At 67.8% G+C, this 56,472-nt stretch carries 52 protein-coding genes (1 of these 52 only partly in view); 23 read left to right on the top strand and 29 right to left on the bottom strand.

The annotated features are described in order from the left end of the window. The 4 genes in view from ccoG to ccoS are tightly spaced (each overlapping or abutting the next) and all read left to right on the top strand, a layout consistent with a single transcriptional unit that may run on beyond the window. Positions 1-1,224: the 3' portion of a cytochrome c oxidase accessory protein CcoG gene (gene ccoG / locus BLW27_RS17405; RefSeq protein ID WP_089885291.1), read on the top strand. Its footprint begins 321 nt before the window's first position; the window shows 1,224 of its 1,545 coding nt (coding positions 322-1,545); its start codon lies beyond the left edge, outside the window; it ends in the stop codon at positions 1,222-1,224. Beyond that, positions 1,224-1,664, top strand: coding sequence for a FixH family protein (locus BLW27_RS17400; protein WP_089885288.1), 441 nt, complete (start codon positions 1,224-1,226; stop codon positions 1,662-1,664). Before ccoG ends, BLW27_RS17400 begins: the two co-directional genes overlap by 1 nt. After that, a complete protein-coding gene (locus tag BLW27_RS17395; protein WP_089885286.1) occupies positions 1,661-3,799 on the top strand; it encodes a heavy metal translocating P-type ATPase in 2,139 nt (712 codons plus the stop codon). The genes BLW27_RS17400 and BLW27_RS17395 overlap by 4 nt, the downstream gene beginning before the upstream one ends. Further along, a complete protein-coding gene (gene ccoS / locus BLW27_RS17390; RefSeq protein ID WP_089885284.1) occupies positions 3,796-3,969 on the top strand; it encodes a cbb3-type cytochrome oxidase assembly protein CcoS in 174 nt (57 codons plus the stop codon). Before BLW27_RS17395 ends, ccoS begins: the two co-directional genes overlap by 4 nt. A 7-nt stretch (positions 3,970-3,976) precedes the next feature. On the opposite strand, the gene BLW27_RS17385 is transcribed toward ccoS, so the two are convergent. The 5 genes from BLW27_RS17385 to BLW27_RS17365 form a co-directional block, all read right to left on the bottom strand. Further along, complete coding sequence (locus BLW27_RS17385; RefSeq protein ID WP_089885282.1) at positions 3,977-5,047, bottom strand: DUF1513 domain-containing protein; 1,071 nt, start codon at positions 5,045-5,047, stop codon at positions 3,977-3,979. Positions 5,048-5,049: 2 nt separating this feature from the next. Continuing rightward, a complete protein-coding gene (locus tag BLW27_RS17380) occupies positions 5,050-6,048 on the bottom strand; it encodes an imelysin family protein (protein ID WP_089885280.1) in 999 nt (332 codons plus the stop codon). After that, positions 6,045-7,598 carry a di-heme oxidoreductase family protein gene (locus BLW27_RS17375; protein ID WP_089885358.1) on the bottom strand — a complete coding sequence of 518 codons (1,554 nt, stop codon included), beginning with the start codon at positions 7,596-7,598 and terminating at the stop codon, positions 6,045-6,047. The genes BLW27_RS17380 and BLW27_RS17375 overlap by 4 nt, the downstream gene beginning before the upstream one ends. Before the next feature lie 59 nt (positions 7,599-7,657). Next, positions 7,658-8,920: an imelysin family protein gene (locus tag BLW27_RS17370; protein WP_089885356.1), complete on the bottom strand. Its 1,263-nt coding sequence runs from the start codon at positions 8,918-8,920 to the stop codon at positions 7,658-7,660. 239 nt (positions 8,921-9,159) lie between these two features. Next, positions 9,160-10,836, bottom strand: coding sequence for a hypothetical protein (locus BLW27_RS17365; RefSeq protein WP_089885278.1), 1,677 nt, complete (start codon positions 10,834-10,836; stop codon positions 9,160-9,162). 168 nt (positions 10,837-11,004) lie between these two features. On the opposite strand from BLW27_RS17365, the gene BLW27_RS17360 reads away from it, so the two are divergent. The 8 genes from BLW27_RS17360 (at position 11,005) to BLW27_RS17325 (ending at position 18,819) form a co-directional block, all read left to right on the top strand. Then, complete coding sequence (locus BLW27_RS17360; RefSeq protein ID WP_089885276.1) at positions 11,005-11,286, top strand: hypothetical protein; 282 nt, start codon at positions 11,005-11,007, stop codon at positions 11,284-11,286. Beyond that, positions 11,283-11,648, top strand: a complete 366-nt coding sequence (locus BLW27_RS17355) for a response regulator (RefSeq protein WP_089885275.1) — start codon at positions 11,283-11,285, stop codon at positions 11,646-11,648. Before BLW27_RS17360 ends, BLW27_RS17355 begins: the two co-directional genes overlap by 4 nt. Positions 11,649-11,653: 5 nt before the next feature. Continuing rightward, on the top strand, positions 11,654-13,603 hold the full coding sequence (locus tag BLW27_RS17350) for a chemotaxis protein CheA (protein ID WP_089885273.1): 1,950 nt from the start codon (positions 11,654-11,656) through the stop codon (positions 13,601-13,603). A 14-nt stretch (positions 13,604-13,617) separates the two neighbouring features. Then, on the top strand, positions 13,618-14,079 hold the full coding sequence (locus tag BLW27_RS17345) for a chemotaxis protein CheW (protein ID WP_089885271.1): 462 nt from the start codon (positions 13,618-13,620) through the stop codon (positions 14,077-14,079). A 28-nt stretch (positions 14,080-14,107) separates the two neighbouring features. Beyond that, the gene (locus BLW27_RS17340) at positions 14,108-16,288 is read left to right on the top strand and encodes a HAMP domain-containing methyl-accepting chemotaxis protein (RefSeq protein WP_089885270.1); all 2,181 of its coding nucleotides are present in this window, start codon (positions 14,108-14,110) and stop codon (positions 16,286-16,288) included. A 4-nt stretch (positions 16,289-16,292) separates the two neighbouring features. Beyond that, positions 16,293-16,817: a chemotaxis protein CheW gene (locus BLW27_RS17335; RefSeq protein WP_177177968.1), complete on the top strand. Its 525-nt coding sequence runs from the start codon at positions 16,293-16,295 to the stop codon at positions 16,815-16,817. Between the two features lie 62 nt (positions 16,818-16,879). Next, on the top strand, positions 16,880-17,755 hold the full coding sequence (locus BLW27_RS17330; RefSeq protein WP_089885267.1) for a CheR family methyltransferase: 876 nt from the start codon (positions 16,880-16,882) through the stop codon (positions 17,753-17,755). Next, complete coding sequence (locus tag BLW27_RS17325) at positions 17,755-18,819, top strand: protein-glutamate methylesterase/protein-glutamine glutaminase (protein WP_089885265.1); 1,065 nt, start codon at positions 17,755-17,757, stop codon at positions 18,817-18,819. The genes BLW27_RS17330 and BLW27_RS17325 overlap by 1 nt, the downstream gene beginning before the upstream one ends. A gap of 105 nt (positions 18,820-18,924) precedes the next feature. On the opposite strand, the gene BLW27_RS17320 is transcribed toward BLW27_RS17325, so the two are convergent. Next, entirely contained in the window at positions 18,925-20,910 is a 1,986-nt protein-coding gene (locus BLW27_RS17320) for a putative bifunctional diguanylate cyclase/phosphodiesterase (protein WP_089885263.1), read from the bottom strand. A 286-nt stretch (positions 20,911-21,196) separates the two neighbouring features. Between BLW27_RS17320 and BLW27_RS17315 the strand changes: the two genes are divergently transcribed. Beyond that, positions 21,197-22,429, top strand: coding sequence for a lytic murein transglycosylase (locus tag BLW27_RS17315; protein WP_089885261.1), 1,233 nt, complete (start codon positions 21,197-21,199; stop codon positions 22,427-22,429). 201 nt (positions 22,430-22,630) lie between these two features. Here the strand turns inward: BLW27_RS17315 and BLW27_RS17310 are convergent, their stop codons facing one another. From BLW27_RS17310 to BLW27_RS17270, 10 genes are all read right to left on the bottom strand, one after another. Further along, positions 22,631-23,101, bottom strand: coding sequence for a Dps family protein (locus BLW27_RS17310; protein ID WP_089885258.1), 471 nt, complete (start codon positions 23,099-23,101; stop codon positions 22,631-22,633). 104 nt (positions 23,102-23,205) lie between these two features. After that, complete coding sequence (locus BLW27_RS17305) at positions 23,206-23,637, bottom strand: hypothetical protein (protein ID WP_089885256.1); 432 nt, start codon at positions 23,635-23,637, stop codon at positions 23,206-23,208. A gap of 53 nt (positions 23,638-23,690) precedes the next feature. Beyond that, positions 23,691-23,951, bottom strand: a complete 261-nt coding sequence (locus tag BLW27_RS17300) for a DUF1289 domain-containing protein (protein WP_089885255.1) — start codon at positions 23,949-23,951, stop codon at positions 23,691-23,693. 77 nt (positions 23,952-24,028) lie between these two features. Then, positions 24,029-24,511 (bottom strand): hypothetical protein, encoded by a 483-nt coding sequence (locus BLW27_RS17295; RefSeq protein ID WP_089885253.1) that lies wholly within the window; start codon positions 24,509-24,511, stop codon positions 24,029-24,031. Between the two features lie 5 nt (positions 24,512-24,516). Next, positions 24,517-24,690 carry a hemin uptake protein HemP gene (gene hemP, locus BLW27_RS17290; RefSeq protein ID WP_177177966.1) on the bottom strand — a complete coding sequence of 58 codons (174 nt, stop codon included), beginning with the start codon at positions 24,688-24,690 and terminating at the stop codon, positions 24,517-24,519. After that, positions 24,687-24,857: a hypothetical protein gene (locus BLW27_RS21305; protein ID WP_177177965.1), complete on the bottom strand. Its 171-nt coding sequence runs from the start codon at positions 24,855-24,857 to the stop codon at positions 24,687-24,689. Before BLW27_RS21305 ends, hemP begins: the two co-directional genes overlap by 4 nt. A gap of 166 nt (positions 24,858-25,023) precedes the next feature. Continuing rightward, positions 25,024-25,806, bottom strand: a complete 783-nt coding sequence (locus BLW27_RS17285; protein ID WP_089885251.1) for a heme ABC transporter ATP-binding protein — start codon at positions 25,804-25,806, stop codon at positions 25,024-25,026. Beyond that, on the bottom strand, positions 25,803-26,870 hold the full coding sequence (locus BLW27_RS17280) for a FecCD family ABC transporter permease (protein WP_089885248.1): 1,068 nt from the start codon (positions 26,868-26,870) through the stop codon (positions 25,803-25,805). The genes BLW27_RS17285 and BLW27_RS17280 overlap by 4 nt, the downstream gene beginning before the upstream one ends. A 3-nt stretch (positions 26,871-26,873) precedes the next feature. Then, positions 26,874-27,749 carry a heme/hemin ABC transporter substrate-binding protein gene (locus BLW27_RS17275; protein ID WP_089885246.1) on the bottom strand — a complete coding sequence of 292 codons (876 nt, stop codon included), beginning with the start codon at positions 27,747-27,749 and terminating at the stop codon, positions 26,874-26,876. Then, positions 27,746-28,786, bottom strand: coding sequence for a hemin-degrading factor (locus BLW27_RS17270; RefSeq protein ID WP_089885244.1), 1,041 nt, complete (start codon positions 28,784-28,786; stop codon positions 27,746-27,748). The genes BLW27_RS17275 and BLW27_RS17270 overlap by 4 nt, the downstream gene beginning before the upstream one ends. Positions 28,787-28,983: 197 nt before the next feature. Between BLW27_RS17270 and BLW27_RS17265 the strand changes: the two genes are divergently transcribed. After that, positions 28,984-31,026 carry a TonB-dependent receptor domain-containing protein gene (locus BLW27_RS17265; protein ID WP_089885241.1) on the top strand — a complete coding sequence of 681 codons (2,043 nt, stop codon included), beginning with the start codon at positions 28,984-28,986 and terminating at the stop codon, positions 31,024-31,026. A gap of 45 nt (positions 31,027-31,071) precedes the next feature. On the opposite strand, the gene BLW27_RS17260 is transcribed toward BLW27_RS17265, so the two are convergent. After that, complete coding sequence (locus BLW27_RS17260) at positions 31,072-32,538, bottom strand: sodium:solute symporter family protein (protein ID WP_089885239.1); 1,467 nt, start codon at positions 32,536-32,538, stop codon at positions 31,072-31,074. A 4-nt stretch (positions 32,539-32,542) separates the two neighbouring features. Beyond that, positions 32,543-32,722 (bottom strand): hypothetical protein, encoded by a 180-nt coding sequence (locus tag BLW27_RS17255; protein WP_089885238.1) that lies wholly within the window; start codon positions 32,720-32,722, stop codon positions 32,543-32,545. 242 nt (positions 32,723-32,964) lie between these two features. Here BLW27_RS17255 and BLW27_RS17250 point away from each other — a divergent pair, with 242 nt between their 5' ends. The 6 genes from BLW27_RS17250 (at position 32,965) to BLW27_RS21300 (ending at position 41,303) form a co-directional block, all read left to right on the top strand. Further along, positions 32,965-33,630 carry a hypothetical protein gene (locus tag BLW27_RS17250; protein ID WP_143042329.1) on the top strand — a complete coding sequence of 222 codons (666 nt, stop codon included), beginning with the start codon at positions 32,965-32,967 and terminating at the stop codon, positions 33,628-33,630. Continuing rightward, the gene (gene bcsA, locus BLW27_RS17245; RefSeq protein WP_089885234.1) at positions 33,627-36,038 is read left to right on the top strand and encodes a UDP-forming cellulose synthase catalytic subunit; all 2,412 of its coding nucleotides are present in this window, start codon (positions 33,627-33,629) and stop codon (positions 36,036-36,038) included. Before BLW27_RS17250 ends, bcsA begins: the two co-directional genes overlap by 4 nt. Beyond that, positions 36,035-38,296, top strand: a complete 2,262-nt coding sequence (locus BLW27_RS17240; protein ID WP_089885232.1) for a cellulose biosynthesis cyclic di-GMP-binding regulatory protein BcsB — start codon at positions 36,035-36,037, stop codon at positions 38,294-38,296. Before bcsA ends, BLW27_RS17240 begins: the two co-directional genes overlap by 4 nt. Next, positions 38,293-39,366, top strand: coding sequence for a family 8 glycosyl hydrolase (locus BLW27_RS17235; RefSeq protein ID WP_089885230.1), 1,074 nt, complete (start codon positions 38,293-38,295; stop codon positions 39,364-39,366). The genes BLW27_RS17240 and BLW27_RS17235 overlap by 4 nt, the downstream gene beginning before the upstream one ends. After that, a complete protein-coding gene (locus BLW27_RS17230) occupies positions 39,351-40,811 on the top strand; it encodes a serine/threonine-protein kinase (RefSeq protein WP_089885228.1) in 1,461 nt (486 codons plus the stop codon). The genes BLW27_RS17235 and BLW27_RS17230 overlap by 16 nt, the downstream gene beginning before the upstream one ends. A 318-nt stretch (positions 40,812-41,129) precedes the next feature. Beyond that, positions 41,130-41,303, top strand: coding sequence for a hypothetical protein (locus BLW27_RS21300; protein WP_177177962.1), 174 nt, complete (start codon positions 41,130-41,132; stop codon positions 41,301-41,303). A 198-nt stretch (positions 41,304-41,501) separates the two neighbouring features. Here BLW27_RS21300 and BLW27_RS17225 read toward each other — a convergent pair whose 3' ends face one another. Then, positions 41,502-42,140: a hypothetical protein gene (locus BLW27_RS17225; RefSeq protein ID WP_089885227.1), complete on the bottom strand. Its 639-nt coding sequence runs from the start codon at positions 42,138-42,140 to the stop codon at positions 41,502-41,504. A gap of 318 nt (positions 42,141-42,458) precedes the next feature. On the opposite strand from BLW27_RS17225, the gene BLW27_RS21485 reads away from it, so the two are divergent. Continuing rightward, positions 42,459-42,725 carry a recombinase family protein gene (locus BLW27_RS21485; RefSeq protein WP_089885225.1) on the top strand — a complete coding sequence of 89 codons (267 nt, stop codon included), beginning with the start codon at positions 42,459-42,461 and terminating at the stop codon, positions 42,723-42,725. A 1,218-nt stretch (positions 42,726-43,943) separates the two neighbouring features. Here BLW27_RS21485 and BLW27_RS17215 read toward each other — a convergent pair. The 7 genes from BLW27_RS17215 to BLW27_RS17185 form a co-directional block, all read right to left on the bottom strand. Then, a complete protein-coding gene (locus tag BLW27_RS17215; RefSeq protein ID WP_089885223.1) occupies positions 43,944-45,083 on the bottom strand; it encodes a M20/M25/M40 family metallo-hydrolase in 1,140 nt (379 codons plus the stop codon). A 78-nt stretch (positions 45,084-45,161) separates the two neighbouring features. Next, positions 45,162-46,337, bottom strand: a complete 1,176-nt coding sequence (locus tag BLW27_RS17210) for a M20 aminoacylase family protein (protein ID WP_089885221.1) — start codon at positions 46,335-46,337, stop codon at positions 45,162-45,164. Then, positions 46,334-48,019, bottom strand: a complete 1,686-nt coding sequence (locus BLW27_RS17205) for an ABC transporter ATP-binding protein (protein ID WP_089885219.1) — start codon at positions 48,017-48,019, stop codon at positions 46,334-46,336. The genes BLW27_RS17210 and BLW27_RS17205 overlap by 4 nt, the downstream gene beginning before the upstream one ends. A 1-nt stretch (position 48,020) precedes the next feature. After that, a complete protein-coding gene (locus BLW27_RS17200; RefSeq protein WP_089885218.1) occupies positions 48,021-48,908 on the bottom strand; it encodes an ABC transporter permease in 888 nt (295 codons plus the stop codon). Next, positions 48,908-49,849 carry an ABC transporter permease gene (locus BLW27_RS17195; RefSeq protein ID WP_089885216.1) on the bottom strand — a complete coding sequence of 314 codons (942 nt, stop codon included), beginning with the start codon at positions 49,847-49,849 and terminating at the stop codon, positions 48,908-48,910. The genes BLW27_RS17200 and BLW27_RS17195 overlap by 1 nt, the downstream gene beginning before the upstream one ends. A gap of 79 nt (positions 49,850-49,928) precedes the next feature. Further along, positions 49,929-51,539, bottom strand: coding sequence for an ABC transporter substrate-binding protein (locus BLW27_RS17190; protein WP_089885214.1), 1,611 nt, complete (start codon positions 51,537-51,539; stop codon positions 49,929-49,931). Beyond that, positions 51,536-53,125 (bottom strand): M81 family metallopeptidase, encoded by a 1,590-nt coding sequence (locus tag BLW27_RS17185; RefSeq protein ID WP_089885212.1) that lies wholly within the window; start codon positions 53,123-53,125, stop codon positions 51,536-51,538. Before BLW27_RS17185 ends, BLW27_RS17190 begins: the two co-directional genes overlap by 4 nt. Here BLW27_RS17185 and BLW27_RS17180 point away from each other — a divergent pair. Beyond that, positions 53,124-54,062 (top strand): IclR family transcriptional regulator, encoded by a 939-nt coding sequence (locus BLW27_RS17180; RefSeq protein WP_089885210.1) that lies wholly within the window; start codon positions 53,124-53,126, stop codon positions 54,060-54,062. The two genes, BLW27_RS17185 and BLW27_RS17180, sit on opposite strands and share 2 nt — an antisense overlap. A 276-nt stretch (positions 54,063-54,338) precedes the next feature. Here BLW27_RS17180 and BLW27_RS21295 read toward each other — a convergent pair whose 3' ends face one another. The 3 genes from BLW27_RS21295 to BLW27_RS17170 are packed head-to-tail and all read right to left on the bottom strand — an operon-like array spanning position 54,339 to position 55,285. Next, the gene (locus BLW27_RS21295; RefSeq protein ID WP_177177961.1) at positions 54,339-54,503 is read right to left on the bottom strand and encodes a hypothetical protein; all 165 of its coding nucleotides are present in this window, start codon (positions 54,501-54,503) and stop codon (positions 54,339-54,341) included. Positions 54,504-54,515: 12 nt separating this feature from the next. Beyond that, the gene (locus BLW27_RS17175; RefSeq protein WP_218141142.1) at positions 54,516-54,998 is read right to left on the bottom strand and encodes a phosphatase PAP2 family protein; all 483 of its coding nucleotides are present in this window, start codon (positions 54,996-54,998) and stop codon (positions 54,516-54,518) included. Continuing rightward, a complete protein-coding gene (locus BLW27_RS17170) occupies positions 54,932-55,285 on the bottom strand; it encodes a hypothetical protein (RefSeq protein WP_089885207.1) in 354 nt (117 codons plus the stop codon). Before BLW27_RS17170 ends, BLW27_RS17175 begins: the two co-directional genes overlap by 67 nt. A gap of 458 nt (positions 55,286-55,743) precedes the next feature. Between BLW27_RS17170 and BLW27_RS17165 the strand changes: the two genes are divergently transcribed. After that, a complete protein-coding gene (locus tag BLW27_RS17165; RefSeq protein WP_089885352.1) occupies positions 55,744-56,232 on the top strand; it encodes a metallophosphoesterase family protein in 489 nt (162 codons plus the stop codon). Positions 56,233-56,472 lie beyond the last annotated feature (240 nt).

Genomic DNA, 56,472 nt, shown 5'->3' with positions numbered 1-56,472 from the left:
GCCTGCCCGCAGACCGTATGGACCGACCTGTTCCTGGTGGTCGAGCGCTGGGTCCAGGGCGACCGCAACGCGCGGATGCGACTGCACCAGTCAGCCTGGAGCCTGCGCAAGTGGCGGCTGAAGCTGACCACCTGGGCCATCTGGCTGCTGATCGCGGTCGCCACGGGCGGGGCGTGGGTCTTCTACTTCACCGACGCGCCGACGCTGGCGCGCGACCTGGTGACCTTCGACGCGCCGCGGGTGGCCTACCTGACCATCGCGCTGCTGACCGCGACGACCTTCGTCTTCGGCGGCTTCATGCGCGAGCAGGTCTGCATCTACATGTGCCCCTGGCCGCGCATCCAGGCCGCGATGATGGACGAGGGCACGCTGACCGTGGCCTATCGCGACTGGCGCGGAGAGCCGCGGGGCAAGGGCCTCAAGCGGCGCGAGGCGGCGGAGTCGCTGCGCATCACCGGCCCGCAGGTCGGCGGCCGCGCGCCGCTGATCCCGATGCCGGGCGTCGCCAACACCACCACCGCGAAACGCCAGATTCCCGAGGGCGAGGATACCCGCCCGCCCGGCGACTGCATCGACTGCAACGCCTGCGTCAACGTCTGCCCGATGGGCATCGACATCCGCGACGGCCAGCAGATGGCCTGCATCACCTGCGCGCTGTGCATCGACGCCTGCGACCAGGTCATGGAGAAGACCGGCCGGCCGCGCGGGCTGATCGACTACGTGGCGCTGTCGGACGCGCCACGCGAGGCCGCGGGCGGCGAGCCGATCCCGGCCTGGCGCCACGCCGTCCGGCCGCGCAACATCGCCTATTTCGCGATCTGGTCGGCGGTCGGGCTCGCGCTGCTGTTCGCGCTGTTCATCCGGCCCGACATCGAGATGACCGTCGCGCCGATCCGCAACCCCACCTTCGTCACCCTGGCCGACGGCAGCGTGCGCAACGCCTACGACGTGCGGCTGCTGAACAAGCACGGCGACGACCGCGCCTTCCTGCTCGCGCCCTCGCTGGAGACCGACGCGCAGGCCGAGATGGAGATCGAGGGCCATCCCGGCCACGTCGTGCCCGTCCCCGCCGACACCCAGAGCCGCGTGCGCGTCTACCTGACCGCCGAGCCTGGCACCGACATGGCCACCGAGGCCGCGAGCAGGGTGCGGTTCTGGGTCCAGGACATGACCAGCGGCGAGCGCGCGCATGTCGACACCACCTTCAACGGAAGCGAAAATTGATGACCGAACTGACCGGACGCCATGTCGCCACGCTCTTCGTCGCTGGCTTCAGCATCATCATCGCCGTGAACGCGGCGCTGGCCGTCAACGCCGTGCGCAGCTTTCCCGGCCTCGAAGTGCCGAACTCCTACGTCGCCAGCCAGTCCTTCCAGGCGCGGCGCGAGGCGCAGCAGGCGCTGGGCTGGACCGCCGAGGCAAGCTACGATGCCGGCAGCCTGAGCGTGGCGCTGACCACCGCCGAAGGCCGCCCGGCGCCCGCGGTCGACCTCAGCGTGCATGTGGGCCGTCCGACCGAGGCGAAGGACGACCACGACCTGACGCTGGTGGACGGCGCGGCGCGCATCGACCTTGCGCCCGGATCGTGGCGGGTGGACATCGCCGCCACCGCGCCCGACGGCACGGCCTTCCAGAAGGCCATCGTCCTGACGGTCGCGCGATGAGCGCCGCCTGCCCTGCCTGCTCGGCGCTGCCGCCGCCCGAGGCGGTTTCGGACGGAAGGCCGACGCACCTGCTGCATCTGCCCGACATCCATTGCGGCGCCTGCATCACGTCGGTGGAATCCGCTCTGAACGCGGTGCCGGGGGTCGAGTCCGCCCGCGTGAACCTGACGCTGAAGCGTGTGGCGGTCACCGCGCCCGCGCTGGCCACGGCACCGCTGGTCGCGGCGCTGGCCGCGGTCGGCCACCGGGCCGAGCGGCTGGACCCCGGCCGGCTGGGTCCCCAGGATACCGTGTCGCGCGACCTGCTTACGCGGATCGGCGTGGCGGGCTTTGCCATGATGAACGTGATGCTGTTGTCGGTCGCGGTCTGGAGCGGCGCCACCGGCGTGACGGCGCAGGTGTTCCACCTAGTTTCCGCGAGCATCACGATCCCCGCGGTGGCCTTTGCCGGCCAGCCGTTCTTCCGCTCCGCCGCAGGGGTGCTGCGCAAGGGGCGGACCAACATGGACGTCCCGATCTCGATCGCGATCGTGCTGGCCACCACGGCCTCGATGGCCAGCGCGCTGGGCTTCAACCACCGCGCCGGCTGGTTCGACGCGGCGCTGGCGCTGACCTTCTTCCTGCTGATCGGCCGCTACCTGGAGCGGCGCGGCCGCGCCGCAGCGCGGTCCGCCGCGGCCGAGCTTGCCGCGCTCGAGGCGCCGCAGGCCCTGCGCCTCGACGGCGAGCGCGAGACCGTGGTGGCCGCCGAGGCGCTGGTGCCCGGCGACCTGATCCGCGTGCGCCCGGGCGACCGCCTGCCGGCCGACGGCACCATCGTGACGGGGCGTACCGATCTGGACCGCGCCGTGCTGACCGGCGAAAGCGCGCCGGAACCCGCCGGCCCCGGCGACGCGGTGACGGCGGGCGAGACCTCGCTGACCGGGCTGCTGACGGTGCGCGTCGACCGCGCCGGGCGCGACACGACGCTGGCGCGGATGGCCGAGATCGTGGCAACTGCCGAAACGCAGCGCAGCCGCTACACCGGCATCGCGGACCGCGCCGCGCGGCTTTACGCGCCGGTCGTGCACCTGCTTGGGGCCGCGACCTTCGTCGCGTGGCTGGCGATGACGGGCGACGGCTGGCTGTCGCTGGACATCGCGATCTCGGTCCTGGTCATCACCTGCCCCTGCGCGCTGGCGCTGGCGGTGCCCGCGGTCTCGACCGTGGCGACGGGGCGGCTGTTCCGGCAGGGGATCGTGGTGAAATCGCAGACCGCGCTGGAGCGGCTGTCCGAGGTCGACATGGTGGCGATCGACAAGACCGGCACGTTGACCAGCGGCACCCCGACGCTGGGCGCGGGCGTGCCCGACGACGCGCTGGCGATCGCGGCGGGTCTTGCGGCCGGGTCGTCGCACCCGGTTTCGCGCGCCATCGCGCGGGCCGCGTCGGCGCGCGGCATCGCGCCCGCCGCGGTCGACGCGCTGCGCGAATACAGCGGCGACGGCGTCGAAGGGCGCTGGAACGGCGAGGTTGTCCGGCTGGGGCGCTGTGCATGGCTGGACGCGTCCGGCGACGGCGCGACCTGCCTGCAGATCGGAGCGCAGCCGCCGGTCGTCCTTCCGATCGCAGAAAGCCTCGACCCGTCCGCGCCGGCGCTGGTGCGCGACATCCGCGCGACCGGGCGGGACGTGGCGCTGCTGTCGGGCGACACCTCGGCGGCCGTGCGGCGGGTGGCCGATGCGCTTGGCATCGCCTGCGCGATGAGCCGCCTGCGGCCTGCCGACAAGGTCGCGTGGGTCGAGCGCGAGGCGGACAAGGGGCACCGGGTGCTGATGGTCGGCGACGGGCTGAACGACACCGGCTGCCTCGCGGTGGCGCATGCCAGCATCGCGCCGGGCTCCGCGCTGGACGCGGCGCGCAACGCGGCCGACGTGGTCCTGCTGTCGAGCGGGCTGTCGGGCGCGGCGCTGGCGCTGGCCACTGCCGGCCGGGCCGTGGGCCGGATGCGCCAGAACATCAGCATCGCGATCGCCTACAACGCTCTGGCCGTGCCGCTGGCGATGATGGGCCACGTCACGCCGTTCTGGGCGGCGCTGGCGATGTCGGGCTCGTCGCTGGTGGTCACCCTCAACGCGGTAAGGCGCTACGCATGAACGTTCTGGTCATCCTCATACCCGTGTCGCTTCTGATGGGGCTGGCGGGGCTTGCCACCTTCGTCTGGACGATCCGGTCGGGACAATACGACGACCCGGCCGGCGACCAGGCCCGCGCGCTGTCGCCCGAGCACGACGACGCGCCCTGCCCGCCCGGGACGCGATCCTGAGGGCGCGCTACAGCGCGACGATGTGATTGTCCCAGGCGCAGTCGAGCCGCGCCAGCGGGGCCGGCCGTCCGCCCTCGACCGAGATCAGACCGCCCAGCCCGTCGCTGGCGAGATAGCCGGCGGCGTCCGGCGCCAGCCCGCAGACATCCGCGCGCGACACCACGCCCAGAAAGCGGCCCTGGTCCGAGAACCGGTGCAGCCGCCCGCCGCGCGGCGAGGTGATCGCCAGCTCGGCGCCCCCGCCGTCGAAGGCGACGCTGCCGGCATAGCCGTCCATCGCCAACTCGTCGGCCAGTGGCGCGGTGGCCAGCACGGGCGCCGCGCCGCGCCGGTGCAGACCCAGCAGCGGCATCGCGGCGCCCGTCTCTCCCTGCCACTGCATCGCGAAGCCGACCAGACCGTCCCCGCGCACCGCGAGGTGCCGGATCGAGTTCCGGTGCAGGTCGGGCGTCAGCTCGATCTGGTCGAGGATCGTGCCGTCGAGGTCGAGGTAGGCGAGGCCTGGCCGCATCGTGGGGATGTTGAGCTTGGTCCGGTCGGTCGGGTCGGTGGCGATCCCGCCATTGGCGACGACCAGCGTTCCGCCGTCCGGCATCAGCCGCAGGTCGTGCGGGCCGATGCCGCCGGTCGGCATTTCGCCTATGCGGGCATAGCCGGCCTCGGCGTCCCAGATCCCGATGACGCCCGCGCTGGTGTCGCCGGCCTGCTCGCTGGTGAACAGCCGCGTGCCCGAGCGGGCAAAGACGCCGTGGCCGTTGAAGTGCCGGTTGGCGGGCGGCGTCAGGCGGTGGAGCACCATGCCGCGCGCGCAGTCGATGACCAGCGCGAACGCGCCGGGCCGGCGCGCGAAGGCAACAGCCTCGGCCCGTGCCGGATGGCCGGCGCCGGCATGGCCGCGCGCGGGCAGCGGTACGCGGAAGGTGACGCCGCCCGAACCGTCGAGCCCGTAGAGCGCGAAGCCGCCGGCCGCGTCGCGCGCGGCGGCGATGTAGGACGGATCGCCCGCTTCGGCCCAGCCCAGCCGCGGCGCGGCCCCGACGGCCAGCAGCGAGGCGAGAAAGCCGCGGCGGGTGGTCATGATCAGTCTCCGTCCTGCGAGTTGAAGCCTGGCGCGATGCCGAGCGGCGCCCCGAGCTCGGCCCCGATGGCGTCGCGCAGGCCGCGCACGGCCTGTTGCAGCACCTCGGCGTGCAGGCGGGCCTGCGGGTCGGTCACGTCCTGGAAGGCGGGGTCGTCGACGGCCTGCGCGGCCGCGCGCACGCGCTCCATCGCGGCCGCGGTCTGCGGCAGATCGCCATCCGTCAGGCCCTCTGCCAGGGCGGCGGCGAGGTCATGCGCCGCCTCGGCCGCCAGGACGACGTTGCGCAGGCTGCGGGCCGAGCGGCGCGCCTCGGCCCGTGCGGGGCGGGGGCGGTCGAGCGTGCCCATCGGAGCGCCGAGCCGCTGGTCGGCGGTGAATTGGAGGCCGGAGAGGATCTGCGTGTAGAGCGCGCGGATCGCCTCGTCTTCCGTCAGGAAGGTGGCGTTGCCCGGCTCGCCCGCGCTGCGCAGCGTATCGGCGTAGTCCTGCGCCCAGACCGTGACGAGCGCGTCGGCCTGCCCGTCCAGATCACGCGCGACGGTGGTGACCAGGGCGCAGGTGTAGCTCTCAGCGTCGTAGCCGGCGAAGGCCTCGTCGTAGAGCAGCATTTCCAGCGCGAAGAGCCCGCGCGCGGCGATGGACACCTCGGCATAGGCCGCGGCGTCGCGGGCGACAGGATCCTGATCGGCGATCAGGCCCGACAGCGTGCGCGGCGTGAAACCGCGGGCGTCGGGCCAGAACGCGATCGACAGCGCGCCGGTCTCGGACGGGCCGAGCCGCAGGTCGGCGACGCGCATCCAGGCGTCGAACGCCGCCTGGAACGCGGGTTGCAGCGCCTCGGGGCGGCAATCCGCCTCCGCGTTCTGCGCAAGGGTTTCGGTCGCGGCCGCGAAGGCGGCCAGGCCGGGCAGGACGTGGCGGTCGATCGCCTCGTCGACGCCGGCGGCGGCGGGCGCCGCGAGGCACAGGGCAAGGGCGGCGGTGCGGAACGGTTTCATAGGCTCTCCAGGAAGCGGATCAGCGCGACGCGGTCCTCGGGCGGCATGGCGACCACAATGTCGCGGGCGGCCTGCGCCTCGCCGCCGTGCCACAGCACCGCCTCGAGCAGCGAGCGCGCGCGGCCGTCGTGCAGGAATTGCGTATGCCCCGAGACCGTTTTGGTCAGGCCGATCCCCCAGAGCGGCGCGGTGCGCCATTCCTGTCCGTCGGCGCGGCCCTCTGGCCGGTTGTCGGCCAGGCCCGGCCCCATGTCGTGCAGCAGCATGTCCGTGTAGGGCCAGATCAGCTGGAAGCTGGCCGGGTCCTCGCCCTCCAGCCGGTGCGTGACGTGGTTCGGCTGGTGGCAGGCGGCACAGCCGCTGTCGAAGAACACCTGGCGTCCGTGCAGAACCTGCGGGGCGTCCACGTCGCGGCGGGCGGGCACGGCAAGCGTGCGGCTGTAGAAGCTGACGAGGTCGAGCCCCACCTGATCGATCTCGAACCCGCCCTGTTCGGGATCTCCGCCGTGCAGAGCGGCGGTGCAGTCGGTCTGCAGATCGGTGCATTCGCCCGACCCGGCGGTGTGGAGCGGGTTCGAGATGCCGATATCGCCGGCGAAGGCGCTGGCCGTCTGTTCCAGCACCGTCGGGTTGCCCGCCTTGTGGCCGAAGCGGCCCAGCATGGGCGCGTCGTGCGCGTCGGACCAGACGATCTGGGGCTTACCCGAAATGCCGTCGCCGTCCGCATCGTCCGGATCAACGCGGGCCAGGATCTCCTCGGCCGGGATCGCCTCGAGCAGGCCCATGCCGATCATCTGGGGAGCTATGCGCGGGCTGAGCATCGCGCCCGGGTGCAGCGGGCCGTAGCCCAGGTCGGCCGCGGTATAGGTCGGTCGGCGCAGGGTCGCCGTCTCGCCGCCGGACAGGGGCACCTCGACCTCGTCGTAGTCGATCTGCAGGCGGTATTCGGGCGCTTGGCCCGGCAGGCTGAAATCCTGCAACTGGGTGCCGTAGGTCGGATCGGGCGCCGTGGCATGGGTGCCAGCGATGTAGCGCTGGATGTCGACCGGTTCCGGCGCGGGAATCGACACTCGCAGGAACATCGATACAGCGGTGTCGTCGGGGCCTTCGGGCGGATGGCCGCGCCCGTCCTTGAGGTGGCAGCGCTGGCAGGACCGCGCGTTGAACAGCGGCCCCAGCCCGTCCGAGGCCAGCGTCGAGGCCGGCGCCGAGACCCAGATCCGGCGGAACATCCCGTTGCCGACCTTGAAGTCGAGTTCCTGCGCGAAGTTGAGATTGGCCGCGGGCTGCGAGAAGGCGTCGGCCGTGTTCCGTGCCCGCACGGTCTGGGCGCCACCGGCGTTCTCCTCGAACGGCCAGGCGGTGTCGAATTCGGTGGGCAGCGCGGTGATCTTGGCGACCCGCCCGCGCTCGTCATCCGTGCGGGGGACCACGTTCAGGTGCACGTCGCTCAGGCTGTCGGAGGTCACCGGATCGGGTTGCGTGGCAAGGCCGAGGACCGGGACGACCAGCGCGGCGGCACAGGACAGCAGGGCGAAGAAGACGCGCATCATCGGAGATCCTTCAGCCGAGCCGAGGGCGCGGATCGACCGCGCCCCCGGACCGGGTGTCACTGGAAGACGGCAGACGGATCGTCAAGGCTGTCCGAGCCCTCGATCTCGATCCCGCCGAGGTCGAGCGCGGCGACGATCCGTTCGATCGTGCGGGTCTGCGCGATCAGCGAATCGACGCCGCCCATGATCAGCATCTCGCCGCCCTCGTTGCCGCGTGCGAGCATCTGGTCGTAGGCAAGGCCCGCCTCGGCGGCGGTCTTGATCCGGCCCAGCGCCGTCATCGTGTCGTCCAGCCGCGCCTGCATTTCGGCGTCGAGCGCCTGGTCGTTGGCCGCCACCAGGTCGCCCAGCCCCGGCCCGGAGACCAGCGAGCCGTCGATCCGGACGTAACCGCCCATGTAGACGTTCCGCACGCCCATGCCGTCGTAGTAGTGGCTGTTGTGGGTGTTGTCGGAGAAGCAGTCGTGCTCTTCCTCGGGATCGTTCAGCATCAGGCCCAGGCGCATCCGCTCGCCCGCCAATTCGCCGTAGGACAGCGACCCCATGCCGGTCAGCATGGCAGACAGGCCGGCCTTCTCGTCGGCCATGATCCCGGTGCGCGCCTCGCCGCCCTCGGCCCATTGCGCCGCCATCCATTCCAGGTCGGACACCAGCAGGTCGGTCGCGGCCTGCAGGTACTCGGCGCGGCGGTCGCAATTGCCGTTGGTGCAGTCGTCGCCCTGGGCGTAGTCGGTCCAGGGGCGGCTGCCGGCGCCGTCGCCATGCCCGTTGAGGTCCTGGCCCCAGAGCAGGAACTCGATCGCGTGGTAGCCGGTGGCGACGTTCGCCTCGATCCCGTCGACCTCGTGCAGTTCTTCCTCGAGCAGGGCCGGCGTGATCTCGGACGCGTCGATCGTCTGGCCCGACAGGCTGAACTCGGGGTTGGCGATCACGTTGAGCGCGGCCAGCTGGTTCTCGTCGGTGGGTCCGGCATAGTCGCCTTCGACGTAGTCGATCAGCCCCTCGTCCAGCGGCCAGGCGTTCACCTTGCCCTCCCAGTCGTCGACGATCGGGTTGCCGAACCGGTACACCTCGGTCTGCTGGTACGGAACGCGCGCCTCGAGCCAGGCGTCGCGCGCCGCCTGAAGCGTCCGGGCCGACGGCGTCGCGAGCAGCGCCGCCACGGCGTCCTGCAGGCGGCGCGCGGCGATGGCGCTGTCCTCGTATTTCGCGGCGGCAATGTCCGCGTAGGTTTCGAGCACCTCTGGCGTCGTCTGCGCCCCCGCCGCGCCGGCAAGCCCGGCGGTCATGGCCGTGGTGGCAAGTAGAGTGCGGATCATCATGTCGTTCCCTCGTCCGTTTGTGTGATGCGCATCACGCCGAGCCGGAATCGCACACGCCCGGGCGGTGCGCGCCGCGGCAGGCACGGGAAACTGGCGGGTGGCGAACCATTGGCTGTCCTCGCGCGCGGGCGTGCGACGCCGTGCCTTTAACTGACCGATTCAGTCAGAAAAGACAATGCCCGAGTATCCTGGGTATCGCGAAGGCGCCGGAGGCGTTCGGTCCCGGAGGACCCGCGTCACATCAGGAAGCCATCCAGGTCGTCGTCGGCCTCCTCGGCCACGGCCGAGGCGCCCATGGCGGCAGACGCACTGGCGGGATATAGCGCGCGGTGCACGCTGCGCTCCTCCTCCATCGTGTACAATGCCTCGACCCAGGACAGATCGACGCCGGCGTCGGCTTCGCCTAGGTTCAGCACCTGTTCCTGCTGCGCGGCGATCATTTCCAGCCGCGGTGCCTCTTGTGCGGCCGTCCTGAAGGCGGCGCTTGCGCTTTCGGCCGCGTGACGGATTTCGCTCGCCTGCCGGGACAGATCTAATTGCTGTCCCCCCAGCCTGTGCAGCATGTGCTTCTGGGTTTCGGCCATCGCCTTCGCTCCGGACTGGATGCGATCCAGGGTTTCAAGTTCCTCGCGCAGGCCGGCGCCCTTGAGATCGTCCGATACGCGGTGCACGCGCTGCAGCGCCTTGGCCAACCGCTCGGTCAGCGTGGTCGTGGCAAGCACCACTTGGTGGACGTTCTGCGAAAGAACATGAAGCGCCGAGCCCGAATCCCCCGCGCGGCTGGCCGAAATCGCCGCGTTACGGGCCGAGTTCTCGAGACTGCCGTTCAGATCGACCGAGGCCTCAAGGCCGGCTATCGCAGCGGCGATGTGCCCAAGCACGCCGTCGACAAGGGCAAGCGAGGCGTCGAGTCTGGACCGGCCCGCATCCGCGGCCTCCCGCATCAGGCCGTTGCCGCGATGCGCCGCCTGCAGCCATTGCGCCGACGGGCCGCCGTGCGCGGCACCGCCAGACAGGTCGCAGGCATCCACGCTGGCCGTCACCATCGACAGGGCCGCCTGCGCGTCCTGCGTTACCCTGACCAGCGCCTCGCCCATCGAGGCCAGCTGTGCCGCCGCGATTCGGCCCAAGGCGTGCCTTTCGGCCGCGTCCGTCGTCGCGTCGCGCGCCGCGATGATCGCGACCACGTGTTCGCGGCGCTGCGAGAACGCGTCGGGAAATTGCAGGCAGTCGATCAGTCGCGTCACCGCGCCGCCGATGTCCTCGGCCAACTGCCGGCTGTTGTCGCGGACCACCGCGATGTGTCGCGCGTGCCCTTCGGCCAGCGTACCGATCTCGGTGGCCGCGCCTTGCGCGGTTTGGACCAGTTCGCCGAACGTGGCTCCAAGCGACGACAGCTTGGCCGCGGCCTCGCCGCTGGCGATCCTGATCGCGGACGAGGCGTGGATGGCATCGCCCGAAATCTCGCGCAGTTCGACCGAGCGTTGTTCAAGCGTGCGGATGAAGGGGTCGAGGCGCGCGTTTTCGATGGTGTTCTCGGCGCAGACGATCTTGGTCAGGTAGGTCACCGAGCGCAGCTCGGTCGCGCGGTCGCGCAACTGACGCAGATCCGAGTCCATCTGCGCGAGCGTCTCGGAAAACGACGGCTCGGACAGCAGCCGCGCGGTCTCGCCCGAGCGGTCGAGGATCACGCGCGCGTGCGTGAGGAACTGCACCAGCGGATCTTCGGCCTTGGCATCGCCGTCGTGCCGATCCTCGGTCAGGGCCAACAAGCTCTCGACGGTTTCGCCCAGGGCCCGAGCGCCCATGCGGACCCGGGACAGATGCCCAAGCCCGTCTTCGAAACGCTCCATCACGTCCACCGCGACACCGTCGAGGACCTGACGGTCGCCGTGTTCACACTCTTTGGGCATGCTTCGCCTCCCCACGATGAATGCTTGGGTAGAGGCCGACGGATTACCGGTCGGTTAAGTGGACAATTCGAGGGAAAGATCCCTTTCCGCGTGACGCCAGGCGACGCCGCTTAAGCCGCTGTTTGGGATTTGGATCCTATGGTCCGGCCAACGATAGCGGAGAGCGAAGTGACGACCGAACCGACCCTGCACCGAATTACCTTCAATGTCCCGGCGAGCCTTGATCCGACCACCGTCGGCGCGGTGCATGCGGACCTTGTGCAAACGCTGCACGCAGTCGGCGCCGGCACTGTCCGCGTGACTCTGGATGGCGAGGGACCGCTTTCCCCGCTGACGCTGCAACTGCTTGTCAGTGCGCGGAAAACGCGCTCGGCGGCCGCTGTTTCGTTTTGCGGCAGAGCACAGGTCGAGCTGGCCGAAATTGCCTCGGAAAAAGGAGTTTTGACGTGACGAAGACGATTCTCTCGGTGGACGATTCCAAGAGCATCCGCGACATGATCGGATTCACGCTGGAGCCGCGCGGCTTCACCGTGATCGGCGCGGCGGACGGCGTCGAGGGCCTCGCCAAGCTGGGGTCGCAACCGGTGAATCTGGTCGTCTGCGATCTCAACATGCCCAACATGAATGGCATCGAGATGGTCCGCAAGATGCGGGCCGACCGGCGCTTCGACGGCATTCCGATCGTGATGCTGACGACCGAGGCGCAGAAGGAAAAGATGATGGAGGCAAAGCAGGCCGGGGCGACCGGCTGGCTGGTCAAGCCCTTCGACGAGGCCAAGCTGGTCGCCGTCGTCAACAAGCTGCTGGGGTAGACGAGATGAACCCCGCCACGCAATCCTTCATCCAGGAGGCCTCCGAGATCCTCGAAGGCCTGGACGTGACGCTGCTGGAGCTCGAGGCAAGCCCGACCGACAGCGCACGCATCGACGCCGTCTTCCGCGCACTGCACACGCTGAAGGGTTCAGGCGCGATGTTCGGCTTCACCGCGCTGTCGAAATTCCTGCACCACTTCGAGAACGCCTTCGACCGCATCCGGTCGGGCGAGGGCACGGTCAGCGCCGACCTGATCCAGCTTTCGCTGGCGTCGCGTGACCATATGGAACGGATGATCGCGCGCGGACCGGATCCCGAAGCGGGCCGTCCCCCGGATGCAGAGACCGACGCACTGGTCGAGAAGATCCGCCGGCTGGTCGAGACGATGCAGCCCGGCAGCGCGCCCGCCTCGGACGGCACGCCGACCATGCGCAGGTTCGTCATCGATTTCAGGCCCTCGCCGGACGCCATGCGCAACGGTCTGCGTCCCGACCTTCTTCTTGCCGAGCTTGCCGATCTCGGCACCGCCGATATCACGTGCCTGGGCCACCACGTCCCCGCGCTAGAGGATCTGGATCCGACGGTCTGCCACCTGGCCTGGCATGTCGTCCTGGTGACCGGGGCGGGGCGCGGTGAGATCGAGGAGGTATTCCTGTTCGCGTCGGACGGCGACCTGGAAATCACCGAGCTGGGACCGGTGGGAGAGCCGGCATCGGCACCGGGCTCCGCTTCGGAAGAAACCCCGGCCGCCCCCGAAGCCGCGCAAGCGGCCGAGCAGGTCCCCTCGAAGTCCACGTCCGTTCGCGTGCAATCGCACCGCCTCGACGAGCTGATGGACCAGTTGGGCGAATTGGTGATCGCGCAGGCCCGGCTCAACCGGATTTCGAGCGACGTGCAGGATTCCGCGCTGGCCGGCGTCGCCGAAGAGATCGAGCGGCTGGTGACGGGGCTGCGCGACGCCACCCTGTCGATCCGCATGCTGCCCGTCGAGCTGGTGTTCGGCAAGTTCCGCAGGGTCGTGCGCGACCTGTCCGGCGAGTTGGGCAAGCAGGTCAAGCTGGACACGCGCGGCGGCGAAACCGAGGTCGACAAGAACGTCATCGACAGCCTGACCGAGCCGCTGGTTCACATCATACGCAACGCCATCGACCACGGCATCGAGTCGCCGCAGGAGCGCGCCGCGCGCGGCAAGCCGGAGCATGCCCTGGTCAAGATGCAGGCCCGGCAATCGGGCGGCGAGGTTCTGATTTCGGTCACCGACGATGGCGCCGGCCTCGATGCGGAAGCGATCCGCGCACGCGCGATCGAGCGCGGTCTGCTGGCCGCGGACCAGGAGGCGTCCGACGAACAGCTGTACAACCTGATCTTCGAGCCCGGTTTCTCGACCGCGAAAAGCTTGTCGAGCGTGTCGGGACGCGGCGTCGGCATGGATGCCGTGCGCCGCGTGATCGAGGATCTGCGCGGGGTGGTCGAGGTCAAGTCGCGGCCGGGCTTAGGCACGCAGGTGACGCTGCGCCTGCCGCTGACGCTTGCGATCATCGACGGGTTGCTGGTGAAGGTGGCGGGCGTGCCCTTCGTGCTGCCACTGTCCAGCGTCGAGGAATGCGTCGACCTGCCCGCCGACGAGAAGGCGCGCGAGAGCGGCCGCGCGCTGCTGCGCATCCGCGACGAACTGGTGCCGTACGTCAACCTCGACACGCTGTTCGGCTTCGACCGGCTGGACGAGGACGACCGGCGCATCGTCGTCTCGTCGGTCGACGGCAAACGCATGGGTCTGGTCGTCGACGAGGTCGTGGGCCAGCACCAGACCGTCATCAAGCCGCTGAGCATCTATCACCGCGGGATCGAGGGGCTCTCGGGCTCGACGATCCTGGGCGACGGATCGGTGGCGATGATCCTCGACGTGACCGCGCTGGTGAAGCGCGCCCAGGCCGCCCGCCGGGTGGCCGCGTGACACGGGAACCCGAAATGACCGAGACCTCCGAGATCGAGGGCATGGCGCTGACCTTCTCCCTGCAGGGAGAGACCTTCGCCATCCCCGTGACCTACGTGGACGAAATCATCGACCCGCTGCCGGTGACACGGGCGCCGAATGCCGATGCCTTCGCCCCGGGCCTGATCAACGTGCGCGGCGCGATCGCTCCGTTCGTCGACCTGCGCCACCGGCTGGGCATGAAGCCGGCGGGGCCATGCGCCACCAGTCGCGTCCTCGTGCTTGACCTCGTCGTCGGGGGCGAAAGCACGAAGGTGGCGATGATGGCGGACGCCGTCGACGACATCACAGAAACCAACCTGTCGGACCTGGAACCGGTGCCCGAACTCGGGGTCCGGTGGCCGACCGAATACCTCAAGGGCGTCGCCAAGAAGGACGGCGCGCTGATCATCCTGCTCGACGTCGAAGCCACCTTCGCGCCGACGACCTCCCATTGATACAGGCTTGAAAAGAAAGAGCGAAACTATGCGGCTTACCATCAAGACAAAACTGATCGCGGTTTTTGCGGTCCTGATCGCTTTGCTCGGCGCGTCCAGCTTCATGGCGCTGAAGGAAGCTGCGGAACTGCAGGCAACCCTGGACGACATGGTGGAGGACACCGCCGCCCAGCTGGACGAGAGCCTGACGATGGAGGCCGCCGCCGCAACCACCATGAGCATTGTGAAGAGCTACCTGATGGAGCCCGACGATGCCGCCGCAACGGCCCTGGCAGAGGAAGCCGAGGCGGAAATCCTCCATGTGGCCGAAGCCATCGGCAACATGCGGCGGCTCAACCTCACCGAGACCGAGGAGGCTGCACTGCAAAGGTTCGAAGCCGAATGGGAAGAGTTCCTGGCTGCGGAGGATGAGATTCGGGAACTCGGCCTTGCGAAGACCAACGTCCGGGCGCTTGAAACTTACCAGACCCAGAGCGAGCCGGCCTATGGAATCGTCTACACGATGGTCGAAGAGATCGTCGCGAACGTGCGCGAACGCATCGCATCGGCAACCTTGCGCGATCCGCGGCTGGCGACGCTGGAAGAGAACGTCGACGCGTTGACGGACAACCTGCGCGCGCTCCACAGCTACGAGCGCGACCTGCTCATCGACAACAGCGCGGAGAAGATCGAGATTTCACAGGCCGGGATCGAAGCGGAAACAGCGTCCTTGCAGGACCACTTGGCAGCCGCGGAAGCAGTCGCGACCGGAGCCGACCGGCAGGCACTCGACTCGTTGAGCGTCGCCTGGCAGGAGTGGCGTGAACTGATGCAGGCGACGACCGAACTGTCGGTACAGAACACCAACACCCTCGCCAGCCGACTGCTGAAAGACCAACTGGAGCCGGCGTTCGACGAAAGCTTTGCAGCCGCCGCGGCCATGGCGACCATGTCGCGCGACAACCTCGGGTTGGCTCAGGACGACGCACACGCCGCCTATGCGACATCGCGCAACCTGCTCCTCACGCTCGGCGCAGTCGCCGCCACCATTGCGGTAGTGGCTGCCTTCTGGCTGTCGACGACAATCAGCCGCGGTCTTGCCCGTGCGGTGGAGGTCGCTTGCGAGGTCGCGCGCGGCAACCTCGATATCCATGCCAAGTCGGACAAGCGCGACGAGATCGGCGACCTGCTGAACGCCATGGACAAGATGGTCGTCGACCTCAGGGACATGAGCCGGGCGGCGGAAACGATCGCCAAGGGCGATCTCACCGCCGACGTCAAGCCGCGCTCGGACGAGGACCAGCTGGGCATGGCCCTGCGCGACATGGTCGTCAAGCTGCGCGACGTGATCTCGAACGCATCTGTCAGTGCGACATACGTTGCCGAAGGCGCGTCGGACATGTCGGCCACCGCCGAGCAGCTTTCGGCCGGCTCCAACCAGCAAGCCTCGGCGGCCGAGCAGGCATCGGCTTCCATCGAGGAGATGACGGCCAACATCCGACAGAACGCCGACAACGCGGCCCAGACGGAGAAGATCGCCAACCAGTCTGCCGAAGATGCGCGCCAGTCCGGCGAGGCGGTCGGCAACGCCGTCCGCGCGATGAAGACGATCGCGGACAAGATCAACATCATCCAGGAAATCGCCCGCCAGACCGACCTGCTGGCCCTGAACGCAGCGGTCGAGGCGGCCCGAGCCGGCACGCACGGCAAGGGCTTCGCGGTCGTGGCGTCCGAAGTGCGCAAGCTGGCCGAGCGCAGCCAGCAGGCCGCGGCCGAAATCAGCAGCCTGTCTTCGCAGACGGTCGAAGTCTCGGGCGAGGCCGGGCGGATGCTGGAGACCTTGGTGCCGAACATCCAGCGCACGGCCGACCTGGTCCAGGAAATCAGCGCCTCGACCCGCGAGCAGAATGTCGGCGCCGAGCAGATCAACGAGGCGATCCGCGAATTGGACAAGGTCATCCAGCAGAACGCCGCCGCCGCCGAGCAATCCGCCGCGACCAGCCAGGAACTGGCGGCACAATCGCAGCAGTTGAATGCGGTCATCGGCTACTTCACGGTGGCGGATGCCGGCAGGCACGCAGCGGCCGCGCCGCGACCCGCAAAGGCGGCCCCCAGTGTGGCGGCGAAGCAGGCGCCGAAGAAGAGCGCATCGAAGACGGTCGAAGCCTTCGATCTCGATCTGTCGTCGAGCGACGTTTCAGACGCCGACTTCACGCGCTATGCAGGCTGATCCCATGTTCGAGGACGAGGTCCTGAGCGAGGAGGCCGACGTGGAGGAGGACGAGTCCTCCACGTACCTCACATTCGACCTGGGCGGCCAGACCTTGGGTGTCGATGTCCGCTTCGTACGCGAAATCATCGACGTCAAGAAGATCACGCCGCTGCCCAACGCGCCCTCCGAAGTTCTTGGAGTCGTCGATGTCCGCGGCCAGAGCGTTCCGATCGTCGACCTGGGCCGGCGCCTGGGCGTCGCGCCGGGCGATTGGGCCGAGGAGGCCCGGATGGTGGTCCTCGAATTCGCCACCGGCTACCGTAACCGGCAGATCGGGATCCAGGCGGACCGCGTGCGCAACGTCGACCAGATCGCACAGAGCGAGATCGAGCCGATCCCACGCGACGGGTTCGCGCTTTGGGACGCGGGCGTCCTGCTGGGCCTGTCGCGCCGGAACGAGGATTTGATCGTACTGATCGACCTGCAGGGCATCTTCGGTGATGCCGGCGATGAGCTCGACCTGACCGCGGGCGCGGGCTTCTTCTGAGCCGCGGCGGACCTTCAGCGGGGGCCACACCCGGCTCCCGCACGGCAAGAAAGCGATCTTACATGGCAAACGCCATCCAGCCCAATTCTGCTCGTGCACCGGCTCCTCGCGCACCCAGGCTCGGCTCGACCGACATCGAAGATCTCGCGGCCTGGGCGCTCAGGCTGACCGGGATTACCCTGACCGAGCGCAAGCAGGAATTCCTTGCCTCCCGGCTTGGTCGCCGCCTTGCCGCAACGGGATCCGCCGATTACGCGGCCTACCTACGGCGCCTAAAAACCGACCCGGACGAGCACGCGCGCTTTGCCGAAGCGCTGACGACCCACACCACAAGCTTTTTCCGCGAAGCGCCGCAGTTCGAGTGGCTGCGGTCCGAGGGCCTGAAGGCGCTGACCGGCAGCCGCGGCACGACCCTTGAGCTCTTGTTCTGGAGCGCGGCGTGTTCCTCGGGCCAAGAGGGGTATTCTGCCCTCATGGTTGCAGAACAGGCGCGTCTGCACGACAATCTGCCCGCACGGGCGCGATTGCTCGGAACCGACATTTCGTCCCAGGTGCTGCGCATCGCGGCACAGGCGGTCTACGACCGCACACAGATCCGCGATATTCCGAAGGACATGCGGCCGCGCTTCCTTCTGTCCTCCCGCAAGGACGACGGGCGCTATCGGATCGTGCCGGATCTGCGGAACCTCGCCTCGTGGAGCCAGGCCAACCTCGTGTCGGGCGACGGCCTTGGCCGTTTTTCCGCAGATCTGGTCTTCTTGCGCAACGTCCTGATCTATTTCGACAACGAGATGCGCGAGGCCGCCATCGAGAACGTCGTCAGCCGGTTGCGGCCCGGTGGCTTTCTTCTGCTGGGACACACTGAAGGGTCTCACATCCGCCATCGCACCGACCTTCGAACGGTACGGCCGTCGATCTTTCAGAAGGTAGGCACGTGATGAGCCCACAAAAGAAGGTCCTGATCGTCGACGACAGCGCGCTGGTGCGCCAGACGCTTGCCGACATCATCAGCGCCCATCCTCGCCTGCGCGTATGCGCGACGGCCAACGACCCTTTCCAGGCCGCCGAGCGCATGCGCAAGGAAGTTCCGGACGTCATAGTGCTTGACGTCGAGATGCCCCGGATGGACGGGATCACCTTCCTGAAGCGCCTGATGGCGCAACGACCGATCCCGGTGGTGATCTGCTCGACGCTGGTCGGCGACAGCAGCGCGACCCACCTGGCCGCCCTGGAGGCCGGAGCGGTCGAGATCATCCAGAAGCCAAATCTGTCGACCCGCCGCTTCCTCGAGGACTCATCGATCCGCATTCAGGATGCGGTGCTGGCCGCATCGCACGCGCACCTGTCGCGCCGGCGTGTGATTCCGAACGAGGAAAAAAGGAACGCTGACGCGGTTCTGCCACAGGCGGCACCGCGGCGGGCGATGCTTCAGACGACGCACAAGGTGATTGCGATCGGCGCGTCGACCGGCGGGACCGAGGCCTTGCGCCGGGTGCTTCAGGCGATGCCCCGCACGGCGCCGCCGATCGTCATCGTGCAGCACATGCCGGAAGCGTTCACTTCCGGTTTCGCGCGGCGGCTGGACGAGCAATGCGAGATCACCGTTACCGAAGCGAAGACCGGCGACAGCGTGCTGCCGGGACACGCACTGATCGCGCCGGGATCGTCGCACATGCTGCTGACCCGAAGCGGAGCGAACTACAGGGTCGAGGTGCGCGACGGCCCGCTGGTCAACCGCCATCGCCCGTCGGTCGACGTGCTGTTCCGATCGGTCAGTTGCGTCGCCGGCGCCAACGCCGTGGGTGTCATCCTGACGGGCATGGGCGACGACGGTGCCCGCGGCCTGAAGGAAATGCGCGACAGCGGTGCCCGCACGCTTGGCCAGAACGAGGCATCCTGCGTGGTCTACGGCATGCCTGCCGAAGCGCAGCGCATGGGCGCGGTCGAGGAAGAGGTAGACCTGGACGATATCGCCGCGCGCATCCTTCGTCTCTGCGTTTGACCCATCCACGGGGGGACGTGCGGCGATCTTGGGCGCGGCCGCGCCGCTGCCGCTTCGGCAGTCGGGACACGCTGCAGCTTTGACGCGGCCCGGTTGCGCTCGCGGCTAGGTGCCGAAGTCGCGGCGATGAAAGTCGGCGATGGGCCCAGGTCGCCCGTAGAGATATCCTTGCAGCACATCGCAGCCAAGCTGCGTCAGGAGAGCCGACTGCTCGGCGGTTTCGACCCCTTCGGCGGTGATCTTCATGCCCAGGCGCTGCCCGAGGAGCACGGTTGTCTCGATGATGTCGCGCGCGCGCTCCGGGTTTTCATCCAGCGCACCCACGAACGAACGGTCGATCTTGATCCGATCGAACCCGTATTTCCACAGGTAGGACAGGCTGGAGAACCCGGTTCCGAAGTCGTCCATCGCGATCCCCACGCCCATTTCCTTTAGCGCGTCGATCTGCATTTCGACCGACCTGCTGTCGCCCAGTAGGAGCGATTCGGTGATCTCGAGCTCGAGCCGCTGGGCCGGCAAGCCGGATTCGTGCAGTGCCGCACGGACCGTCGGCACCAGTGCGCCGTCCTCGAACTGGACCGCTGACAGGTTGACCGACAGCGTGCATCCATCCTCGATCGCCGCGAATGCCGCGGTCGCGGTGCGCAGGACCCATGCGCCGATCTCGGAAATCAGCCCGAGCTCTTCGGCGACGGGGATGAAGATCGCCGGCGGAATCGGATCGCCGGCGTCGCTCCGCAACCGCAGAAGAGCCTCGTAACCGACGATTCCATGCGTGACCCCGTCCACCAGCGGCTGGTAGTGGATCTCGAACTCCTTCCGTTCCAGAGCCGCGCGAACGCGCGCCTCCAGCGCACGGCGGGCCGCCATTCGCTCGCCCATCTCGCTGCCGTAGACCGCCAGGTCGCTGCGCCCGGCCGCTTTCGCATGGTACAGCGCCGCATCCGCCTGACTGAGCGTCCGGTCCAGCGATTGCGCGCAATCGACCCGCGCGAGACCGATGCTGACGGTGCTGTTGATGCGCTTGCCGTCCAGGCGGAACGGCTCGGCACAGCGGCGCACGACGGCGTTCACGTGTTCGATCGCGGCGTCTTCCGAGGGGTTCCTGATACCGAGAACGAATTCGTCGCCGCCGAAGCGGGCCACCAGATCTTCGGGCCCGGCCTCGCTTTGCAGGATATGCGCGATATGGGTCAGAAGGGCATCCCCCGTGCGGTGGCCATGCGTGTCGTTGACCTGCTTGAAATGGTCGACGTCCACAAAAGCCAGCGCGTGCAACGTGCAGCGTCCGTCCCTTTCCGCGCGGGCTGTGAACTCGGCACGGTTCAGGAGCCCGGTGAGGGAATCGTGGCGCGCCAGAAACTCGACGCTTTCCTGCGCCTTGAGTGCCATGCGCCGCTGCAGGACGTAAGCCGAGGCGGGAAGCGATACCATCAGAAGGCACGCCGCGCTGAGGATCAGGCCGAAGGACCGGAAGCTGGCGGTGAAGAATGCGCGCGTCGCGGTGACATCGACGTAAACCTCGGCGACGCCGCGTATCGCGCCGGTGCCGTCGCGGATCGGCACGTAGGCCTCGGCGTGGAGGTCGGGCCGGTCCGTTCTGCCGGTGCCGTCGTCGACACCGGCCGTCGAGCGGCCGGTGCGCGCCACCGCTGCGGCTTCGGCATCGATCTCCGGCGCACCGCTGCCGGCCCCGCCGACGGGCGAGTCGTCCGACACGAGGACCAGCCGCCCGTCTGAATCGTACAGCGAGAAGCGGAAGATGGAGCCCACGGACCGTGTGTCGCGAAGAGCCTCCTCCTGCGCGGCATCGGGCAGCCCGGTCGCGATCAGGCGCTCAAGGTCTGGCACTTTGCGGGCCATGTGGCTTGCCCAACGCTCGGAATCCGCGATCGCCTGGCGTTTGACGACGTCTTCGACCGTTCGCTCGACCGCGATCGAGATCGCCATCAGGAGCGCCGCGGCTATGCTGAAGCCGGCCGCAAGGATTTGAAAACCCTTCAGCCCGCCCCCTCCGCCCGGCCGGTCGGAGGCGCCTGCCCCACGAGCCCGCGCAAGAGCGCCGGCCGCCTTGAACTTGCTACCGAACACGAATGCCCCCTTGGTCGACCGGTGGATGCCAAGCCGATGTCTTTGCCCGGAATACGGGCGTACGCAGTCGGACCGTAGACGCCGCAGGTTGACAGCTGGTGAAACCCGGCGCCGAAAAAGCTTGGATTTACTTCAACGTGGCGCCGGATCGGGCCCGGGTCACCGATAGATCGCGTAGCCTGGCCCGCCGGCTTGGCCCCCGCGGTAGCGAGATCCCGCCGATCGTGTCGACAGCGGGCGCGCGGCACTCCATCCTCGGCGTGACCATCCTGCGAAAGGGTCACGCATGTTCCGAATCCTGACGCTCATCCTCGTCCTGTCGGCATCGGCCGCGTCCGCGCAGGACCGCGCGGCGGTCGAGCGGCAGTTCCGGTCCTGGCTGCAGGGCGAAATACTGCCCGCCGCCCAAACTCAGGGCGTCAGCCGTGCGACCTTCGACGCGGCCTTTCGCGGGGTGACGCTCAACTGGGATCTGCCGGACCTCGCGCCCCCCGGCGCCGAGGTGCGGACGCCGAAGCGGCAGCGACAGGCCGAGTTCGGCGCGCCGGAGCGGTACTTCAATCGCGGCTCGGTCGACGGCGCGACGCGCATCGGTCGGGAGATGGCGCGCCGCCACGCCGCGACGCTGGCGGCAGTCGAGCGGCAGACCGGGGTGCCCGGCCGCATCATCCTGGGCATCTGGGGGCGCGAAAGCGGCTACGGCCGGGTCTCGATCCCGCACGATGCGTTCGAGGTACTGGGAACCAAGGGCTTCATGAGCACCCGGGCCGAGTATTTCACGCGCGAGCTGATCGCCGCGCTGAAGGTCGCCGAGGCTGGCCATGCTCCGCCGGGCGCGATGAAAAGCAGCTGGGCGGGCGCGCTGGGTCAGCCCCAATTCATGCCCTCGAGCTTTCTGGATTACGCCGCGGACGGCGATGGCGACGGCCGCGCCGACATCTGGCGGTCCGAAGCCGACACGATCGCCTCGATCGGGAATTACCTGGCGCGGCACGGCTGGGTTCCCGGGCGCGACTGGGGGTTCGAGGTGCGCGTCCCTGCGACGGTGTCCTGCACGCTGGAAGGCCCGGACCAGGCCCGCCCCATTGCGGACTGGGCACGCATGGGCATCGAGCGCGTGTCTGGCAAGCCGTTCCCGGACAGCGAGTTGCGCGGTATGGGATCGCTGCTGATGCCGGCGGGCCGCCACGGGCCGGCCTTCATCGTCACGCCGAACTTCTACGTCCTGAAGGACTACAACATGAGCGACCTCTACGCGCTGTTCGTCGGCCATGTCGGTGACCGCATCGCCTACGGCATGGGCGACTTCAGCGGCGAGTGGGGCGATGTGGACGGGCTGTATCGCTCGGACGTGGCGGCGATGCAGCGTGCGCTTCAGGAAATGGGGTATGACGTCGGGGGCGCGGACGGGCTTGCCGGGTTCAAGACCCGCCGGTCCATCGGGCGCTGGCAGGAGGCGCGAGGACAGGCCGCGACCTGTTTCCCCGACGCATCGATGGAATCGACCTTGCGGCCCTGAAACACCGGGCGCTGCTGTACGCGTCTCCAGCCGGGTCGGGGGCGCGCCCCGCGCCCTCCTGCTGCGCCAACCGTGTCGCCGTCAGGCGCGCGGTGCGCCGGACGCGACAGCCCCGCCCGATGGCGGCATGTGCAACCTTCGAGCGGGGCATCGCAGCGGCGAAGTCTGGTTCCGGCTCCACCTGAGGAAGCCGGTCAGCATTCACGCAAGATGTGCGCGCAGCATCCAAGCGAATTTCTCGTGAGCCTGTCCGCGCGCAATGCACAGGTCCTCAGTCAGCGTGTCGCCGTGGTTGGCGGCCAGTTCGCCTGCGCCGGCGATGGTCTCGGCCAAGGTCTCCTGCGCTTCCTTCATCAGGCGGATCATCTCCTGGTCGGCGGGGACGCCGTCGACCTCGGCCACCTTGGACCGCTTGATCATGCCCGCGAGCGTGCCTTCGGCATGCGCGTCAAGCGCCCGGATCCGCTCGGCCAGGTCGTCCTGCGCGGTGAAGTGATCTTCATAGATCGTCTGGAAAAGCGCGTGCAGCGGGCCGAAGGCCATGCCGGTCACGTTCCAGTGGAAATTCTGCGCCAGCATGGTGGTCACGGCGGTTTCGGCCACGCACTGGTTCAACGCCTCGGCGATCTGGGTCGTGGCGTCGGTGGAAAGGGTCTGTGCTGTCTGCGTCATCTGTGCCTCCTGCGTCGAAAAAGGGTGCTGGCTGGCGTAAGGCTTGCTTGCCCCGACCAAGGTATGACCGGCGAGACGCTGCGGCAAGACTCTTTAGAACATTTCTAAACCTGATCGAAATCCTCGGCCACCCGCTGGAGCAGGAAGACCAGATTCCGCCGCGCATGCTTCGGCACTCGCGAATGCAGAAGGAAGGTCGCGCTTGCCACGTCGTCGGCCTGAAGGCTGCGGACCAGCGCCATCAGCCAGGCCTCGTCGAACGACATCTCGCGCTCGCCCTCGCGGTAAAGAACCGGGCGGCGGCCCAGCGCCTGGGACAGGCATCTCATCAGCACGTCGGACGCGGCCTGCGCCGCCACCTGGCGATTGCCCGACATCGAGGCGCAGGCCCCGAACAGGTCGACGTAGCTTTTGCAGCGGCTGCTGCGCGCGGTGCGGCGCAGGTGATCCAGCACGGGGTCGGCCGGGCACCCGGGGCGCGCCGCGTCCTGCCGCGCCGTGCCTGCGCCTGCCCGTGCTGCCGTCGCACCGTCCATGTCCGTGCCTTGCCCGTCCCAGTCCGGAGAAGAAGAAATCGATGCGCCCATCGTCACGCCGCCTTACCGCCGTCCAGAACGGCCAAGCTGACCTTCTTCTTGCGGCATTTCTTGGCGTAGGCCGGCTCCCAGTGGCTGTAGCGGCCCATCACGGCCTGCTGCGCCACGACAAGCTCGACGAAGGCTTCGCGATGCGCGTCCTTCTTCAGCTTCTTGAACGCCGATTTCTGCGCCTTGGTCATCGAGCAGCCGATGCAATGGCCCTCGCGCCTGAACTTGCAGACGTCGATGCAGGGGCTGGGTACGTTTGCCATGGTGTCCTCGCTGGAGTGTTGAGCTTTCGGCTCTGTCTGGCTTGGTCTTCTTCGGTTCGGTCTGTCGCGCCGGTGGATCAGTGCAGCACGCGGCCGCTGCTCTCGGGCAGGATATCGGGATCGGCCGGATCGTGCCACGTCATGCGCTGCATGGCCCGGCCCACCTGCGCCGCCAGATCAGCCACCGGCCCGGCCTGGCCCGCCTTGACCAGCAGGCCGGCGATCGCAGCCGCCTCGGCCAGGTCGCCGCCCGCCGCTTCGCGCACCAGCGTGCAGAACAGCGCCTCGTCCACGCCGATGCAGGCGCATCCGCCGCCGTGCCGGACAAGAGGGCGGCGCGCGTTTTCACACAGGGTGACGAGCAAGGTCTCGAACCGGTGCATTTCCACCCGACCCTCGGCGCCTCCGAACGAGCGGGCGAAGCCGTTCCAGACCTCGGCCTGACCGGCGGGCCCTTCCATCCACGCGCGCAGGGACAGGATCAGCCCGGCCTCCCATGGTGCGAGGTCGGTCAGACGTCCGACCACCATGCTGCCGGGGCTGCTTTCGGTTTCGGCCATGTCCTTCATTTCGTCAGGATCAGCTTGCCAGCGCGGGTGATGCGCAGGGTATAGGTCTGCCCGTCCAGCACGATCTCGGCCTTGACGCCGTTGGCGATCAGGTCGCGCGCGTCGTAGATGGCGGTGCCGTCGGCCGCCTCGGCCGTTTGGGGATTCGGAACGCTGTGCATGACCGTCATCGCGCCTCTCCGCGCGGGTTCGCGCGGGCGCGCTGCATGTCGATCAGGTGCTCCAGCGAGAGACCGTCGGCACAGCCGCCTTCCGCGCTGGCATGGGCGATGTCGCGCCAGCCCGGTGCAGCCACGGGCTGCGGCGTCGGGCGGTTCGCGGGGTCGGATGTCGTCACGTCTTTACTCCTGTCCTTTGACATCCGGGCTGCCTGTGGCGGTGGCTGGGACGCGCGTCTGAAGACGCCTCACACAATGACCGACCGATAGAGTCGGGAACTACCTCGTCGATACCCTTTTCCGACTAATTCAGTCAAGAACGTTCACTGCCGACAACGGCCCGCCTCAGGCCGACGCGGCGTGCGGCAGGATATAGGGAACGCCATCCGGTGGCGGTGCCGAGACGCGTAAAGCGCAGCCATAGGCACGCGACAGGATGTCGTCGGTCAACACCTCGGCGGGTGCGCCGAAGGCGAGCCGCCGGCCCGCGGCCAGGATTGCCACGCGGTCGGCGAACAGCGCGGTCAGGTTCAGGTCGTGCATCACAGCGATCACGCCGCCGCCCGCCCGGGCAAAGGCGCGGGCGATCTCCATCACCTGCAGCTGGTGCGCGATGTCCAGGCTCGAGACCGGCTCGTCCAGGAACAGCCAGCGCGGGGTCCCGTCTTCGACCGGCCTCCAGACCTGCGCCAGCACGCGCGCCAGCATGACGCGCTGCGCCTCCCCCCCCGACAGCTCGTGAAAACTCCGCTCGGCGTAATGCGAAAGGCCGACGCGGGCCAAGGCCTGCATCGGCACCTCGGCGCGGTCGCCGGCGGTGCCGGAATGCAGGCCGATGCGGACGACTTCGATCACCGAGAAGGGAAATGCCAGCCGCGAGGCCTGCGGCAGCACCGCACGCTGGGCCGCAAGTTCCCAAGGCTTGGCCGAGGCGATGTCCGCACCGTTCAGCAGGACGCGGCCGCGATAGGGTTGCGTGGCGGTCATCGCCCCCAGAAGCGTGGACTTTCCCGACCCGTTCGGGCCGACGACGGCCGTGACTTCGCCCGGCCGGGCGGCAAGGCTCACGCCGCGGAGGGCTTCGTGGCGGCCGTAGGACACGCGGATGTCTTCGGCGATCAGGCTCATGACTCGACCAGACCCCGGCGCGTCAGCAGGATCCACAGGAAGACCGGCGCGCCCAGCACCGCCGTCACGATCCCGATGGGCAGTTCGGCGGGCGCGACGACGACGCGGGCGATCACGTCCGCGAGGATCAGCAGGATCGCCCCCAGCAGCGCCGCGTTCAGCAGCAACGTCCGGTGGTCGGGGCCCGAGGCCAGCCGCAGGAGGTGCGGCACCACGATCCCGATGAAGCCGATCCCGCCCGACACCGCGACTGCCACGCCGGTGGCAGCGGCGACGGCCAGAATGGCGACGGATTTCATCCGCTGCACGTCGATGCCGATATGGGCGGCCGTCGCCTCGCCCAGCGCCAGTCCGTTCAGGCCGCGCCCCAGCATCAGCGCCGCGCCGATCGCCAGCGCGATCATCGGCCCGGCAGCCAGCACCTTGGCCCAACTCGCCCCGGCGAGCGAGCCCAACCCCCAGAAGGTCAGGTCGCGCAGCTGCCGGTCGTCCGCGATGTAGACGAGGATGCCCGACAGCGCGCCGGCCAATGCGCCCAGCGCGATGCCCGCCAGCAGCATGGTGGCCACCGACGTGCTCCCGTGCCGCGTGGACACGCGATACAGCAGGATCGTCGAGCCCCAGCCGCCCAGGAAGGCCGCGAAGGGCGTCAGATAGTTGCCCGTCAGGCCGAGCAACCAGGCCGGCAGGAACGCGCCCAGCACGATCGCCAGGATCGCGCCGAGGCCCGCGCCCGCCCCGACGCCCACGATGCCGGGATCGGCCAGCGGGTTGCGAAACAAGCCCTGCATCGCGGCGCCCGACACGGCCAGCGCAGCGCCAACGAGCCCCCCCATGGCCAGCCGCGGCAGGCGGATGTCGAGCAGAACCACGCGCTCGATCTGGCTCAGGGCATCACCGCGCATCGCCTTGGCCAGCAGGTCGGTCAGCGTCACGTTCGTCGCGCCGACCTGAAGGCTCGCTGCGCAGGCCAGCAGCAGCGCGCCGGCCAGAATCCAGTGCAGCGCACGGGCGCGCGACAGCCGGTCTCTCGTGCGCGGCGCGGAGTCGACGATGGCCGTCACGGCTCAGCTCTCCTGCGCATAAAGCGCGGCGTTCAGGCGACGGATCGCCTCGGCGGTACGGGGGCCGAAGCTCAACATCAGCAATCCATCCATCCGGATCACCGACCGGGACTGCGCCGCCGGGGTCAGCCGGATGGCGGGCATGGCGAACAACTCGTCATCCGCGCCGCCGTGATCCGTGTCGTCGGCCCCGGCCCGATCCATCATCAGGATCACATCCGGCGCCGCCAGGCCGACGGCCTCGTCTGTGATCTGCTTGTAGCCCGCGTATTCGGTGACCGCGTTCACGCCGCCCGCCATGCGGATCAGCGCGTCCGCCGCCGTGCCTGTGCCCGAGGCGTTGATCTTGCCGCCTTGCGTGGACAGCACGAAAAGCACGCGCTTTTTCTCGGCTTCGGGCTGCGCGGCGTCGGCCATCGCGTCGACCAGGTCGGCCTCGACCTCGGCCGACATGGCTGCCGCCCGATCGGGCACGCCCAGCGCGTCGCCGACCGTCTCGATCTTGCGCAGGATGCCGTCGGCGGTCAGCGCATCGGGAATCTCGACGAAGTCCAGGTCCGCCGCACGGATCACGTCGATCGCCTCGGGCGGGCCGGCGCCTTCCTCGGACAGGATCAGCGCGGGCTCGACCGACAGCACGCCCTCGGGCGACAGCGCGCGCACGTAGCCCACGTCCGGCAGGTCGGTCACCTCGGGCGGCCAAGTCGAGGTGGCGTCCCGCGCCCTGAGCCGATGCCCCTGCCCCAGCGCCACGACGATCTCCGTCACGGCGCCCCCCATCGACAGCACATCCGCCGCCTGCTGCGCGCCCGCCGTGGCGGCGGTGACCGCCATCCAGAGACCGGCGCAGGCGGCGACACCCTTGGCCCCGCGCATCATGCCGGCACCGGCGCGCTGCAGGGCAGGGCTTGAACGATCCGGCCCCAGGCCTTGCGCGAATCCCGGCCCTCCTTGCCGACGCCGAAGACCTGGAAGATCATCCCGCCCTCGGCGTCGAAGGCCTCGACCGAGACGGCGGGGCCGCGCTGGGTGGGCTTCTGGACCGCCCAGACCTCGGCCACCATGTCCAGCCGCAGGTGCAGGTTGAAGCCGGGGTCCATCACGTTCTGCCACGGCCCCATGGGCTTCAGAGTATGGATCGGCCCGGTGTGGATCTGGATGCAGCCGCGATTGCCGACGAAGATCATCACCTCGATCCCGGCGTCGCGCACGGCATTCAGCATCGTATCGGCCGCCTGCGGGGCAAGCTGGCGCACGAAGGGCGCTCCGGCGGCCCGGTAGGCGCCGAGGCGGTTCATCTTCAGCTTCGAGCAAAGGCGCAGGAACTGGTGCGTGTCGGTCAGCCGCGCCCATTCCTCGCGCAGCACGTCCGCCTTGTCCTCACGAATCTTCGCGGCCTCGACCGGCTTGCGCGGCTCGACCTGCTGCCCGGAAGACTGGTCGTCGAGGGCCAGGTCGGCCACGATCCGCGACCAGACACCGTGGTTGGACGCCTCGCGCAGGTGGATCTTGTGCACCGCATCGCCCGCGGCATCGAAGACCTGAAGCGAGCGGCGGCCGGCCTCGTCGATCGCGAAGGCATGCACCCAGTGCGACGGAAAGATGCGCAGGTCGATGTCCTCGGTCAGCGTCATCGCCGCGTGCTCGCCGGGGTGGTAGTTGCCATAGGCGCCGACCTTCTCGTGCACGCAGGCCTCGACCCGGGTCAGGGCCATGACTTCGCCCAGCGCCTCGGCGGCGGGGACGATATCGTCGGGATGCGCGGCTATTCGCGTCGCGCCGGCGCCGACGCTGGCAGCAACAAGCTGCGCCTCGGCGATGCCGAGCGCGTCGGCGGCGTCGCGGGCACGGAGTTTCGGGTTCTCGGCCTGGAAGGCGCGGATCTGGTCGGGGGTCGCAGCGGCTCGCTGGGTCATGGGCATCCTCGGAGTGGAAGGCAGGTCCGATGGCTGCGCCCGATGCGTCCGGTGCGTGGCTGTCTTAAGTTACTTGACTATTTTAGTCAGAAAGGCTTAACGCTGCAAGCCGTTGCGATCGCTGCATCGCAAAATCACCCCCACCGCCGCGCCAGCCTCCGCAAGCTACGGCACAATTCGCTTCAAGGATGGCGCATATGATCACCCCCCTGTTGCGCGGCACGACCGCGCTTGTCTGCCTGTCGCTGGCCGTGCCGGCCGCCGCGCAGGACACCGGTGACCCCGGCTTTCTCGGCACGCTGATCTTCACCGCCGGCAAGCGCGACCTCACCTTCGGCACCGCGCTGGCCCGCACCGTCGTGGACGAGGAAGAGATCCAGGACCGGCAGGCCAGCACAGTCGCGCAACTGATCGACTCGGTTCCCGGCGTCACGCTGGTCAACGGCACGACGCCGCAGGGCTCCGGCATCAACATCCGCGGCTTCGGCGCCAACACCACCTTTGGCACCGACCAGAAGATCGCCGTGCAGATCGACGGCGCCAGCGTTGGCTCGGAGGAACTCTACCGCATCGGTACGCAGCTGTTCACCGATCCGCTGCTTTACCGCGAGGTCGAGGTGCTGCGCGGCACCATCGGCAGCTTCGCCTACGGGTCGGGCATCGTCGGCGGTGTGGTGAAGCTCGAGACCAGGGACGCCAGCGACTTCACCGGCGGCGTGCCGGGCTTCGGCGGAGCGCAGACGCTGGAATACAGCTCGAACGGCGACGGCTGGGTCAGCTCGACCAACCTGGCATGGATGCCCACCGAGAGCGCCGAGTTCCTGCTGAACTACTCGTTGCGCGACCAGGACGACCTGACCGCCGGCGACGGCGAGACCATCGGCAACAGCGCGTTCCGCACGCCGTCCTACCTGGCGAAAGGCACCTTCACCTTCGGCGAAAACGACGACCATTCGCTGAGCGTCAGCCATTCGCGCACCGTGGCGGACGACAAGGACGTGCCCTACGACCAGTTCGCCACCGACGGCGGCACGTTCGGCAATGTCGATCGGCTGACCGACACGGCGCAGACCGTGCTGGAATACCGCTACGACCCCGCCAGCGACCTGATCGACCTGCGCGCCAACCTCTCCTACGCCGACCAGGTGATCGAATACGACTACATCCCCGGCTCGTCCCCGCTGGAAGGCACGCCCGGCTTTCCGCGCCTCGTGGGCACGGTCAACGCAGATCAGCGCTACGAGACGACCAAGCTGACCGTCAGCAACCTTGCGTTGTTCGACACGGGCGCGGTGTCGCACGACATGCTGGCTGGCGCCGAGGCGCAGCACCGCGTGCGCGCGGACAACACCGACGCCGGTGCGCCAGGCGGCACCAACGACCGCTTTGCCCTGTTCCTGATAGACGAGATGACGATGAACGCCGTCACCCTGACGCCTGCCCTGCGCTACGAATCCTCACGCATCGAGAGCGAGAACGACCTGCCCGGCGTATCCGACGAGTACGCGAAGGACGCGCTGATGGGCGGGCTGGCTCTGGCCTACGATTTCGGCAACGGCCTGTCGGTCTTCGGCAGCGCCGCCTATACCGAAGGACTGCCGATCGTCGACGACCTGGGCACCAGCGCCACGGCGCAGGACCGCATCGACACGTCCGAGAAATCGCGAACGCTGGAGTTGGGTGCGGAATACACCGGCATCGACGTCTTCACGCAGGGCGATACCTTTTCGGTTCGCGGCAACGCCTACGAGACGGCCCTGTGGGACATCACCAGCTACACCGTGTCCGGGTCGACAACGACGACGCTGGAGCGGGTCGAGTCGCGGGGCCTCGAGCTCGAGGCGTCGTACGGCATGGACAGCGGCGTCTATGTCGACCTTGCCGGCCACTTGGGCGAAGGGACCGAGTTCAACCCCGACGGCTCGGACGCGGTCTGGCGCAACAGCCCCGCGGATCGGGTGCAGATGACACTGGGCCGGAAATGGGAAGACGCGCTTGATCTCAGCTGGGAGATGGTCCATGCCGCCGACCGCTTCGACGCGATGGGCGAGGATCTGGCCGACGTGACCGTGCACAACCTGCGCAGCACGTGGAGTCCCGCAAAGGGGCTGCTGGACGACACCGAGATCCGCTTCGGGATCGAGAACGCGCTGGACGCGGATTACGTCGGCCACCTGTCCTCGCCCAGCCGCAAGGCGCCCGGCCGGACCTTCAAGGTGTCGCTGACCGCAACGTTCTGAGCAGGCGTCCCGGCCGCCATGCGCGGCCGGGGCATAATCCGGATTCTACCAGACCCCGTGGGCGCGCAGCTTCGGCGCCAGCGTACCGCGGAAATCCAGCGCCTCGGGCCGCGGGCGCGTCAGCAGGCTGACTGCCACGAACAGCCCCCCCGACGCGGCGATCACGCTGCCCGCCAGCATCGGATCGAACACGCTGATGCCCGTTTCCAGCGCCATCCAGATCGCCAGCGCCGCGCCGCCCACTAGCGATGCAAGTGCGCCGGCGGCCGTGCCCCGGCTCCAGAAGAACGCGCCGACGATCGCCGGCACCGACACGACCAGCCCGGCCGCCGACAGCGCCGCCAGCTGGTCCACCACCGCCGCCTGCCGCACCGCGAACAGCGCCGCGAAGGCGATGACCAGGACGACCACGATCCGTCCCACGAAGATCTGCCGCGCCTCGCCCAGCGCGCGGCCCGGAAGGTCCCGCGCCGTCATCGACCCCAGCGTCAGCGCGATCGAGTCGAGCGTCGAGATCGCAGCCGACAGGATGCCCACAATCAGCAGCAGCGCCACCACGACCGGCACTGCCCCCGACGCCAGAAGCGCCGGCGTCGCCGCCGACGTGTTCTCCAACCCCGGCGTCAGGATCAGCGCGGCGAACCCCCAGATGACCGAGATCAGCGTGAAGATCAGGCCGAAGCCCAGCACCCAGAAGATCATGGCGCGCATCGCGCCAAGGTCGCGGACGACGAACAAACGCTGGCTGACCTGCGGATTCGACAGCGGAAAGAAGAACCACGGCAGCGACAGCGCCAGGAACGTCGGCAGCGCCCACAAGCCCGGCCCCGGCACGTCCAGCCATTCAGGGCGTTCCGCCTGCACCCGCTCGACGAAGGCGCCGGGCCCGCCGATCGCCGCTACGACGAAACCCACCGCCAGCAGCGCCGCGACCAGCATCACGGCCGCCTGCCCGGCATCCGTCCACGCGACCGAGCGCAGCCCCGCCAGCAGCGTCCAGAAGATCGCCAGCACCGCGCCGGTGGCCACCGCGAGTTCCAGCGTTATGGCCCCCCCCGTCACCTCGGACAGCAGCAGGCCGATCCCGGCAAGCTGCGTGGTGCAGTAGGGCATGAGGAACAGCAGCGAGATGATCGCGGCCGAACGCGCCACGGCCTTCGAGCCGTAGCGCCGGCCCAGCATCTCGGACGGCGTGACGATCCCCCATTCCCGCGAGGCCAGCCAGAAGCGCGGGCCGAAGACGACGAGCAGCGTCAGGCCCGAGAAATAGATCAGCTCGAACCCCAGCGCGCCGATCCCGCCGCGATAGGTCAGCCCGGTCAGCACCACCAGCATGAAAGCAGAATAGGTCGTCGCGGCATAGCTCAGCCCCGAGATCGCGCCGCCGATGACGCGTCCGCCGAGGTAGTAATCGTCCGCGCGGCCGGTGTTCCCGCGCGCCGCCGCGAAGGCGACGCCGCAGCCGATCAGCGCGAAGATCCCCACCGCCGCCCAGACCAGAACCGGAGCCATGTCCTCAGGCCCTCCAGCCGCGGATGCCGGCCGCGATCACCGCGACGACGCCCAAGGCGAACAGCGTCCAGAACACGGCGATACCCGACGATGCGGGCGCGCCGGACAGGATGCCGTAGGGCACGACGATCCCGGACAGGATCAAGCCCCCCACGATCGTCAGCCACCATCCGAAAACCGTCATGCCGCCGCCCCCCCGTTTCGCGCCTCTGACGGCTCCGGCAATAGTGAAGGCGCTGCAATGTGTAAAGTTTGTGCCTCGAATTCCCGCGAAAGGTGTTCGCCCCGGCGCTGATGCCCGCGTCGCGGCAGGCGTTGTTGCAAGGGCGCTTCACCGGACGCCCGGACTTTGAAAGATCGTTTGCAACGATCGCGTGATGCGGCATGTTTCAGAAAAACTTAATTATAAATTTATGAGGCAGCGTGATGTACGGGAAGAGAGGGCGTTTGCTCTCGGTCTTCATGCTATGCGTGTTCACCGCCGGCTTGGCGGCAGGGTGTTCAAGGCAGATTTCGATCCGGATCGATCGTGGTGACGGGCCCGGCGCGCAATACGCGGTAACCCGGCCCACCGAGATGTGGATCTCGGTCCCCGAGGCGCAGCTTGTCATGGTGCGCGAAGCGGCCGGTGGCGCCGAGCAGAAGATCCTCCTTCCGAACGACACGGTCTTCGACGGCGACAATTTCGTCTTCATGCGCCTCGTCGAGCCGGGCCTGACCTCGACGCCGCGACGCTTCGAACTGGATGCGATCGTCGCGGCGGCCGACGGCATCCCGCCGCCGTTCACCCGCGAGGATCTGCGCCTCATGCAGAGCCGCTCGGACGGTGCCGGCGAGCTTGTCTATGCGCGCAAGACCAACGGCACCGAGACGACCTGCGTGCTGGCGTTCCGCGGCCTCGAAGCCAGCGAACGCGCCCTGCCGCGGCGGGGCGACCGGCTCGAGATCATGATGCGCAACTGCGTGCCCGGCGGCGAGGATGCCGCACTTGCCGTTCTCGCGCCGGCGCGGCTGGGCGTGTCCCGGCCGCAGGCCACCGCTTCCGAAGCTGTCGCCACGCCCCTTTCCCCCCTAGCGAGGCCGTACCAATGACCGCACCCACCAGAGGCATGATCTCGACGGTCACGAAGGCTGCCTTCGCGTTGCTCGGGCTGGTCCTGATCGTCCCGATCACCCTGCTGGTGATCACTCCCTCCTCGGATCTGGTCCAGGGCTTGCTGGGCTTCAGCGCGGTGCTGCTGGTGATCGCGCTGAAACCGTTCGCGAGCCATCTGGTGCCGCGCCTTGCGCTGCTGGCCATCGCCGGCGTCATCGTCACGCGCTACCTGTCGTGGCGCATCCTCTACACGCTGCCGGCCCCGGACCAGCCGGTCGCCTACGCGGCCGCCGTGGTGCTTCTGGGGATAGAGACGTTCTCGGTCCTGGTGTTCTTCATGACCTCCCTAGTCAACATCGACTATGTCACACGCCGGCAGCCCGGCAAGATCCGCATGGGCCAACTGCCGCGTGTCGACGTTCTCGTGCCGTCCTACAACGAGCCGACCGAGATGCTCGCGATCACGCTCGCCGCGGCGAAGAACATGTACTATCCCAAGGACAAGCTGCGCGTGGTGCTGTGCGACGACGGCGGCACCGACCAGAAGATCAACGCCCCCGATCCGGCAAAGGCCGAGGCGGCGCGCACCCGGCGCGAGGACCTGACCCGGCTCTGCCGCGATCTCGGCGTCATGTACTCGACCCGCGCGCGCAACGAGCACGCCAAGGCGGGCAACATGACGGCCGCGCTCAGCCGCCTGAACGGCGACCTCGTGGCGATCTTCGACGCCGATCACGTGCCGACGCGCGATTTCCTCGCGCGGACCGTGGGGTACTTCGTCGAGCGGCCCAAGCTGTTCCTCCTGCAGACGCCACACTTTTTCCTAAACCCGGACCCCATCGAGCGCAACCTCCAGTTGTCGCCGAAATGCCCGACCGAGAACGAAATGTTCTACGGCGCCATTCACAAGGGCCTGGATTCGATGCGCGGCGCGTTCTTCTGCGGCTCGGCCGCGCTGCTGCGGCGCCGCGCGCTGGACGAGGCGGGCGGCTTTTCGGGCGAGACCATCACCGAAGACGCCGAGACCGCGCTCGACATCCATGCCAAGGGCTGGGAAAGCCTGTACCTGGACCGCGCCATGGTGGCCGGCCTCCAGCCCGAGACGTTCTCGTCCTTCATCCAGCAGCGCGGCCGCTGGGCCACCGGCATGATCCAGATGCTGCTGCTGAAGAACCCGCTGTTCCGCCGCGGCCTGGGGCTGACCCAGCGGCTGTGCTACCTCAATTCCATGTCGTTCTGGCTGTTCCCGATCGTGCGGCTGGCCTACCTGATCATCCCGCTCTTCTACCTGGTCTTCGGGCTCGAGATCTTCGTGACCACCCGGACCGAGGCGCTGGTCTACATGGTCTCGTATCTCATGGTCGCGTTCCTTGTGCAGAACACGCTGTTCTCGCGCCATCGCTGGCCGCTGATCTCGGAGATCTACGAGATCGCGCAGGCGCCCTACCTGGCCAAGCAGATCGTCAAGACGGTGATGCGCCCGCGCGCGGCCAAGTTCAACGTGACAGCCAAGGACGAGCAGCTCGACAACGATTTCGTGTCCGAGATCTATCCGCCGCTGCTGACGTTGACCGCAATCACCGGGGCGGGCGTGGCGCTGGCCGCGGCGCGGTGGCTCGCCTTCCCGGGCGACCGGCCGATCGTCGAGATCGTCGGCGCCTGGGCCCTCTTCAATTTCCTTCTGTGCGTCCTGGCCCTTCGCGCCACCTGCGAACGCCAGCAGCGGCGGGCCATGCCGCGGGTCGCGCTCAACCGGCCCTGCACGGTCCAGATGGTCGATGCCAACGATCAGGTGATCGAGGTGCCCGCGGTGATCGAGGACGGCTCGACCCAAGGCTTGCGCATCGCGTTCCGTGCGCAGGCGCTGAGCGATGGCGAACTCGTGGCGTTGCATTGCCTTCAGACGGACATGTTCCTGGCCGTGCGGCCCCAGATCCCCGAGGCCGATATGCTCGAGGCCGAGATCATCGTGCGGGTCACGAATCCTTACCCGTCGTCGACCGGCTTTGCCTTCGGGGTGCGAGTCGAGGCCGACCAGCCGGTCGCCATGTATTCCTGTCTTGCGCACGTGGTCTACGGCGACAGCGAGGTCTGGCGCCGCATGCGCGAGGACGAACGCGCCGAACGCGGACTTGTCCACGGTATCCTCTACGTGCTGTCGATGGCGGTCGCCTCGATCCCCAGGACGGCGGGCGATTTCCTGCGCGAACCGGCGCGCCGCCGGGCCCTGGCCGCGGCCGAGACGGAAAGCGCGCAGATCCTCGCCTTCGCGACCGAGAGACCGGCCCCAAGCAAGGAGCACACGAACGAGCACGCCAAGGCGGCGCTGGCCGGCGGCCTCGTTGCATCCTTCCCCCGCCAGGCCGCACCGTGGCAGGATTTCATCCAGGAGGAGCGCGGATGATGCGCCGCGCCGTCGCGCTTATGGCGATCGTTGCGGGCCTTGCATCGCAGGCGGGGGCACAGCCGCTGCTGCCGGACGACACGCCGCCCGCCGCGCCCGCGTTGCAAGCGCCGGCTGCCGGCACCGCAGAGACGCAGCTCGGCCTGTCGGCGCCGGTCACCGACATGATCGTTCCACTGGTCGACGGGGCCGGTCGCGGTCGACAGGCCGCGGAGACGGACGATACCGCATCCGGCTCGCGCGCGGAGACGGTTCTGGTTCGCCTGCGCGAGCTCCAGAACCGTCAGCGCACCGCGACGGTGGCCGAGTTCGTCGGCGAATGGACGCAGAAGGATTTCAGCTTCACCCTTCCCGCCCTGCCCGAGGCGCCCGTTCCGTTCCAGCTGTCGCACGTGTCCAGCGTCAATGCCCTGCCCGACAGCTCGTTCATCCGCGTCGAGGTCAACGGGCAGCCCGTCCGCGAGCTGCCGATTAGGAGCTTCGAGGATTACCGACTGGATCGCTTCTCCATCGATCCAGCCCTGCTGCGCGTGGGCGACAACCGGGTCCGTATCTCGGTGCGGCAGACGCACCGGATCTATTGCGGCGTCGAGGCAGCGTTCCAGCTCTGGACGCGGGTCGACCTGGAAGCCAGCGGCCTTGCCGTGCCGAACGGCACGTTCCGCGCCGATTTCGACGGCTTCATCGCCGGCCTGGCCAGCCACGTGGCGCGCGGCGAACCCGTGCCGATCCGGCACGACCTGTCCGCCCCGATCGCCGACCGCATCACGCCGCTTTTCTCGGTCCTGCGCAGGGCCGTGAACGGCGACATCCTGCTGCTCGAGGAGCAATCGGCCTGGCAGGTCAAGCCGGGGCCGAATGTCTCGGCCCGGGTCTCGATCATCGACGATCCCCGCGTGCGCGGCGTGTCGTTCCGGCGCGGCGGCGATGGCACTCTCGTCATGGTCCAGGGAAGCTCGGTCGATTTCGCCGAAGCCGCCGACATGCTCCAGGGCATGCTGGCGGGCCGCGTGGCCGTGCCGCCGGTGCCGCAGGTCACGCCCGGGACTGCAAAGCCGCTGGCCGAACTGACGCAGACCGACCTCGTGGCGCACGGGCGCTACATCGCGATGCGGGTCTCGTTCCGCCTGCCGAACGACTGGATGCTGCTGGCCAACCAGAAGGCGCGGCTCGATCTCGATTACCGCTTCGCGCCCGCCCTGCCGCGCGGCGCATTGCTGCAGATCAAGGTGAACGGCAAGACCGTGCGCCTGCTTCCCCTCGACCGGGACGGCGGACGCGAACTGCCGACCCTGCCCGTGTCGATGCCGACGAACGTGCTGCGCGCCGGGCAGAACACCCTGCTGTTCGAGGCACTGATCCCCGGCGACCCGCCGCACGCGCCCTGCCCGGTCGTGAACACGCCGCTGGTCGAGATCCTGCCGACGTCGCGGTTCTTCGTGCCTGCATCGCCCCGCATGTCGGTGCTGGATCTCGACCATGCGCTGGCGGCGCTGACAGCGTCCGACGTCCTCTTGACCGAGTCGGCGCAGCGCAGCCTTGCCCCGGGCGCCCACGTCATGCTGGCGTCGGTGTTCGGCGGGACGAAGGCGGAGACGCCGACCCTGGGTACGCCGAAGGTGACGGTCGGCGTGCCCGGCGACATCGCTTTGCTTTCGCCGTTCTACTCGGACTCGGCGCTGCAGGCGATGGGCAACGCGATGCGCTCGCTGCCCCCGCCGTCTTCCGGGTCCGGCGAGATGCCGGTCGCTTGGTCCGACAACGCGGGGTCTGCGGCCGACGGCGCGATGACGCGCGTCATGCAGATGTTCTCGCAGCTGCAGACGGGCTTTCTCAGCTTCTCGGGCGAAACATACACCTCGACCACCGAGCTGCCCGCCTGGCTGCGGGCGCGGTCGGCTGACGCCATCCTCGTGCAGCCGGATCCCGCCCTTCCCGAACAGGTCTGGCTGTTCGTCAATCCCGATCTGGACCTGCGCGCGCTGGCCTCCAGCCTGGCGAACCGCCTTTACGTCGATGACGGGCCGCGCGGGCAGATCGCGCTGTTCACCGCCGGAACCGGGTGGGAGAACTGGAGCACGACGGCGAAGATCCTGTACCTCCTCGAACCGGTCACGCCGGGGAACTTCCTTGCCGTGGCCGGCAACTTCGCCACGGCCTACCCGTGGATCTTCGTTTTCATGCTGATCTTCATCACGATCGCGGCCAGCCTCGTCTCGGTGGTCCTCGTCCTCAACAGAAGGCGCGACAACACATGAACCGCAGGGCGTTTCTGAAGCAGTCCGCGCTTCTCGCGCTTCTTGCGTCGGGCCACGGCGCGTCCGCCGCCGGCCCTGATGCCGAACTCGATCCTCTCATTCCGGCTTGGGAGGCGTGGAAAGCGGCCCACCTGCAGCAGACCGGGCGGGTGATCGACGCGCGCCAGGACCAGGCGAGCCATTCCGAAGGCCAGGGATACGGCATTCGGCTGGCGGTGGCGTTTCGCGACCGGGCGGCCTTCGACGCGATGGACCGCTGGACACAGGCCAACCTGGCGGTGCGCCCGGACACGCTTCTGGCCTGGCGGTGGCGTCCGGACCTGCCCGAACGGATCGACGATTTCAACAACGCCTCGGACGGGGATCTGTTCTACGCGTGGTCCCTCGCGCTGGCGGCCGAGCGCTGGAGCGCGCCGGACTATCTTGCGCGGGCGACCGCGATGGCGAACGACCTGGCAGCCTCCTGCGTGGTGGCGCGGCCCGACAGACCCGGCGACCGCGTCCTGCTGCCGGCGGCCTTCGGCTTCGTCAAGGACGACGCCGCCGTGCTGAACGTGTCCTACATGATGCCGCGCGCCCTGGCCGAGCTTGGCCGGGCATCGGGCCAAGGCGCGCTCGAGGCCGCGGCGGAAGGCGCGCTGCGCCTGATGTCGGATCTCGCGCAGACGGGCAGCATGCCCGACTGGGTGCGTGCGTCGCCCGAGGGGCTGGGTCCGGCGGAAGGGTTCGCAAGCCATACCGGCTATGAGGCGATGCGCGTGCCACTGTTCCTGTGCTGGTCGGGCCAGACCGCGCATCCGGCGGTCGCAACGCATGCCGCCCTGCCAGACGACGGTGGCGACATTGACGCGACCCCGGTGGTGTTCGACCGGACCTCGGGCGACGTCCTGCAGCACAGCGGCGAGGCCGGATACCGGGCGCTTCAGGCACTGACGCGCTGCGCGGCAGGAAACATGGGCTTTTCCACCATGCCTCCGTTCGACCCCGAACAGACCTACTATCCAGCCACCCTGCATCTCTTCGCCATGCTCTGCGCGCGTCAGACGCTGCGCTCGTGCACACCGATCTGATGACGATGCGCGCACTCGCCCTTGTGGCCGCACTCGTCGCGGCACCGTTCGCCGCACCGGCCGACGAACCCACGCGCGAGGATCTTCTCGCCTTGCAGTTCTACGCCTCGAACGACGACACGCGCGCCGTCGAGGCCGAGCTGGAGCGGCTGAGGGCCGCCTTTCCGGCCTGGTCGCCACCCAGCGATCTCGATACGCTGTTCCGGCGCGACGCCGATCTCGGCCGGCTGATCGACGGGATCTATGCCGACATCGCGCTCGGCCGGTTCGACGCGGCACGCGCCGGCATCGCCAACGCCCAGACGCACTTTCCGGAATGGCCCGTGCCCGACGAAATGACGACGCTGCTTCGGGTTTCCGAGGCGCAGCACGCCATGGACGCGGCCGAGGCGGCGGGCGATCGGACGGCGGTCATCGCGATCGCCGCGCGCGAACCCGGCCTTTTGACCTGCGCGCGCGTGAACAACGCCTGGATCCTTGCCGAAGCCTATGCCGAAAGCGGCCGGCGCGACGAGGCGCGGGACATCCACGCCGCGATCGTCGAGCGATGCGACGACAAGGCGCTGCTGATCGCGACTCTCGAAAAGGCCGATCCGCTGCTGACCGAGGACGGGCTGGCAGACCTGACCGAACGCGCGATCACGCGCGCGCCCGCCGACCGGGCGGCCTTCGAGGCGCTCGAGGCGCGGCTGCTGGCCGGTCGCGGCGCGGACGGCGGCGCCGACGGCGACGCGCCGCCCCGCCTCGCTGCGGCGTCCGGCGGCGCCCGCGCGCCGGCGCGCTCTCTCCGGCCGGTCCTGCGCAACGACGCGCGCGCCGTGTCGGCGCAGGCCGCCCCGCGCCTGGCGGAGACCCCCTCGCGCCCGCAACCCGCTCGGGCCAGCGGTGCCGCAAGCGCGACGGTGTCGGATGAACTCACACGCGCCGTTCGGTCCGCGTCGTGGCAGCAATGCCTGCGCCTGACGCAAGGCCAGCGCGCGCCTGCCATCCTGGCACAGCGCGGCTGGTGCGCCTACAACGCCGAGCGTCCGCTCGAGGCGCTGGATGCTTTCCGGAATGCCTACGGGCAGATGAGCGGCGCCGAGGAACGGCGCGACACCGGTTACGGGATCCTGCTGGCCATGCTGAAGCTGGGCCAGAACGACCTCGTGGCGCGCGACGCGGCGAACATGCCGCTCACCTACGAACAACGCGTCGAGGTCGAGGGTCAAATCTTGGATCGCCGCGGCGTCGCCGCCTACGAGGCCGGTGACTACGACCGCGCGATCGCCTTCATCCTCGAACACCAGCGCGTCACGGGCAAGACCCGCCGCGACCTCGAGATGATCCGGGGCTATTCGCTGCTCAAGCTCGGCCAGCGGCAGGAGGCGCGGGCGATCTTCGAGCAGCTGCATGCACAACTCGCGACTCAGGAAACCGCGGCGGCGCTTCGCGCGGCACGCTAGGATTGCAGCGCCGCTGTCGGTTTTCCCGACCCAGCGCTGATTTCGCCGTCGCAAGCGCAACGGTGCCTGCCGCCGGCCCCGCCGCCGCGGATCGGCCGTGGTGCGTGGTCACCTCGGAGCTTTTCTAGGCCGACAAGGCCCGCGGCACCGTGCCGGGCAACGGCGGGCGCAGCATTCAAACAAATTGAGGCAATTTCGCCTCAAAACAATCCTGCCTTCGACATCAATCGATCACAGATTCGCCGGTCCCGCCCCCGATATCGGGGGTCGACGGCGGTGGAAGACGCACCGCGAAATCTCGTAGGACTGGATCCCGCAATGAAGAGCCTGATCTCTCGCTTCCGCAAAGACGAAAACGGATTTGCCGTCGTGAACTGGGCTGTCCTCGTCAGCGCGTTCATGCTTCTCGCGGTCTTCGCTCTCGGCACCGTCAAGGACAGCGCGCAGCCGCTTTCCACGAGTGCGGCGCTCAGCTTCTCGGTCCTGCGCTGACGCACGCGCCGGACAGCCCGGCATAGTCTGCGGCGCCGTGCTTTCGGGCAGATGGCGCCGCACGCCACCACGACTGCGCCCGATCCAGGCGACCTTACCGTCCGGCCCTCCGCACTGCACGCTCCGGAACGCGACTCGCGCGGCCAGCAACCGGCCGCCACAGCTCCCTGCCGTGCGGGATCGCTTCGTGGCAGTTCATCAGTCGTCGCGGGTTCCGGCCTCCACCACCTCCAATGCCACGTTTCCGATCACCCTGTTGCGCAAGGTCTCGCGGTGCATGAGCACCCCGTCCGAGATGTAGAGGTCGGCGACGTCGAAGATCCACGGGCCCGCGCCTTCGGACGCGACGCGGATCTTGGCCTCGCCCGCCACGGCAGGCTTGCCCTTGAGGTTGGTGTACTCGGCGCCTTCCGGGATGACCGCGAACATCGTCGGATCCGAATTGGCCGCGAGGTTGGTGACGATGTAGAGGATCTCGTCGCGATCGGTGATGCGCTCGGCACGGAAGTAGCACACGCCCTCGTAGCCGCCCAGGGCGACGGCGGTCGCCCCCGCGACGGCGATGGTGACCGGGGCGGTGACGATGCCTGCGGCAGAGCCGACAATGCTGCTGCCCGCCGCCGTCGCGGTGCCGACGCCGGACGAGATCATGCTCGCCCCGCTGAGCGGGTTCTGCAACGTATAGGCGCCGACCGCGCGGACGCCGCTGACGGCGGTGTCCCTGACCGCCGAGCCGGCATTGCCCGCCAGGATCGAGGGCCGGAAATCGCAGACATCGGCCCGCGCCGCCAAGGGCGCGAGGACGGCGGCAAGGGTGAGGGCGGTGATCGCTTTCATGGCTGCTCCTGCTCGAATTCTTTCAGCGTCGTAACAGCGCGCCGGCAACTCCGGCAGGGTCACGAAATCACAATGGCGTCGGTCAATTCCGCTCATGCGCCCGAGTTGCGCGACCGTCTCCTGCTGGACGCTCCGTTGACTTGCATTACAATCCTCGCTGACCGGCGCCCCGATTGTCGACCGACGACGATACAGTGCACCTGAACGGCGACAAACCGCCGCCGCTGAGTGCTCGATTGTCACCACGTCCACACAGCCTGAGCGCCATGTTCCTCGAGGAGCTTTCGGACAAGGTGCGTCGCGGCCTCGAGGGCAAAGGTGCTGAAGGTCCTGAGCGGCGGCGGCCGAATCTACGGATACCGTCCCGGTACCGACGAGCGTGGCGCGCCGGAGAAGGGCACCCTGGCCATCGACGAGATCGAAGCCGCGGTGGTGCGGAGCATCTTCCACGACTACGCTGCCGGCATCTCGCCGATCAAGCTCGCCAGCCGGCTCAACGAGGAGCGGATCGCCTCCCCTTCCGTGGGGCCGAAGCGCAAGTCCTCGGGGCATTGGAAGCAGAACAACGATCAACGGCAACCGTGACCGCGGAGCCGGCATCATCAATAACGAGCTCTATGTCGGGCGCCGCATCTGGAACCGGCTATCCTGCACCAAGCACCACCGGACCGACAAGAAGCGCTTGCTCAGGCTCTGGCGTAACCGAGGTTACCTTCCGGAGAACGAAAAAGGGGGGGTGGACAAAGCACAACGCGAGGGATGTCGCGAGCGTGTACGTCCTCTACTCGCTCTCAAGACTAGGAGTTGGTCCATCCGACGTCGCCGGCGTTCTTGATGGCCTTGTAGCCGATCTGCTTTTCTTTGCGATTACCTCAGGCGATGGCGGGATTGGATTCGGCGGCCCCGTTGAAGACACCAAGAGGCTTCGTGGCGCGTTTGAGGAAACACTGGCTCTTGCTCGTCAAATTGCTCGTCCGCACGACGAGCGAAGGTTTTTGGTTGCTGACCGCGGTGGTCCAGTCTCAAGGTGCGCTGACCTAGGCAAACTCATTAAGCGTGAGGGGTTGGAGTACTTCTACTGTATCTACCTTGTTGCGGCGGGTCGTGGCATTGCTGAACGCGCGCAGCGGCCGCTAGTCACACTGTCGTTTCAAAATCGAAGGGGGTGAGTCCCCCAAGGTTCGGAGGTTGTCTCATGCTCGCCATGCGGGATGAAGTTGCTCTTAGCATTATTGGAAACGACACATTGTCAGAATCGACGACACGTCACTTTCCATAGCACTGCGTCTTCGAACTACCCCACGACCGCAATCGCTACTCGCTTGACAACAGGAATGGTCCACAACTGCCCTTCAGCAATAAGCCGAAATGCTGCGGCGCGGCCCGTCGAACCGGGCATTTCGCTGAAGGCGCGAAATTCCATATGCGGCCATTTGACACCGCGCCGACATCATGGAATTGCCGGGAGGTCTGGCAGCATCCTGATATTATACTCATGAGACAGACGGCATGCTGCGATCGCTGTCCGTTCATTGAGATGTTTTCACTGTGGCTGTCACGATCAGAACCGTCTTGCCGGCGCGGTCCTCGATGCGCACCGGGCCGGATCAGGAAAGCGGAAGGCCGTGCGTGCGTCCGAAATTGCGCCGGAACCGCGGCTTTTTCGCGGGGCGCTCGGTGAAGTTTTGTCAGCCCCGTCCGATATCACCGATCGCCTCCCGAAGGCAGTGGGACGGGACAGCCATGCGGAAAAGCATCTCGGCTTTCCACCCGGGGATCTTGGTCTGGAAAAACATCGCGATGTCAGGCACCCAGCCGACAGAACAGGCCGGTGGCAAGGTGCGCCCGTTCGACGAGGCTGTCGACGAGGATATGCTCGTTGAGGGTGTGCAAGTCGGCCCCCCGTACCCCGATCGAGTCCAGCGTAGGAATGCCCAACGCTCCGGTGAAGTTGCCGTCGGACCCGCCGCCGGCCGATGCGCCGGAGACTTCGAACCCGATCTCTGCGGCGATCTCCTGTGCCAGCGACAGCATCGCCATCGTCCCCGGCTGGTCCGGCTCCCAGACCGGACGCGTCACGCCGCGGCGCACTTCCATGATGACCTCGGCCTCGGGATCGTTCAGCGCCAGCATCTTCGCCACGCCCTCTTCCAGCAGTTCCTGCGTCTTGGCCATGGTCAGGACTTCGGCGTCGCAGACGGACGAAACGCAGTTCACCCATTGCCCGGCGTGGAAGACGCCAAGCGAGAAGGTGCAATCCTCGGTGGTCATGCCCTCGATCTCGCCCACAACGCGTGCCATCTTCGCGATCGCCGACCGTCCCTTGTCGAGCTGCCATCCGGCATGGCTGGGCCTGCCGCGCGTCTGAAGGTTGAAGCGCGCGATGGCGTAGCGCCCGATCACCGCGCCACCGTCGGGGCGTGCGGGTTCCGGCACTAGGATGTACTTGTGGCGCTTCGCCTCGGTCTCGATCAGTTCGCGGGTCGAGGGGGTACCGATTTCCTCGTCGGGGGTGAACAGGACCGTCACAGGAAGGGGCGTCTCGATCCCCGCGGCAAGCAGTTTTCGCAGCGCGTCGAGATAGACGTAGTTGCCGCCCTTCATGTCCATCAGGCCGGGGCCGTAGCAGATGCCGCCCTCGCGCCGGAACGGCAGCTTGGCGAGCGTGCCCACGGGATGAACCGTGTCGAGATGCCCAAGAAGAAGGATTCCTCCCTCGCCCGCCCGCGGATGCGGTATCGCCGCGCGCACGCTGTCGCCCAGGCCCATGCGGCCGGGGATGCGTTCGGTGATCGCGCCCAGCGCGGCCAACTCGTGCTGGACGAGATCCATCATCCGGTTCACCGCGGCGGCGTCGAAGGTCGGGCTTTCGGTTTCGATCCAGGGCCTGAGGCCCGCCAGCATCTCGTCGGTGTCGAAGGGCAGATCGTGGAGGGTCGTCATCGTCAGCTCCTTGCCCCGGGGGGGCGTCGTCCGCCTGCCGGGTAAATTCAATGGGTGTTGCGCGAACTGCGCGGGTCGTCAGCGCACGCCGCCCTTCGGCAGGCGCGTCTCGACGATTCGCGCGTAGACGGATGCACCGACGGGCAGGATCGCGTCGTCGAGCACGAACGCCGGGTTGTGCAGCGGCACCGAGCCCGCGTGCCCGACCCGGCAATAGGCCCCCGGCACGAGCTTGAGCATGTCGGCGAAGTCCTCGGATCCGGTCATCTGGTCGTCGGTCAACCGGGCGCCTTTGGCACCGACGATGTCGGCCGCGGCGGCAACATAGGCTTCTGACAGGTCCGCGTCGTTCATCAGGACGTCGAAGACGTTGCGCAGATCGACGGAGATCTCGACCGCGTGGGCCTGCCCCAGCCCTTCGCACAGCGCGCGCATGCGCGCTTCGGCCATCGCGATCACGTCGTCGTGGAAGTAGCGGATCGTTCCGGTGATGGTCGCGGTCCCCGGCACTACATTGTAGGCCGAACCGGCGTTGAAAGTGGTGACCGACAGCACGATCGGCTTCGTCGGCGGCGTGTTGCGGCTGACGATGCCCTGCAACTGCTGCACCAGCGCCGTGCCGATGAAGATCGGGTCCTTCGACTGTTGCGGCATCGCGGCGTGGCTGCCGGTTCCCTTGACCGTGATGTCGAAGAAGGACGCGCCCGCCATCGCCGGACCGGGCGTCACGGTCACGACACCGGGTTCCGAGTTCGGATCGTTGTGCATCCCGTAGATCTCGTCGCAGGGGAAGCGGTCGAACAGCCCGTCCGCGATCATCCGGCGCGCCCCGCCAAGTCCCTCTTCGGCGGGTTGAAAGATCAGCACGACAGTCCCGTCGAAGTCCCGCGTCTCGGCCAGGTAGCGCGCGGCGCCCAGCAGCATCGTGGTGTGCCCGTCATGGCCGCAGGCATGCATCCGCCCCGGGTTGGTCGAGGCATAGGCGACGCCCGAGGCCTCGTTGATCGGCAGCGCGTCCATGTCCGCACGCAGCCCGACGCGGCGGTTGCCGCCGCCCTGCCCCTTGATGACGCCGACTACGCCGGTGCCGCCGATGCCTTCGTGAACTTCGTCCACGCCCCAGTCGCGCAGCTTGGCCGAGACGATCCCGGCGGTGCGGGTCTCCTCGAAGCCCAGCTCGGGATTCGCGTGAAAGTCCTGCCGGATCTCGGTCAGGTCGTCGGCGAAGGCCTCGATCTTGGGGATGACGCTCATGAGGTGGCTCCTTGTGCTGCGGGCGCGCGGTCGAGCGCGCGGAAATTGGCGAAATCCCAGTGGCGGCCCGGGGCGGCCTCGATCAGGCTTCGCGTGTAGTCGTGGCGGGGGTTCGACAGGACGGCGCCGGCAGGCCCCTGTTCGACCACGGCGCCCTTCTGCATGACGACCACGTCGTCGCAGATCTGCGCCGCGACCCGCAGGTCGTGCGTGATGAACAGCATCGCGATGCCGAAGCGCTCCTGCACGTCGTCGAGAAGGTCCAGAACCTGCGCCTGCACGCTCACGTCGAGGGCGGACACCGCCTCGTCCGCCACCAGGAGGTCGGGCTTCATCGCCACGGCGCGGGCGATGGCAATGCGCTGGCGCTGCCCGCCTGAGAACTGGTGCGGATACCGGTCGAGGGCGTCGGTCGGCAGATGCACCAACTCCATCAACTCGGCCGCGTGCTTCATCGCCTCGGCCTTGGGCGTACCGAAGTTGATCGGCCCCTCGCACAACGAACGCGCCACGGTCCAGCGCGGGTTGAGCGAGCGGTAGGGATCCTGGAACACGATCTGGAAGTGCTTGCGATGCGGCTGAAGCTGCCGCCGCGACAGGCGCGAGATCTCGGTGCCGGCAACGGTGACCTCGCCTCCGGTCGGGTCGATCAGGCGCATGATGCAGCGCGCGACGGTGGACTTGCCCGAACCGCTTTCGCCGACGATGCCCAGCGTCCGACCGGGTGCTATGTCGAAGGTGACATCCCGGGCGGCGTGAACCCCTTCCGAGCGACGCAACCAGCCGCTGCCGCCATAGGTCATGTCGAGCCCGGTCACGTCCAGGACCGCCGCCTTCTCGGCAACCACCCGCGCAGGCCGCGGCTTCAGGTTGGGCACCGCGGTCAGGAGCTTGCGGGTGTAGTCCTGCTGCGGGTTGGTCAGCAGTTCGCGGATCGGCGCGCTTTCGACGATCTCGCCCTTCTGCATGACGCTGACGGTATCGGCGATCTCGGCCACCACGCCCATGTCGTGGGTGATGAACAGCACCGCCGTTCCGTGCCTCTCCTGCATCTCCTCGATGAGCCTGAGGATCTGCAGCTGCGTCGTCACGTCGAGCGCCGTGGTCGGCTCGTCCGCGATCAGCAGGTCCGGATCCAGAACCAGCGCCATGGCGATCATGATCCGCTGCCGCTGGCCGCCCGAGAGCTGGTGCGGGAAGGCGGAATAGATCCGCTGCACGTCCGGCAGGTGGACCTGGTCCATGATGTCGAGCGTGCGCTTCTTCGCCTCGGCCTGCGACAGATCGGTGTGCATGTTCAGCACCTCCTCGATCTGTTCACCCACGCGCAGCACCGGGTTCAGCGCGGTCATCGGTTCCTGGAAGATCATCGCGATGCGCTGTGCGCGCAACTCGCGCATCTGGGCATGCGTGGCGCTGGTGATCTCGAACCCTTCGAGGTCGATCAGCCCGCCCTGCACTTCCAGCGCGTCCTTCGGAAGAAGGCCCATCGTCGCCAGCGAGGTGACAGACTTGCCAGAGCCGCTTTCGCCGACGAGGCAATGCGTCTCGCCCGCGCGGATGTCGAGGTCGATCCCCTTAAGGACCTTCTCGGCCCGGGGCCGGCCGGCAAGGCCGACCTCGAGCTTGCGGATCTTGAGGACCCGGCTCGCGGTCGAGAAATCGCGCGTCTTGAACTGCATGTCAGCCCTCCCGCTTCTTCATGCGCGGATCGAGAAGATCGCGCGCCGTGTCGCCCAGAAGGTTGATGCACAGGATGCACAGCGACAGCAGCAGCCCCGGCCAGAAGATCAGCCCCGGCTTGATCTGGAAGTAGCTGCGCCCCTCGGCCATGATGTTCCCCCAGGTCGGTATCTCGGTCGAGACGCCGGCGCCCAGGAAGGACAGGATCGCCTCGATCAGGATGGCCGAGGCGCAGATATAGGTGCCCTGCACGATCAGCGGTGCGAAGGTGTTCGGCATCAGGTGCTGGATCAGGATCTTCGGCATCGAAGAGCCCAGCGCGATCGCGGCCTCGACATACGGCTCTTCGCGCGCGGACAGCACCACCGACCGCACCAGCCGCACCACGCGCGGCACTTCGGGGACCGTGATCGCGATGATGACCGATCCCAGCGACGGCCCGTTGAGCGCCACCAGCGCGATCGCGAGCAGGATCGCGGGGATCGCCATCAGGCTGTCCATGATCCGCATGATGATCCCGTCCGCGGCCCGGAAGAAGCCCGCGACAAGCCCGATAATCAGGCCGACCGCGACGCTGACGACTGCCGCGCCGACGCCGATCAGAAGCGACACGCGCCCGCCGATCATCACCCGGCTGAAGATGTCGCGCCCATAGGGATCGGTGCCCAGAAGGAATTCATCGGACGGCGGGCGAAGACGCGACATCGCGTTCATCGCCAGCGGGTCGTATGGGACGTAGAGCGGCGCGAAGACCGACGCCAGCACGATGATCACCAGCACCAGCGCCGCGATGGCGGGCCCGACGCCCAGCCGCGCGCTTGCCGGCAACGAGAGCCATCCGGTCAGCACCTGAAAGGCGCTGTGACGGGAGTTCGGGATCTCTGTCATCAGTAGCGGATCCTCGGGTCGAAGAAGGAATACGAGACGTCGACGATCAGGTTGACCATCACGTAGATGCCCGCGGTCAGCAGGATCATCGCCTGGATCACCGGGTAGTCGCGCGCCAGGATCGCGTCGACGGTCAAGCGCCCGATGCCGGGGATGTTGAACACCGACTCCGTCACCACCACGCCCGAGATCAGAAGCGCGAAGCCCGTGCCGATGATCGTCAGGATGGGCACGGCCGCGTTGCGCAGCGCATGGCGGAACAGAACGACGTTCTCGCGCACGCCCTTGGCGCGGGCGGTGCGCACGTAGTCCTCGCCCAGCACCTCAAGCATCGAGGCGCGGGTCATGCGCGCGATCAGCGCGACGTAGATCGTGGCCAGCGTCAGGGACGGCAGGATCGCGCGGCTGAAGAAGGCGCCGATCCCGTCGGACGGAGACGCGTAGCCCTGTACCGGCACCCAGCGCAGCTCGATCGCGAAGACCTGGATCAGGATGTAGCCGATCACGAAGACCGGGACGGAAAAGCCCAGCACCGAGAACGACATGACTGCGAAGTCGATCCACGTGCGGTGCCGCCACGCGGCGATCACGCCCATCGGCACGGCCAGGGCGACCGAGATGATGATGGTCATGACGGCGATGTTGATCGTCGGCCCGAGGCGGTCGCGGACCATGTCCAGGACATCGGTGTTCGAGATCAGCGACGTGCCGAGATCGCCCTTCAGCATCTGTCCGAACCAGGTCACGAACTGGATGTGCAACGGGTCGTTCAGGCCCAGCCTGTCGCGGATGCGCTCGAGCTGCGCGGGCGTGGCGGCGTCGCCGGCCAGAATCGCGGCGGGGTCGCCGGGCGTCAGCCGCAGCAGCAGAAAGACGAAGATCGCGACGATCAGCAGCACCGGTATCGTGGCGAGCAGACGCTTCAGGATGTAGACGAACACGCGCGGGCCTCCGTGGCGTGGAACCGGGTCGCGGGGATCCGGGGGCGCACCTGCGCGCGCCCCCGTGCCAGGTGAAGAATCACTCGGCTTCCTTGGTCACGTTCCAGAACACCGGCACCGGCGACTGGATCATGTTCTGGATGTTGTCGCGCCGCGCCTGCGGGATCACGTATTCGCCCATCATGATGTAGTTTACGTTGTCCATGACGTGCTCCTGCATCCGGACGGCGATCTCCTTCTGCTCTTCGGGAGTCTTCGCCGCGACGAATTCCGCGCGCATTTCCTCGATCTCCGGATCGGTCGGCCAACCGAACCACGCATCGTCGCCACGGCCGTTGACCATCACGTTGATGAGCGGGTCCGAGATCTCGGGCACCATCCAGTTGGTGAAGAACATGTTCCAGCCGCCCTCGCCGATCGGCGCCTGCTGGGCGCGCCGCTGCACGACCGACTGCCAGTCCATCGATTGCAGGTCGACCTCGAAGCCGCCCTCGCGCAGCGCCTGGGCTGCGACCACCGGCTGGTTCACCAGGCTGACCACGTCGGTCGGCGCCATCACGACGATTGGCGTACCGTCATAGCCGGCTTCCTCCAGCAGCTCCTTGGACCGCTCCGGGTTCGGGCCCTCGGTGACGATGTCCGACCCGCTTTCGTCGCCTAGCGGCGTCGAGCAGCCGAAAATCGCGCCGCAGACGTTGTAGTACTCCGGGTCACCCTGCATCGTGGCCAGCATCTCTTCCTGGCCCAGCGCCGCAAGTGCTGCCTGCCGCACGAGCTTGTTGTCGAACGGAGGATGCAGGAAGTTCGGCCGGCCGATGGTGACGTAGCCCAGTGGGTCGCGGGTCTCGACGACCACGTCTGGGGCGCTTTCCAGGATCGGCATCAGGTCGATCTGCAGTTGCTCGATATAGTCGATCTCGCCTGCCGCCAGCGCGTTGATCGCCGTCAGGTTGTCCGGCATCGTGGTCCAGACGACGCGGTCCACGTTCACGTTCTTGCCGCCGGCCATCCACGACGCCTCTTCCTCGCGCGGAACGTAGTCGTCGAACTTCTCGTAAGTGACCGAAACGCCCGGCTCGTATTCCTCTTCGTTGAAGACGAACGGGCCCGATCCGACGTATTCGGTGATCGTCTCGTCCGCCGAGGTCTCGGCCACGCGCACCGGCATGATGAAGGGCGGCACCGCGGACTGCTTGGAGATGACGTCCATCAGCGGGCCGAACGGCTCGGAAAGGGTCCAGACGATGGTCTTGTCGTCCGGCGCCTCGAGGCTTTCGGTGACGTCGAAGATCATCTGCCCGCCCGAGTCGCGCTCGCCCCAGCGTTCAAGCGACGCGACCACGTCGGCACCCGTCACGGGCGCTCCGTCGTGGAACATCAGCCCGTCGCGCAGGGTGAAGGTGTAGGTCAGCTCGTCCTCGGACACTTCCCAGTCGGCCATCTGCGGCTGCGGCTCGAAGTTCTCGTCCGCGGCCGTCAGCACGTCGTAGATCATGTAGCCGTGGTTGCGGGTGATGTGGGCGGTGGTGATGACCGGGTCGAGCACACGCAGGCCCGAATGCATCACGGCGGTGATCGTCGTCTCGTCTTCCTGCGCGGTGGCCGCGGCCGGCGCCAGCAGTGCGCCGCTTGCCATAAGCGCGGCGGCCAGGGTGCGGGATCCGGGCAGGTTGGATCTCAGGTTCTTCATGGGTGTCTCCCCTGTTGGATGACGTCTTGGCTGTATTGGACGCCGGCGGCATCGCCGGTGTCGGGGCGTGCGACAGCCGCACGCGCATCTCCGAAGGACGCGCCGTTCGGAGAAAGGCGAAGACCCGGCCTTAGCCGGGTGAAAGGCAGATCGGCAGGATCCAGTGGCATCGGCCCGGGCGCTACGGCCACGAGGATGTCGCTGGCGATCGGCGCGAAATCGGCACGGAAATGGGTCGAGCTTTTCACGACGAGGATCGCCTGTTCCTCGGGCGCGATACCGACGAAGCGGAACATCTCGCGGTCGGCCATCTGCGCGATGCGGCTGGTGACGACGATGCGCACGCCGCCGATGCGCAGGCAGGCCGAGGGGCCGAGATCCAGCCCCGTGCCGCCGTAATAGGGCCCGGTGGCGCGCAGGCTGCCGTCCGACAGGGTCTCGACGACGGCCTCCACCTCGAAGGGCGCATCACCCGGAATTCCGTGCTGGCCGCCAATGCGGAACCGTGTCCGGGCACCAAGACCGGCTTCGTGCGCGGCCTTCGCCGTCGCCGGGTCGACGATCAGGCCGATCGCCGCCCCCTTCGCATCCGCCGCGACCAGCGCGCGCAGCATTCCGGTCGTGGCGGAAACGCCGCCCGCGCCGGGGTTGTCCTGCGTGTCGGCGATGACGACTGGTCCGCCCTTGCGTGCGGCGATGGACAGCGCCTGACTCACCGCGAGGTCGGCCTTCCACGACTGCCCCGAGAACCCGTTTTCCGCAGCCGCGTAAGCCGATGCGACCTTGTCCGCGGCCGCGTCGGCCGCCGCTTCCGTGTCGGCGTAGACGACAGCCACCGGCCCGCAATCGGGAATGTCGGCTGCCGGAAAGCCCATGAAAAGCGAGGCCGCGCGCACGCCCATGCCCTCGGCCTCGAGCGCGGCAAGCTGGGCATAGAGTGCATCCGCTGGCGCCGTGTCGGTCGTCTGGAACGGGATCGGCACCAGGTAATCCATCCGCCGGAACGCGCAGGCGGGGCGCGTGCCTTCGGTCATGATGCGGTGGAGCAGGTCCGCCGCACGCGCGCCGGTACCGGCCATGTCCACGTGCGGATAGGTGCGGAAACCGACCATCCCGTCGACGACCCGCGCAAACTCCTCCGAGATGTTGCCGTGCAGGTCCAGCGCCGCGACGATCGGCACGTCGGGCCCGACGACGGCTCGGACTCGCCGTGCCATTTCTCCCTCGCCGTCCTCGACGTGCTCGGCCACCATCGCGCCGTGCAGATCGAGAAAGACGCCGTCCAGATTGCCGGCGCTGCGCAAGCCGGCCAGGATCTCGTCCGCGATGCGCTCGAACGCCTCCTCCGTCACCCGCGCCGAAGGAATCGCCCCTGCCCACAAGATCGGAACGGTGTCCCAGTCCAGCCGCCGGGCGACCGATAGCGCGCCCGCAATTCCCAGGTTCACGCCCTCTGCGTTGCAAGCGATGTCAATTCCGCGGCTGAGCGGAATGTACCCGCCGCCAACCTCGAATGCGGCGAAATCCGCCGAGATCGGCGCGAAGGTGTTCGTTTCGTGCAAGAAGCCGGCAAGTGCGACCCGCATGGCGCTCCCGATCCTGTTCGTCCATGCCGCAGCCCGCAGCATAGATGCTGTATCGCTAGGCGATACATGTGTATTGCTTTATGAGCGTAAGTCGCGCAAATTGTCCGGGTCAAGAGGAGAGGTGGTCTTGTCGAGCATTCTGCGCGCGCAGCCCAGTACCGCGAACGAAATCGAGGCGGACGCCGCGGACGCACTGTTCGTCCGGGCCGCCGGACGCGCGATGCACGTCCTCGGCGCCTTTCATCAGGCGAGCGGCCCGCTCAGCCTCTCTGAGATCGCAGCGCGGGCGAACATCGACCGTTCGGCTGCACAGAGACTGGTCCACACGCTGCTCAAGCTCGGCCACCTGCGGCGCGGCCCGGACGGGCGTGGCTATCTTCCGGGGATCCGCATACTGGACACGACGCTCGACCTGCTGCGGCTCGACCCGATGGTCCAGAAAGCGACGCCCGTCCTGCTCGAACTTCGCAAGACGGTTCGCGAGCGGGTCGATCTCAGCTTCTACGACGAGACGCGCCTCGTGTACGCGCTTCGGATGCAAAGCAAGCGCGAGACATTCTACGCCACGCTCGTCGGGCACAGTGTCCCCACGTATTGCACCGCAGGCGGCCGAGCCGCCCTTGCGGTTCTTTCCGAAGACGAGGCCCGCGCCATCGTCGAACGCACACCGCTTCATCCATACACGTCGAAGACGGAGATGAACGTGGACGAGATCATGGCACGCATCGCGCGGGCCCGCGAGGACGGGTACGCGGTCGTCGTCGACGAGTTCGTTCAGGGAGAGGTGGCCATCGGAGTCGCGCTCGCGCAGAAGGGCGTGCCGCTTGGCGCACTGCACGTCGCGGGGTCGCTGTCTGAATGGACGCCCGATGCCTTCGTCGAAAAGATCGCGCCCTCGGCCACCGAAGCGGTGCGTGCGGTTGTCGGAAGCTTGTAGAAGTGTCCGTTTTTCGACCTTCGGCCGACGGTTATCCTTGAGAAAGACGGGCATCCTGTTGATTTTAAAATAGACCTGAGCAAGGTTTTTCGTCGAGAAGTGAGCCACCTCTGACTATGGAGTCAGAGGTCATGCTGGGGGGAGGCGCAAGCACCGATTTGCGAAGAAATACGAAGGACTTCGCTCCAGTTTGCTTCCACAGTGCCTCCACGGGTGCTGGAAACGCATACAATCCGACGCTTTCAGCGACCGGCCAACGCACGGGGGCAGCCGCGGTCACCTGGCCGGCCATGCCAATAGCTTTGGCGGCGTCAATGAAGTTGTCGATCGATTGTGGTCCGTGCTCAATTCCAGCCGCAGGATCGCCACCAAGTGCCCGAGATAGTGCAGACCCGTCCTGCTCTCCTTCAAGGCGCTTTCATTATCGTGCTCCTCGGCCATCAACTAATCCTCTCAATACAATTCGCGCTGTGCGGCAGCCATCTTGTAGCGGCAGGCCTGGAACAGGTACGGCGAAAACACCCGCGCCAAGGCTTCGCCGGCGGCTGTATCTGATGCATAATGCAACCCGGCATATTCTCGGTTTTCTCCGGTCCGCTGCGCCACGTGGAACAGTTCGATCGCGCCCGGAACCTCCGGTATGCAACGGTTAAATGCGTGAGCGACGGAAAAGCACTGGAACGCGTGGTTGCTGCGATAAGCCGAATGAGGCGGGTTCGGCAGAAACGGCCGCAACGTCGGATCCAGCGCATTGGGACGTGGCCGCGCGAAGCGTGCCTTGACAACGTAACCGATGCGCTCGGTGATTTGCAGAACGGTACGAACCAGACCGATCGTCGCCGGAAACTCGCTCGCGTATTCTTCGATTCCTAAGGGCCGCAACAGGTCCGTAGGGTCGTTCGCTGAAATCTGCCTCCGGACTTCGGATTGCCGCATCCGGTCGTTTCGCAACGTTCGCTGTTAGCGTGCAACTCTCTTATTTCTGCGCTTGTCTCCTCCCTGCCCGGCGGCAGCCCGAGCGGAAGGTTCTCGTAGGGATACTTGCTCGGCGTGTCGCGCTCCGATTGGTCGAGAAGCGCGATCTCGCGCAGTTCAATCCATGTCGAGAGCACCTGATCGCCGAACGATGGAACGGATTCTCCGTCGGCAGCCATCGCCATCGCCATCGCGCCTGGCCGCATCGCCATCGCCATCGCCTGCGGCTGGCTCATCGCCATGGCCATAGCCATCGCTCGCGGGCCACCCAGCGCACGCGCCTGACCACACCGTATGCGCAACCTATGAGACCCGTTATGTCGGCGACCATAGTCAGCCGGCCGGAGCTCCGTACTTTGGATTCCTTGCTCTTCGAGAGAAGGGCGACGGCTGGAAAGCCAGCAACATCCAACTCGCCGTCAACAAAAAGAGCACAGCCAATGTAGCGCTTCGGGAATGGATCCGCGGTAGCGCCGGGAGTTCCGAGTTAATCAACGAGAGCGTTCCAAGACTGTCGTGCGCTTCATGAAGGCGTTGGGTGGAGAACCTCATCTAAGCTGTGACGGAGATATGGCCGATCGCGCCGCATTTGCGGATAGAATGATCAACGATCCTCAGGTGACCTGGTTTGAAAACGCGAGCTGCGCTCCATTCCCTGATTACCGGACCAGCTTACGACGATATGCCATTGATGGACCCTGCGCCCATGCAACCACTCGGCCAATCCTCCCCCGGGGGACGCATCGGCGTCATTTCCGACACCCACGGCCTGCTCCGCCCCGAGGCGCTGGAGGCTCTCGCAGGCGTCGGCCACATCCTGCACGCGGGCGATATCGGCGATCCAGAGCATCTCGACGCCCTGGCGCGCATCGCGCCGGTGACGGCGATCCGCGGCAACATCGACCGCGGCGCCTGGGCGAAGGCCCTGCCCGAAACGGTGAACCTCACCATCGGAGGTCTGCGGATCCACATGATCCACGACCGCAAGGCCCTGCAGGCCGATCCGGCAGCCGAGCGGTGGGACGTCGTGATCTCGGGCCATTCCCACAAGACCGGCATCGAGGAAATCGGCGGCACCCTCTGGCTGAACCCCGGCGCCGCCGGCCCCCGCCGTTTCCGCCTGCCGATCACGCTGGCCTTCCTCTGGAAAGAGGCGGGCCGCCCCCGCGCCACCATCCACCCCTTGCTCGTCTGAGCTGCTTCCGCCTGATCCGCGCGGCGAACGGCGGCTCCGAGCCCAAGTGACCGCGGCGTCTTAAATCTGCGTTGCGTACGCAGCGAGACGCTCTTCGTCATGAGCGGTCCATTCCCGCCTTTCGTTGGCTGCCTCGTGCTCAGAGGGCCGGAAGGGCGGACTTATCTGCCATTCGCGGCAAGGCTTGATCACGAGCCGAGCTCTCGACGCGCCACGGAGTGAATCGACCCGGTGAGCTCA

The sequence above is a fragment of the Citreimonas salinaria genome, from assembly GCF_900107235.1.
GTDB classification, from domain to species: Bacteria; Pseudomonadota; Alphaproteobacteria; order Rhodobacterales; family Rhodobacteraceae; genus Citreimonas; species Citreimonas salinaria.
This window is presented reverse-complemented; position numbering and strand designations above follow the sequence as displayed.

What these genes read in the sequence shown, in the direction of transcription:
- BLW27_RS17400 (WP_089885288.1), top strand. Translation starts at nt 1,224, where the DNA reads ATGACCGAACTGACCGGACGCCATGTCGCCACGCTCTTCGTCGCTGGC.
- BLW27_RS17395 (WP_089885286.1), top strand. Translation starts at nt 1,661, where the DNA reads ATGAGCGCCGCCTGCCCTGCCTGCTCGGCGCTGCCGCCGCCCGAGGCG.
- ccoS (WP_089885284.1), top strand. Translation starts at nt 3,796, where the DNA reads ATGAACGTTCTGGTCATCCTCATACCCGTGTCGCTTCTGATGGGGCTG.
- BLW27_RS17385 (WP_089885282.1), bottom strand. Translation starts at nt 5,047, where the DNA reads ATGACCACCCGCCGCGGCTTTCTCGCCTCGCTGCTGGCCGTCGGGGCC.
- BLW27_RS17380 (WP_089885280.1), bottom strand. Translation starts at nt 6,048, where the DNA reads ATGAAACCGTTCCGCACCGCCGCCCTTGCCCTGTGCCTCGCGGCGCCC.
- BLW27_RS17375 (WP_089885358.1), bottom strand. Translation starts at nt 7,598, where the DNA reads ATGCGCGTCTTCTTCGCCCTGCTGTCCTGTGCCGCCGCGCTGGTCGTC.
- BLW27_RS17370 (WP_089885356.1), bottom strand. Translation starts at nt 8,920, where the DNA reads ATGATCCGCACTCTACTTGCCACCACGGCCATGACCGCCGGGCTTGCC.
- BLW27_RS17365 (WP_089885278.1), bottom strand. Translation starts at nt 10,836, where the DNA reads ATGCCCAAAGAGTGTGAACACGGCGACCGTCAGGTCCTCGACGGTGTC.
- BLW27_RS17350 (WP_089885273.1), top strand. Translation starts at nt 11,654, where the DNA reads ATGAACCCCGCCACGCAATCCTTCATCCAGGAGGCCTCCGAGATCCTC.
- BLW27_RS17345 (WP_089885271.1), top strand. Translation starts at nt 13,618, where the DNA reads ATGACCGAGACCTCCGAGATCGAGGGCATGGCGCTGACCTTCTCCCTG.
- BLW27_RS17340 (WP_089885270.1), top strand. Translation starts at nt 14,108, where the DNA reads ATGCGGCTTACCATCAAGACAAAACTGATCGCGGTTTTTGCGGTCCTG.
- BLW27_RS17335 (WP_177177968.1), top strand. Translation starts at nt 16,293, where the DNA reads ATGTTCGAGGACGAGGTCCTGAGCGAGGAGGCCGACGTGGAGGAGGAC.
- BLW27_RS17330 (WP_089885267.1), top strand. Translation starts at nt 16,880, where the DNA reads ATGGCAAACGCCATCCAGCCCAATTCTGCTCGTGCACCGGCTCCTCGC.
- BLW27_RS17325 (WP_089885265.1), top strand. Translation starts at nt 17,755, where the DNA reads ATGAGCCCACAAAAGAAGGTCCTGATCGTCGACGACAGCGCGCTGGTG.
- BLW27_RS17315 (WP_089885261.1), top strand. Translation starts at nt 21,197, where the DNA reads ATGTTCCGAATCCTGACGCTCATCCTCGTCCTGTCGGCATCGGCCGCG.
- BLW27_RS17310 (WP_089885258.1), bottom strand. Translation starts at nt 23,101, where the DNA reads ATGACGCAGACAGCACAGACCCTTTCCACCGACGCCACGACCCAGATC.
- BLW27_RS17305 (WP_089885256.1), bottom strand. Translation starts at nt 23,637, where the DNA reads ATGGACGGTGCGACGGCAGCACGGGCAGGCGCAGGCACGGCGCGGCAG.
- BLW27_RS17300 (WP_089885255.1), bottom strand. Translation starts at nt 23,951, where the DNA reads ATGGCAAACGTACCCAGCCCCTGCATCGACGTCTGCAAGTTCAGGCGC.
- BLW27_RS17295 (WP_089885253.1), bottom strand. Translation starts at nt 24,511, where the DNA reads ATGGCCGAAACCGAAAGCAGCCCCGGCAGCATGGTGGTCGGACGTCTG.
- hemP (WP_177177966.1), bottom strand. Translation starts at nt 24,690, where the DNA reads ATGACGGTCATGCACAGCGTTCCGAATCCCCAAACGGCCGAGGCGGCC.
- BLW27_RS17285 (WP_089885251.1), bottom strand. Translation starts at nt 25,806, where the DNA reads ATGAGCCTGATCGCCGAAGACATCCGCGTGTCCTACGGCCGCCACGAA.
- BLW27_RS17275 (WP_089885246.1), bottom strand. Translation starts at nt 27,749, where the DNA reads ATGATGCGCGGGGCCAAGGGTGTCGCCGCCTGCGCCGGTCTCTGGATG.
- BLW27_RS17270 (WP_089885244.1), bottom strand. Translation starts at nt 28,786, where the DNA reads ATGACCCAGCGAGCCGCTGCGACCCCCGACCAGATCCGCGCCTTCCAG.
- BLW27_RS17265 (WP_089885241.1), top strand. Translation starts at nt 28,984, where the DNA reads ATGATCACCCCCCTGTTGCGCGGCACGACCGCGCTTGTCTGCCTGTCG.
- BLW27_RS17260 (WP_089885239.1), bottom strand. Translation starts at nt 32,538, where the DNA reads ATGGCTCCGGTTCTGGTCTGGGCGGCGGTGGGGATCTTCGCGCTGATC.
- BLW27_RS17255 (WP_089885238.1), bottom strand. Translation starts at nt 32,722, where the DNA reads ATGACGGTTTTCGGATGGTGGCTGACGATCGTGGGGGGCTTGATCCTG.
- BLW27_RS17250 (WP_143042329.1), top strand. Translation starts at nt 32,965, where the DNA reads ATGTACGGGAAGAGAGGGCGTTTGCTCTCGGTCTTCATGCTATGCGTG.
- bcsA (WP_089885234.1), top strand. Translation starts at nt 33,627, where the DNA reads ATGACCGCACCCACCAGAGGCATGATCTCGACGGTCACGAAGGCTGCC.
- BLW27_RS17240 (WP_089885232.1), top strand. Translation starts at nt 36,035, where the DNA reads ATGATGCGCCGCGCCGTCGCGCTTATGGCGATCGTTGCGGGCCTTGCA.
- BLW27_RS17235 (WP_089885230.1), top strand. Translation starts at nt 38,293, where the DNA reads ATGAACCGCAGGGCGTTTCTGAAGCAGTCCGCGCTTCTCGCGCTTCTT.
- BLW27_RS21300 (WP_177177962.1), top strand. Translation starts at nt 41,130, where the DNA reads ATGAAGAGCCTGATCTCTCGCTTCCGCAAAGACGAAAACGGATTTGCC.
- BLW27_RS17225 (WP_089885227.1), bottom strand. Translation starts at nt 42,140, where the DNA reads ATGAAAGCGATCACCGCCCTCACCCTTGCCGCCGTCCTCGCGCCCTTG.
- BLW27_RS17215 (WP_089885223.1), bottom strand. Translation starts at nt 45,083, where the DNA reads ATGACGACCCTCCACGATCTGCCCTTCGACACCGACGAGATGCTGGCG.
- BLW27_RS17210 (WP_089885221.1), bottom strand. Translation starts at nt 46,337, where the DNA reads ATGAGCGTCATCCCCAAGATCGAGGCCTTCGCCGACGACCTGACCGAG.
- BLW27_RS17205 (WP_089885219.1), bottom strand. Translation starts at nt 48,019, where the DNA reads ATGCAGTTCAAGACGCGCGATTTCTCGACCGCGAGCCGGGTCCTCAAG.
- BLW27_RS17200 (WP_089885218.1), bottom strand. Translation starts at nt 48,908, where the DNA reads ATGACAGAGATCCCGAACTCCCGTCACAGCGCCTTTCAGGTGCTGACC.
- BLW27_RS17190 (WP_089885214.1), bottom strand. Translation starts at nt 51,539, where the DNA reads ATGAAGAACCTGAGATCCAACCTGCCCGGATCCCGCACCCTGGCCGCC.
- BLW27_RS17180 (WP_089885210.1), top strand. Translation starts at nt 53,124, where the DNA reads ATGGCGCTCCCGATCCTGTTCGTCCATGCCGCAGCCCGCAGCATAGAT.
- BLW27_RS17185 (WP_089885212.1), bottom strand. Translation starts at nt 53,125, where the DNA reads ATGCGGGTCGCACTTGCCGGCTTCTTGCACGAAACGAACACCTTCGCG.
- BLW27_RS21295 (WP_177177961.1), bottom strand. Translation starts at nt 54,503, where the DNA reads ATGGCCGAGGAGCACGATAATGAAAGCGCCTTGAAGGAGAGCAGGACG.
- BLW27_RS17175 (WP_218141142.1), bottom strand. Translation starts at nt 54,998, where the DNA reads ATGCGGCAATCCGAAGTCCGGAGGCAGATTTCAGCGAACGACCCTACG.
- BLW27_RS17170 (WP_089885207.1), bottom strand. Translation starts at nt 55,285, where the DNA reads ATGGCCATGGCGATGAGCCAGCCGCAGGCGATGGCGATGGCGATGCGG.
- BLW27_RS17165 (WP_089885352.1), top strand. Translation starts at nt 55,744, where the DNA reads ATGCAACCACTCGGCCAATCCTCCCCCGGGGGACGCATCGGCGTCATT.